General features: G+C 72.2%; 9 protein-coding genes (2 of these 9 running past the window's edge). 5 read left to right on the top strand and 4 right to left on the bottom strand.

The annotated features are described in order from the left end of the window. Window positions 1–809 carry the 5' end (the start) of a helix-turn-helix transcriptional regulator gene (locus EMA17_RS43585; RefSeq protein ID WP_160161782.1) on the bottom strand. Its footprint begins 1,912 nt before the window's first position, so only the first 809 of its 2,721 coding nucleotides appear in the window; it begins with the start codon at window positions 807–809; its stop codon lies beyond the left edge, outside the window. A 1,114-nt stretch (window positions 810–1,923) separates the two neighbouring features. Between EMA17_RS43585 and EMA17_RS43580 the strand changes: the two genes are divergently transcribed. From EMA17_RS43580 to EMA17_RS43535, 5 genes are all read left to right on the top strand, one after another. Then, window positions 1,924–2,691 (top strand): thioesterase II family protein, encoded by a 768-nt coding sequence (locus EMA17_RS43580; RefSeq protein WP_126642769.1) that lies wholly within the window; start codon window positions 1,924–1,926, stop codon window positions 2,689–2,691. A 292-nt stretch (window positions 2,692–2,983) separates the two neighbouring features. Then, the gene (locus EMA17_RS53090) at window positions 2,984–29,446 is read left to right on the top strand and encodes a type I polyketide synthase (RefSeq protein ID WP_246127279.1); all 26,463 of its coding nucleotides are present in this window, start codon (window positions 2,984–2,986) and stop codon (window positions 29,444–29,446) included. 31 nt (window positions 29,447–29,477) lie between these two features. Next, window positions 29,478–40,652 (top strand): type I polyketide synthase, encoded by an 11,175-nt coding sequence (locus EMA17_RS43545; RefSeq protein WP_126642768.1) that lies wholly within the window; start codon window positions 29,478–29,480, stop codon window positions 40,650–40,652. Between the two features lie 68 nt (window positions 40,653–40,720). Then, entirely contained in the window at window positions 40,721–50,476 is a 9,756-nt protein-coding gene (locus EMA17_RS43540) for a type I polyketide synthase (protein WP_443093130.1), read from the top strand. Window positions 50,477–50,557: 81 nt separating this feature from the next. Beyond that, a complete protein-coding gene (locus EMA17_RS43535; RefSeq protein ID WP_126642766.1) occupies window positions 50,558–51,163 on the top strand; it encodes a response regulator transcription factor in 606 nt (201 codons plus the stop codon). Between the two features lie 141 nt (window positions 51,164–51,304). Here EMA17_RS43535 and EMA17_RS43530 read toward each other — a convergent pair whose 3' ends face one another. From EMA17_RS43530 to EMA17_RS54875, 3 genes are all read right to left on the bottom strand, one after another. After that, window positions 51,305–54,523, bottom strand: a complete 3,219-nt coding sequence (locus EMA17_RS43530) for a non-ribosomal peptide synthetase (RefSeq protein WP_126642765.1) — start codon at window positions 54,521–54,523, stop codon at window positions 51,305–51,307. Window positions 54,524–54,525: 2 nt separating this feature from the next. After that, window positions 54,526–55,377 (bottom strand): hypothetical protein, encoded by an 852-nt coding sequence (locus tag EMA17_RS43525; RefSeq protein WP_126642764.1) that lies wholly within the window; start codon window positions 55,375–55,377, stop codon window positions 54,526–54,528. Between the two features lie 123 nt (window positions 55,378–55,500). Continuing rightward, a protein-coding gene (locus EMA17_RS54875) for a type I polyketide synthase (protein ID WP_246127278.1) crosses the window boundary here: on the bottom strand, window positions 55,501–57,671 show its 3' end. The gene runs 32,860 nt beyond the window's last position; the window shows 2,171 of its 35,031 coding nt (coding positions 32,861–35,031); its start codon lies beyond the right edge, outside the window — the gene reads right to left on this strand; it ends in the stop codon at window positions 55,501–55,503.

Below are 57,671 nucleotides of genomic sequence, written 5' to 3'. Positions count from 1 at the left end.
ATGGTCGCCGCAGCCAGCTTCAGCACGTTCTGGCCGCAGCTTTGCAGACATGTGACCACCGCCCGGGCGTACGCCCCGCCGGGCTGGGGCCGGATCGCGCCCCGCTCCGCCGACGCGGTGGGCCGCAGCTCCGTGTGCTCCGAGGCCAGGGCACGCAGCAGCAGCGGGTTGCCGCCGCTGATCCGGTACAGGTCGTCGGTCAGCCGCTCCCGGTCGAGGAGACCGGGGAACCGCGCGGCGGCGGTGGCCACTTGGGTCGCCGTCAGCGGCTGCAACTGGATGCGTACCAGCTCCGGGCGGCGCATGAGTTCGGTGGTGAACTCGGCGTCGAGCGGGCTGTAGTGCCGAGTCTGTGACGCGACCAGCAGGATCCGGCCGGATCGGCTGTGGCGCGCCATGTATTGCAGGAACCGCCGCGACGCGGCGTCCACATGCTGCAGGTTGTCCACGCAGCAGACGACGGGCCCGCTCTCCGCGATGCCGCACATCTTCGTGTGCAGCTCCCGCATGGCTTCGATCATCAGAGCTTCGGAGTCCTGCTCCTGGAGCTCCGGTGGTTCGAGTGTCGGCAGGCCGTCGAGAAGCTGCCGTAGGACACCGAGAGGTACATCCCGCTCGGCGGCCGAGCCCGCGGCGAAGAGCACGGTCGCGCCCCGGGACACGGCCCGGTCCGCGAACGCCTCGATGAGCTCGCTCTTGCCGCAGCCGGCGGCCCCCTCGACGAGAACGATTCGGCCCTGGGCCGATAGACAGTCCGCCAATGCGGACTCCAGTACGTTGAGTTCGGACTCCTGATCGATGATTCTCACGAAATCCCCCGTAACGTGCGCCATCCCGTGGGAAGGTCCCGAGACCCCCGTCTCGTGACCTGAAAGACGCTCCTGGGCAATCAAACGGTTCGGCCGCCGCGTACGCAAACGAGCCGGTTTGCAATGCTCGGATGCTGGTGATTCTAGGTATGCGCAACTCTCGCATGGGGGGGAACAAGCTGCATGGCAGGAAGTTGCAGGTCACTGATTCGGGTCAGCAGGCGAAGGTCAAAAGTCATCCAAGATTCTTGGCCGAGTGGGAACTTTGGTGTAACTGATTACTCATAGGTAACTCGAAGGCGGAATCCGGCCTTCCGCGATGACGGACCGTCCATGACGTGCGGATGAAGGGAAAATGGCACTCCCTGTGCGTCGAGTGCCCATGTGAGCCGCGTTACGACCGGTTGGTGGCGCGCGCCGGCCGCGGCGCCCGAACCCGCGGGACGGGGTGGGCCGAGGGTGGCGGGCGGGTCGGAAGTGGAGCGGGAGTGGGTCCGGGGTGGGCTCGGGGTGGGCTCGGGGTGGGTCCGGGAAGGCTCCGGGAGCGGGTAGGGGGGCCGGTAGGGGAGCCCGGGCGCGTGCTTCAGGGGGGTGATCCCGGTAGCCACCGCTCCGGCACAGGGTGTGGAATGAACGGGACGGTGCCCGGGGATCGGGTCATCCTGCGCAAGGCATATGGAGCGCCATACGGAGCGCCTGCATCGTGATGGGCCGCAGGTCCATCGGCGCCGATTCCTCCTGCGCGTGACCTGCCGACGAGATCGCCGTCACGGGGGCCGGGGGCGCGCGAACGTCGTCTTCCGCCGGGAGATTGTCGCGACGGGGATGCCGCGGCGGAGACGCAGCGGGCGAGGAGTGCACAACTGGCGTATGAGAACACGGGAATTCGCCGATGTGACGGTGGATCCGCCGCGGGGTGCGCGGCCACGGCATTCGTCGGGACGACGGAAGCCGAACCTGTTCGAGCCGAGCCGAGTCGAGCCGATTCGAACGGATCCGATCCGATGCGATCCGAAGCGCCTGCATCAATCGGGCATCGGAGCTCGGAAACGAACGACCGAACGAACGACCGAACGAACAACGGGCAAATGAACGGAAGGAACGCCGAGTCGACATGACAGCAGCGACCACAGGTACCGGTGCATGGGTGCGACGCTTCCACGCCGCTTCCGCTTCCGGCGCCCGTCTTGTCTGTTTCCCGCACGCGGGCGGTGCCGCCTCGTTCTTCTTCCCCGTCTCCAGGCAGCTCGCACCGGAACTCGACGTCCTGGCGATCCAATACCCGGGCCGACAGGATCGCCGCCGGGAACCGTGCGTGGAGGACATCGGAACCCTGGCCGACCGGCTCACCGCGGAATTGCTCCCGCTGGCGGATCGACCCCTGGCGTTCTTCGGCCACAGCATGGGCGCCGTGATCGCCTTCGAGGTCACCAGAAGACTCGAGGAGAAGGGTGTCTCACCGCTTGTCCTCTTCGCTTCCGGCAGACGTTCTCCTTCGTCGGTGCGGGAGGAGTCCGTGCACCGGGCCGGCGACCGCGCCCTGATCGCCGAACTCCAGCGCCTGGACGGAACCGACGCGCGGATGCTGGACGATCCGGAGCTGCTCCGGATGATCCTTCCCACCCTGCGCAGCGACTACAAGGCCGTGGAGACCTATCGCTGCCGACCTCCGGAAGCCACCGTCGGCTGCCCTGTCGTGGCGCTGATCGGCGACGCCGACCCGCACGTGACGCGGGAGGAGGGTCTGCGCTGGAAAGAGCACACCCGCGGCCCGTTCGACATGCACGTCTTCGACGGCGGCCATTTCTATCTGAATACCCATGCCGCATCCCTCATGCAGATCATCGTCGAGCAGGTGCGGGACAACTCGCCTACGCAATAAGGCATTTGGGGATCGGGGGCGCTGTAGGGGGGTTGGCAAGGGGTACCAAGGGATCGGATCCCGCGGAAGAATGGAAATGAGTTCCTTCGGTCTTCCGATGGTCGGGACGCACGCGGATATCCGATCGAGTCGACTCGTCGAGTAGTTCGAGACCACTCGGAACGCCGAACAATCCTATTTTCCGACGATCGCCACAGCGCTTCGCCGCCGTGGTGATTGCTGCGCTCTGCCCTGCGCCGACGGGGCACGCTCATCCACCCATTTCTCGGTACCGCGAGGAGCACGAGGCAGAATGGCTGAGAACGACCCCAAACTGATCGAAGCCCTGCGCGCCTCTCTGAAGGAGACGGAGCGTCTGCGCGAGCAGAACCGTCAGCTTGCCGGGGCCGCGCGCGAGCCGATCGCGATCGTGGGTATGGCGTGCCGGTATCCGGGCGGGGTGGTGTCCCCGGAGGGGCTTTGGGACCTGGTGGCCCAAGGCCGCGACGGGGTGGGCGAGTTCCCGGCGGATCGCGGCTGGGACCTGGAGAAGCTGTACGACCCGGATCCGGAGAGCCGGGGGACGTCGTACGTCCGACGTGGCGGATTCCTGTACGAGGCCGGGGAGTTTGATCCGGACTTCTTCGGTATTTCGCCGCGTGAGGCGTTGGCGATGGATCCGCAGCAGCGGTTGTTGCTGGAGACGTCGTGGGAGGCGTTGGAGCGGGCGGGTCTGGATCCGGCCGGGCTGCGTGGCAGCCGTACCGGGGTCTTCGCCGGTGTGATGTACCACGACTACAGCCCGCAGGCCGGTGAGGCTCCACCCGACTTGGAGGGGCTGATCGGTACCGGGAACTCGGGGAGTGTGGCCTCCGGTCGGGTGGCGTACACGTTCGGGTTCGAGGGTCCGGCGGTGACGGTGGATACGGCGTGTTCGTCGTCGCTGGTGGCGTTGCACTGGGCGGTGCAGGCGTTGCGGTCGGGTGAGTGCGACATGGCGCTGGCCGGTGGTGTGACGGTGATGGCGACGCCGGGGACGTTCGTGGAGTTCTCGCGGCAGCGGGGGCTGTCGGTGGATGGGCGTTGCAAGGCGTTTGCTGCGGCGGCGGATGGCACCGGGTGGGGCGAGGGTGTCGGCATGCTGCTCGTGGAGCGGCTGTCGGATGCCCGGCGGAACGGCCACCCGATCCTGGCGGTCGTGCGTGGGTCGGCGATCAATCAGGACGGTGCGAGTAATGGTCTGACGGCGCCGAACGGGCCCTCGCAGCAGCGGGTGATTCGGCAGGCGTTGGCGAACGCGGGCCTGGGTGCGTCGGATGTGGATGCGGTGGAGGCGCATGGCACGGGTACGACGCTCGGTGATCCGATCGAGGCGCAGGCGTTGTTGGCGACGTATGGGCAGGGGCGGCCGGCGGATCGGCCGTTGTGGTTGGGGTCGTTGAAGTCGAACATCGGGCATGCGCAGGCGGCTGCGGGTGTGGGTGGCGTCATCAAGATGGTGATGGCGATGCGGCACGGGGTGTTGCCGCGGACGCTGCATGTGGACGCGCCGTCGCCGCATGTGGACTGGTCGGCGGGGGCCGTCGAGCTGTTGACCGAGGCCCGGGAGTGGGCGGCGCTGGAGCACCCGCGTCGGGCCGGCGTCTCGTCGTTCGGCGTGAGCGGGACGAACGCGCATGTGATCGTCGAGCAGGGCGAGGTGGTCGAGGTTGAGGCTGCCGAGGCTGAGGGCGAGGGTGAGGGGCCCGACGGTGCGGTGCCGCCGTTGGTGCCGTGGGTGATCTCCGCGCGGAATGCGGAGGCGCTGGCCGGTCAGGCGGGGCGGCTGCGGGAGTGGGTGGCTCGCGACGCGCGCGTTGACCTTGCTGCGGTGGGTGGCGCGTTGGTGTCCTCGCGGGCGCTGCACCATGAGCGTGCGGTGGTGGTTGGCGCCGGGCGGGACGAGTTGCTGGCCGGGTTGGGGGCGTTGGCGGCCGGGTCGTCTGTGGCCGGGGTGGTTGCGGGCGGTGGCAGCGGCGGGAAGTTGGCGCTGTTGTTCGCGGGGCAGGGTAGTCAGCGGCTGGGGATGGGGCGGGAACTTGCCGTCGGGTTCCCGGTGTTCGCGGCTGCGTTCGATGAGGTGTGTGCGGTTCTGGATCCGCTGCTGGCGCATCCGCTCCGTGAGGTGGTGTTCGCCGAGCCGGGCAGCGAACGGGCCGAACTGCTGAACGAGACGGGGATGACGCAGCCGGCGTTGTTCGCGTTCGAGGTCGCGCTCTATCGGCTGCTGGTGTCGTACGGGGTCGCGGCGGATGTGTTGGTCGGGCATTCGATCGGTGAGCTTGCGGCCGCGCATGTGGCCGGGGTGTTCTCGCTGGAGGACGCGTGCCGCCTGGTGGCCGCCCGGGCCCGCTTGATGCAGGCCCTCCCGGCGGGCGGCGCGATGCTCGCGGTCGCCGCGCCGGAGGCGGATGTGCTGCCGCTGCTCGCGGGGCGTGAGGACGAGGTCGGCGTCGCTGCGGTCAATGCACCGTCGGCGGTGGTGGTCTCCGGCACCGAAGCGGCCGTCGACGACATCGGCCGCGAGATGGCCGAGCGGGGAGTGCGCGTCCGCAGGCTGCGGGTCTCGCACGCGTTCCACTCGCCGCTCATGGACCCGATGCTGGCGGAGTTCCGGCGGGTCGCCGAGGGGCTTGTCTACCGTGAGCCGAGCATCCCGGTGGTCTCCGACGTCACCGGTGAAGTGGCTGCGGAGGGTCTGCTCACCGACCCGGGTTACTGGGTCGAGCACGTGCGCCACGCGGTCCGGTTCGCTGACTCCGTCACCGCCGCCCGTGCGGCCGGCGCGTCGGTGTTCGTCGAGATCGGCCCCGACGGCGTCCTGACCGCCCTCGCCCGCCAGACCCTCGACACCGACGAGAACGCGGTCCTGGTCCCCGCCGTCCGCAAGGACCGGGAGGAGACCCGCACCCTCCTCGAAGCCCTCGCCGCCGTCCACGCGCAAGGTCTGACCGTCGACTGGACGGCCCACTTCGCGACGGCCCCCGCCCGGCACGTGGAACTGCCGACCTACGCCTTCCGGCGTCAGCGCTACTGGCTCGAACCCGCCGCCACGCCCGGTGACGTCACCGGCGTGGGTCTGGGCGCGGTCGATCACCCGTTGCTGAGTGCCGCGACGGAGGTTGCGGGTGGGGAGGCGGTGGTCTTCAGCGGCCGTCTGTCCGTGGCGGCCCAGCCGTGGCTGGCGGACCACGTGGTTGCGGGCACGGTGATCGTGCCTGGTGCGGCTCTGGTCGACGTCGCCGTGCGGGCCGGTGACGAGGTCGGCAGTCCGGTGGTGGAGGAGTTGACCCTTCACGCTCCGCTCGTGGTGCCGGTGCACGGCGGTGTGCGGCTTCAGGTGGTGGTCGCGGCTCCGGACGAGTCGGGGCGGCGTGGGGTGTCGATTCACGCGCGTGTCGAGGACGACGGCTCGACCACGTGGACCCGCCACGCCGAAGGCGTGCTGACGACCATGGCCGCCGAGGCACCGCGCTTCGACTTGACGCAGTGGCCGCCGAAGGGCGCCCGGTCGGTGGATGTCGACTCCCTTTACGAGGACCTGGCCGGTCTGGGCCTGGAGTACGGGGAGGTCTTCCGGGGCCTGACCGCCGCCTGGCGCACCGGCGACGACGTCTACGCCGAGATCGTGCTCCCCGAACAGGCCCACCCCGATGCCGTGCGATTCGGTCTGCACCCCGCCCTTCTCGACGCGACCCTGCACGCCGTCGCTCTCGGCGGATTCCTCCCCGAGGACGCGTCGGGCCGCCCCCATCTGCCGTTCGCCTGGAACCGGGTGGCCCTGTACGCGACCGGCGCGACCACGCTCCGCGTCCGGGTCGCCCCGGCCGAGGGCGGGGTGTCCCTGGCCCTTGCCGACGCCACCGGCGCGCCCGTCGCCGAGGTCGACTCCCTGATCCTGCGTCCGGTTTCCACCGACGAGTTGGCCGCTTCGGTGGGTCGGCTCCGTGACGCACTCTTCCATGTCGAGTGGGTCGGCGTGCCGCTCGGCGAGGAACAGTCCGGGCAGCGCTGGGCCGTGCTGGGAGCCGACGACTTCGGCACCGGGGCCGAGGTGTACGCCGGCATGGCCGCGTTGGCCGCCGTTCCCGACCAGGATGTCCCGGACGCCCTGCCGCGCTGGGTGCTCGTCACGTGCCCCACCACCGGCCTCGACACCCCCGACGCCGCGCATGCGGTCACCCACGGCGTGCTCCGGCTTGTTCAGGGTTGGCTCGACCACACCGACCGCACCACGCCTCGAATGGTCGTCGTCACCCATCACGCCATCGGTGACACCGACGCCGCCATCGATCCGGCACAGGCCGCCGTGTGGGGTCTGGTGCGCGCCGCGCAGGCCGAACACCCCGGGCGGTTCGTCCTGCTCGACCTCGACGAGGATGCCGCGTCGGTACGCGTGATCGGTCGGGCGCTGGCCACGGGTGAGCCCCAACTGGCCCTACGCGCCGGCGAATTGCGGGTGCCGCGCCTGACCCGGACCACCGTTTCCGCCAAGGAGGAGGCCGCGCCGGTCTTCGCGCCGGAGGGCACGGTGCTGGTCACGGGCGGTACGGGCGGCCTGGGTGCCTTGGTCGCCCGCCATCTCGTGGTCGAGCACGGCGTACGCCGTCTGCTGCTGGTCAGCCGCCGCGGCCCGGACGCCCCGGGTGCCGAGGAGTTGGTGACCGAACTCGCCGACCACGGCGCCGAGGTGACCGTCGCGGCCTGCGACGTCGCCGACCGCGGTGCGCTCGCCGACCTGATCTCGGCCATTCCTCCCGGTCGGTCGTTGACCGGAGTGATCCACGCCGCGGGCGTCCTCGACGATGCCACGATCCCGGCTCTCACCACCGCACGCATGGACACGGTCCTGTCGCCGAAGGCGGACGCCGCCTGGCACCTTCACGAGCTGACGAAGGAACTGGATCTCGCGGTGTTCGCCCTGTTCTCCTCGGCGTCGGGGGTGCTGGGCACGGCCGGACAGGGCAACTACGCGGCGGCGAACGCCTTCCTCGACGCGTTGGCGGAGCACCGGAGCGCCCAGGGCCTGCCCGCGACATCGCTGGCCTGGGGCCTGTGGGAGACCGGCGGCATGGCCGGTGGGGTGGACGAGTCGGTCATCCGTCGCCTGGAACGCAGCGGGGTGGCCCCCCTGTCCGATGACGACGGTCTCGCGCTGTTCGATGTCGCCCTGAGGCAGGACCGGGCCGCGGTGGTTCCGGTTCGGCTCGAACTCAAGGCTCTGGCTGCGGTGGGGGACCACCTGCCCGCGATGTTCCGGTCACTGGTGCGCAGGCCCGGGCGGCGGGCGGTCGGCACAGGAGTTGCGGCGGCCGGCCTGGTCGGGCGACTGGCGGCGCTGGCACCGGAGGAGCGGCGGTCGGTGGTGTCGGAGCTGGTGCGAGGCCAGGTGGCCGCCGTACTCGGATTCGCCGACGGATCGGCGATCGAGCCCAAGCGTCAATTCCAGGACCTCGGTTTCGACTCGCTGATCGCGGTGGAGTTCCGCAACCGGCTCAATTCCCTCACCGGGCTGCGGCTGCCCACCACGGTGGTCTTCGACCACCCCACCCCGATTGCGCTCGCCGACCACCTGAGCGGCGAACTCCTGGGCACGAGAGCCGACATGCCGGCGGCCGTCGCCACGACGACCGCCGACGACGAACCCATCGCCATCGTCGGCATGGCCTGCCGCTACCCCGGCGGTGTGACCTCGCCCGAGGACCTGTGGCGTCTGGTGGCCCAAGGCCGGGACGCCATCGGGGAATTCCCGACGAATCGCGGCTGGGACCTCGGGAAGCTGTACGACCCGGACCCGGACAACCGAGGCACGACATACGCCCGTCACGGCGGATTCCTGCACGACGCGGGCGGGTTCGACGCGGACTTCTTCGGCATTTCGCCGCGTGAGGCGTTGGCGATGGATCCGCAGCAGCGGTTGTTGCTGGAGACGTCGTGGGAGGCGTTGGAGCGGGCGGGTCTGGATCCGGCCGGGCTGCGGGGCAGCCGTACCGGGGTCTTCGCCGGTGTGATGTACCACGACTACGCCACACAACTCGCTTCCGTACCCGGTGAGTTGGAGGGGCTGATCGGTACCGGGAACTCGGGGAGTGTGGCGTCGGGTCGGGTGGCGTACACGTTCGGGTTCGAGGGTCCGGCGGTAACGGTGGACACGGCGTGTTCGTCGTCGCTGGTGGCGTTGCACTGGGCGGTGCAGGCGTTGCGGTCGGGTGAGTGCGACATGGCGCTGGCCGGTGGTGTGACGGTGATGGCGACGCCGGGGACGTTCGTGGAGTTCTCGCGGCAGCGGGGGCTGTCGGTGGATGGGCGTTGCAAGGCGTTTGCTGCGGCTGCGGACGGCACCGGGTGGGGCGAGGGTGTGGGCATGCTGCTCGTGGAGCGGCTGTCGGACGCTCGCCGGAACGGGCATCGCGTATTGGCCGTCGTGCGCGGGTCCGCGGTCAACCAGGACGGTGCGAGTAATGGTCTGACGGCGCCGAACGGTCCGTCGCAGCAGCGGGTGATTCGTCAGGCGCTGGCGAATGCGCGGTTGTCTGTGTCGGATGTGGATGCCGTCGAAGCGCACGGCACCGGTACGTCGTTGGGTGACCCGATCGAGGCGCAGGCGCTGCTCGCGACCTATGGGCAGGATCGGCCCGAGGACCGGCCGCTGTGGCTCGGTTCGGTGAAGTCGAACCTCGGCCACACGCAGGCGGCTGCCGGTGTCGCGGGCATCATCAAGATGGTCATGGCCATGCGCCACGGGATGTTGCCGCAGACGCTGCATGTCGATGCACCGTCGCCGCACGTGGACTGGTCGGCGGGGGCCGTCGAGCTGTTGACCGAGGCCCATGAGTGGCCGGAGGTCTCTCGGGTACGCCGGGCGGCGGTCTCGTCGTTCGGTGTGAGCGGGACGAACGCGCATGTGGTCATCGAGCAGGGCGAGGTGGTCGCGGTTGCCGGGGCCGAGGTCGACGCTCCGGTGTTGCCGTTGGTGCCGTGGGTGATCTCGGCGCGGAATGCGGAGGCGTTGGCCGCGCAGGCGGGGCGGTTGCGGGAGTGGGCTGTGGGCGCCGCGGACCTGGGCGTTGCGGTGGTGGGTCGGGCGTTGGTCGATGGTCGCGCGGTGTTGGACGAGCGTGCGGTCGTGGTCGGTGCCGGGCGGGACGAACTGCTGGCCGGGTTGGAGGCGTTGGCGGCCGGGTCGTCTGTGTCCGGGGTGGTCACGGGCGGTGGCAGCGGCGGGAAGTTGGCGCTGTTCTTCGCGGGTCAGGGTAGTCAGCGGTTGGGGATGGGGCGGGAACTTGTCGCCGGGTTCCCGGTGTTCGCCGATGCCTTTGGCGAGGTGTGTGCGGTTCTGGATCCGTTGCTGGCGCATCCTGTGCGTGAGGTTGTCTTCGCCGAGCCGGGCAGCGAGTACGCCGGACTGCTGAACGAGACGGGGATGACGCAGCCGGCGTTGTTCGCGTTCGAGGTCGCGCTGTATCGGTTGTTGGTGTCGTTCGGTGTGACGGCGGATGTGTTGGTCGGGCATTCGATCGGTGAGCTTGCGGCCGCGCATGTGGCCGGGGTGTTCTCGCTGGAGGACGCGTGCCGTCTGGTGGCGGCCCGGGCCCGCTTGATGCAGGCCCTGCCTGCCGGTGGGGCGATGCTCGCGGTTGCCGCGCCCGAGGCGGATGTGTTGCCGCTGCTTGCCGGCCGTGAGGACGAGGTCGGTATCGCTGCGGTCAACGCGCCCACGGCGGTGGTGGTCTCCGGCACCGAAACGGCCGTCGACGACATCGGCCGCGAGATGGCCGAGCGGGGAGTGCGCGTCCGCAGGCTGCGCGTCTCGCACGCGTTCCACTCGCCGCTCATGGACCCGATGCTGGACGAGTTCCGGCAGGTCGCCGAGGGGCTTGTCTACCGCGAGCCGACCATCCCGGTGGTCACCGACGTCACCGGTGAAGTGGCAGCGGAAGGTGTGCTCACCGACCCCGGCTACTGGGTCCGGCACGTCCGCCACGCGGTCCGGTTCGCCGACTCCGTGACCGCCGCCCGCACGGCCGGCGCCTCGGTGTTCGTCGAGATCGGCCCCGACGGCGTACTGACCGCCCTCGCCAAGCAGACCCTCGACACCGACGAGAACGCGGTCCTGGTCCCCGCCGTCCGCAAGGACCGCGACGAGACCCGCACCCTCCTCGAAACCCTCGCCACCCTCCACACCCACGGCACCGCCGTCGACTGGGGCACCCACTTCGCCACCACCCCGGCCCGACACCTCGACCTCCCCACCTACGCCTTCCAGCATAGCCACTACTGGCTGAAGTCCGCCGCCACCGGCAACGTCACCACCGCCGGACTCACCCCCATCGACCACCCCCTCCTCACCGCCGCCATCCCCTCCCCGGACACCGACCAACTCACCCTCACCGGACGGCTCTCCCTCGACACCCACCCCTGGCTCGCCGACCACAACATCCTCGGAAACGTGCTGCTGCCGGGCACTGGGCTGTTGGAGTTGGCGGTTCGCGCCGGGCTGGAGGCGGGATGCACGGTCCTCGAGGAACTGACCCTGCAGGCGCCGCTGATGGTGCCCGCGGTGGGTGGTCTCCAGGTCCAGGTCGCCGCCGGGGCCGTCGATGCCTCCGGTGCCAAGCCCGTGACGATTCACTCGCGGGACGAGGCCGACCCGGACGGGCCGTGGACGCTGCATGCCGTGGGCGTACTGACCGATGCGGTGCCGCGGCCGGCGGCCGATTTGGAGCAGTGGCCGCCCGCCGGGGCGACCGCGGTCGACGTGGGCGACGCGTACGAGTCGCTGCTCGGCAGGGGCTATGAGTACGGTCCCGTCTTCCAGGGGTTGAGGGCGGTGTGGCGGCGCGGTACCGACGTGTTCGCCGAGGTCGAACTGCCGGAGGAGGCGTTCGCCGAGGCAGCACGCTTCGGCCTGCACCCGGCGCTCCTCGACGCCGCTATGCACTCGCTGCTGCTCGACGCCGGAGACGAGGGGCGCGAGGAGGCCCGGACGGTACTGCCGTTCTCCTGGAGCGGGGTGAGCCTGCACGCCGCCGGGGCCACCGGCGTGCGTGTACGGATCTCGCAGTCGCGCGGGAACTCCGTGTCGATGACGATCGCCGACACCACCGGAGCTCCGGTCCTGTCGGTCGAGTCGCTTGCCACGCGCCCCGTGTCAGCGGACCAACTGGCCGACGGCCGCGCCGAGTCGCTGTTCCGCGTCGACTGGACCGTGCTCCGGCTCGCGGAGGAATCCGCGGCGGGGCAGGATCTCGCCGATCTCGAAACCGTGATGTCGGCGACCGACGCGGACACGATCGCGCCCGAAGCCGTCGTGTACGCGGTCGAGTCCGCGGACGCCGAGACGAGTGTTCCGGAGGCGCTGCGGCGAGGGACGTACGGCGTGCTGGCGGCGATTCAGGGGTGGTTGGCGGACGACCGGTTCGCCTCGTCCCGACTGATCGTCGTCACCCGCGGTGCGGTCGACGCGGACGCCGGGTCGACGGTGGATCCGGCGCAGGCCGCGGTGTGGGGTCTGGTGCGGGCGGCCGAGGCGGAGAATCCGGGCCGCTTCGTGCTGGTGGACGTGGACGGTGGCGAGGAGTCCCGGCGGGTGCTGGGCTCGATCGTGGCCTCGGGGGAGTCCGAGGCCGCCGTCCGTGCGGGTGAGGTGCGGGTGCCGCGACTGACCCGGGCCACCGTCCCGGATGCCGGGGATCCGGTGTTCGCGGCGGAGGGCACGGTGCTGGTCACCGGCGGTACGGGTGGTCTGGGCGCGCTGGTTGCCCGGCACCTGGTCACCGAACACGGTGTGCGTCATCTTCTCCTGGCCAGCCGTCGCGGTGCGGACGCTCCCGACGCCGCGGCGCTCATCGCCGAACTGACCGACTGCGGCGCCGAGGTGACCATCGCGGCCTGCGATGTCGGCGACCGCGACTCCCTCGCCCGACTGATCGCGGACGTCCCCGCCGACCATCCGTTGACGGGTGTCGTGCATGCGGCGGGTGTCGCCGACAACGGGCTGGTGGGTTCGTTGTCGGCGGAGCGGTTGGACGGGGTCTTCGGTCCGAAGGCGGATGCGGCGTGGTACCTCCATGAGCTGACCCGTGATCTGGACCTGGCGGCGTTCGTGTTGTTCTCGTCCGCGGGTGGGTTGGTCCTCGCCGCCGGCCAGGGCAACTACGCGGCGGCGAACGTGTTCCTGGACGCGCTCGCGCAACACCGTCGGGCGCGGGGACTTGCGGCCACCTCCCTCGCGTACGGCCTGTGGCAGGCTCCCACCGGCATGGCTCAGTTCCTGAGCGACGCCGACCTGGAGCGGATGCGGCGCCAGGGGCTGCCCGCACTGTCCGTGGCGGACGGGCTCGCGGCCTTCGACGCCGGACTGGGCGCCGACACCGCGACATTGGTTCCGATTCGGGTCGACGCGGCGGCATTGCGGGCGCGCGGCGAGGGCGTGCCGGTGCTGCTGCGGGGCCTGGTGCGCGGTCGTGTGCGACAGGTCGCGCGGGCGGGTGCCGCAGGCGGGGGCACCTGGGCTCCGGCGCAGCGCCTGGCGGGGCTGAGCGCCGCCGAACGCAGCCGGGTGGTCGGGGACTTGGTGCGCGAGAAGGCCGCGTCGGTGCTCGGGCACAGCTCGCCGGACGCGGTTCCGGTGGATCGGGCGTTCCGGGACCTCGGCTTCGACTCGCTGACCGCGGTGGAACTCCGCAACGAACTCAACACGGCGAGCGGACTGCGGCTTCCGGCCACCCTCGTCTTCGACTACCCGACGCCTCGGGCGGTGGCGGAGCACATCATCGCCGAACTCGTCGGAACGGCCTCCGGGGCCGCGTCGGCGGTGCCGGTCTCACGACCGACGGACGACGAGCCGATCGCGATCGTCGGGATGGCCTGCCGGTATCCGGGCGGGGTGGTCTCGCCGGACGACCTGTGGCGGATGGTCGCCGACGGACAGGACGCCGTCGCGGAATTTCCGACCGACCGCGGCTGGGACATCGGAAAGTTGTACGACCCGGAGCCCGGCACGCCCGGCAAGACCTATGCGCGCCACGGTGGATTCCTCTACGACGCGGGGGAGTTCGACCCGGGCTTCTTCGGGATCTCGCCGCGCGAGGCACACACGATGGACCCGCAGCAGCGGCTGCTCCTGGAGACCTCGTGGGAGGCGTTCGAGCGGGCGGGCATCGATCCCGGCTCGGCGCGGGGCAGTCGTACCGGTGTCTTCGCGGGCGTCATGTACCACGACTACGGCCTCGGCGTGGCGCACGGATCGACCAGCGGCGGCAGCCTGGTCTCGGGTCGGGTGGCGTACACGTTCGGGTTCGAGGGTCCGGCGGTGACGGTGGATACGGCGTGTTCGTCGTCGCTGGTGGCGTTGCACTGGGCGGTGCAGGCGTTGCGGTCGGGCGACTGCGACCTGGCGCTGGCCGGCGGTGTGACCGTGATGGCCACGCCGGGCATGTTCGTGGAGTTCTCCCGGCAGCGCGGCCTGGCCGTCGACGGCCGATGCAAGGCGTTCTCGGCCGCGGCGGACGGCGCGGGCTGGGCCGAGGGCGCGGGCATGCTGCTGGTGGAGCGGCTGTCGGATGCGCATCGGAACGGGCACCGGGTGTTGGCGGTCGTGCGTGGCTCGGCGGTCAATCAGGATGGTGCGAGCAATGGTTTGACGGCGCCGAACGGTCCGTCGCAGCAGCGGGTGATCCGGCAGGCGTTGGCGAATGCCGGGTTGGCGGCGTCGGATGTGGATGCGGTGGAGGCGCATGGCACGGGTACGACGTTGGGTGACCCGATCGAGGCGCAGGCGCTGATCGCCACGTATGGCCAAGACCGGCCGGCGGATCGGCCGTTGTGGCTGGGCTCGGTGAAGTCGAACATGGGTCACGCCCAGGCGGCGGCCGGGGTCGGTGGCGTCATCAAGATGGTGATGGCGATACGCCACGGGCTGCTGCCCAAGACGCTGCACGTCGACGAGCCCTCGCCGCACGTGGACTGGTCCTCGGGCGCGGTCGAACTCCTCACCGAGGCCCGGGAGTGGCCGCAGAACGGCCATCCGCGCCGGGCGGGCATCTCGTCGTTCGGGATCAGCGGTACGAACGCGCATGTCATCGTCGAACAGCCGCCTGTGGTGGACGGGTCGACGGACGCGGACGTCCGCGAGCCGGACCTGTCGGCTCTGCCCTGGATCGTCTCGGCCCATGGTGCCGACGCGTTGCGGGCCCAGGCGGAGCGGCTGCGTTCGTGGGTGGAGGCCCGTCAGGAGCTCGAACCGGCGAGTGTTGGGTTTGCGCTTGCCACGGGTCGCGCGGTGTTGGGTGACCGTGCGGTGGTGGTTGGTGCCGGGCGGGACGAGTTGCTGGCCGGGTTGGGGGCGTTGGCGGCCGGGTCGTCTGCGCCCGGGGTGGTCATGGGAAGCGCTGCCGGCGGGAAGTTGGCGCTGTTGTTCGCGGGGCAGGGTAGTCAGCGGCTGGGGATGGGGCGGGAACTTGTCGCCGGCTTCCCGGTGTTCGCCGATGCCTTTGGCGAGGTGTGTGCGGTTCTGGATCCGCTGCTGGCGCATCCTGTGCGTGAGGTTGTCTTCGCCGAGCCGGGCAGCGAGTACGTCGGACTGCTGGACGAGACCGGGATGACGCAGCCGGCGTTGTTCGCGTTCGAGGTCGCGCTCTACCGGCTGCTGGTCTCGTACGGCGTTACGGCGGATGTGCTGGTCGGGCATTCGATCGGTGAGCTTGCGGCCGCGCACGTCGCGGGCGTGTTCTCGCTGGAGGACGCGTGCCGTCTGGTGGCCGCGCGGGCCCGGTTGATGCAGGGCCTCCCGGCGGGCGGCGCGATGCTCGCGGTCGCCGCGCCGGAGGCGGATGTGCTGCCGTTGCTCGCGGGTCGTGAGGACGAGGTGGGGATCGCCGCCGTCAACGCGCCCACGGCGGTGGTGGTCTCCGGCACCGAAGCGGCCGTCGACGACATCGGCCGGGTGATGGCCGAGCGGGGGGTTCGTGTCCGCAGGCTGCGGGTTTCGCATGCGTTCCACTCGCCGCTCATGGACCCGATGCTGGCGGAGTTCCGGCAAGTGGCCGAAGGGCTCGCCTACCGCGAACCGACCATCCCGGTGATCTCCGACGTCACCGGTGAAGTGGCTGCGGAGGGTCTGCTCACCGACCCGGGTTACTGGGTCGAGCACGTGCGCCACGCGGTCCGGTTCGCCGACTCCGTCACCGCCGCCCGTGCGGCCGGCGCCTCGGTGTTCGTCGAGATCGGCCCCGACGGCGTCCTGACGGCCCTGGCCCGGCAGATCCTCGACACCGACGAGAACGCGGTCCTGGTGCCCGCCGTCCGCAAGGACCGGGAGGAGACGCGCGCCCTCCTCGAAGCCCTCGCCGCCGTCCACACGCAGGGCCTGACCGTCGACTGGAGCACGTACTACGCGCCCGCTCGGCCCCAACCCATCGAGTTGCCCACCTACGCGTTCCAGAGGCGGCGCTACTGGGTGGATTCGGGAACGATCGCCGGTGATGTGACGGCGGTCGGGCTGGACACGATCGAGCACCCGCTGCTCGGCGCGGCGACGGAGTTGCCCGGCTCGGCCGGATTCCTGTACACCGGGCGGTTGTCGTCGGCGACACAGCCGTGGTTGGCGGATCACGCGGTCAATGGCGTGGTGCTGGCGCCTGGTGCGGCGCTCGTCGAGCTGGCGGTGCGGGTCGGCGACGAGGTCGGTTACCCGGTGCTGGAGGAACTTACCCTCCAGGCCCCGCTCGTACTGCCCGAACACGGCAGTGTGCAGCTCCAGTTGGTGGTGGGGGCGGACGAGTCGGGTCGGCGTGAGGTGACGATCCACTCGCGGGTCGAGGGCACGCCGGGTGAGGAGGACTGGACGCGGCATGCCGTGGGTGTGCTCGCGGCGGTTGCCCCCACATGGTCCTTCGACATGTTGCAGTGGCCGCCGAAGGGCGCCGAGCCCGTGGACGTCGACTCCCTCTACGACGATCTGGCCGACCTGGGGCTGGAGTACGGAGAGGTCTTCCGGGGCCTGACCGCCGCCTGGCGCGACGGTGACGAAGTCTTCGCCGAAATCACCCTGCCCGAGCGGGCACACGCGGATGCCGAGCGCTTCGGCCTGCACCCCGCTCTGCTGGATGCGGCTCTGCACGGCATGGCGCTGGGTGACTTCCTGCCCGAGGTCGAGGCAGGGCGGCCGTATCTGCCGTTCGCGTGGAACCGGGTCGTGCTGTACGCCGCCGGCGCCACCGCGCTTCGCGTAAGGGTCGCACCGGGCGCTACGCGGGGCGAAGTCCGGTTGGCTCTCGCCGATGCGACGGGCGCGCCGGTCGCCGAGATCGGCTCCCTCACGTTCCGACCGGTTGCGCCGGCCCTGCCCTCGGCCACCGGCAGGCACCACGATGTTCTCTTCGAACTTGGCTGGGCGGCGATGGACGCCTCGTCGCGGGAGGACCTGCGCTGGGTGGCGCTCGGAAGCGACACGTTTGCGTCGGCGGCTGAGTCGTTCGCGGATTTGGCGGCGTTGGCGGCGTTGGCGGCGGCCGGTGAGGTTCCCGGGTATGTGTTGCAGGCTTCGTCGGAGTCGGAGCCGAAGTCGGTCGGGGATGTTCCGGGTGCGCTGCGCCGGGTGACGCACGAGGTGTTGGCGCGGGTGCAGGAGTGGGTGGCGGACGAGCGGTTCGCCGCTTCCCGGTTGGTGGTGGTCACGCGCGGCGCGGTGGTCACGGACGGGGCCGGTGATCCGGATCCGGCGCAGGCGGCGGTGTGGGGTCTGGTGCGAGCCGCCCAGGCCGAACACCCCGACCGGTTCGTACTGTTGGACCTGGACGACGATCCCGCGTCGGATCGCGCCATCGGGCGCGCCCTGGCTACCGGCGAGCCGCAACTGGCGGTCCGCGCGGGTGAGGTGAAGGTGCCGCGGCTGACCAGGGCCACCGTCCCCGATGCCGGGGACGCGGTGTTCGCGGCCGACGGCACGGTGCTGATCACCGGTGGAACAGGTGGCCTGGGCGCGCTGGTTGCTCGGCACCTGGTGGTCGAGCACGGCGTGCGAAACCTGTTGCTGGCGAGTCGCCGCGGCCCGGAGGCGCCGGGCGCCGATGCGCTCATTGCCGAACTGGCCGAGTACGGCGCGCGGGTGGACGCCGTCGCGTGCGATGTCGCCGACCGCGACGCTCTCGCCCGACTGATCGTGGACGTCCCCGCCGACCACCCCCTGACGGGTGTGGTGCATGCGGCGGGTGTGGGTGACAACGGGCTGGTGGGTTCGTTGTCGGCGGAGCGGTTGGACGGGGTTTTCGGTCCGAAGGCGGATGCGGCGTGGTACCTCCACGAGTTGACCCGTGATCTGGACCTGGCGGCGTTCGTGTTGTTCTCGTCCGCAGGTGGACTGGTCCTCGCGGCCGGCCAGGGCAACTACGCGGCGGCGAACGTGTTCCTGGACGCGCTCGCGCAACACCGTCGGGCGCGGGGACTCGTGGCCACCTCCCTCGCGTACGGCCTGTGGGACACGGACACCGGCCTCAGCCAATGGCTGACCGAGGTCGATCTGGAGCGGATGCGGCGCCAGGGGTTGCCGGCGTTGTCCGTGGACCAGGGCCTCGCCGCTTTCGACGCCGGACTGCGCGCCGAGACCGTCTCGTTGGTGCCGATTCGCGTCGATACGACCGTGTTGCGGGCGCGCGGTGACGATGTGCCGACATTGCTTCGCGGGCTGGTGCGCGGTCGTGTACGGCAGGCGGCGAAGGCGGGTGACGCGGCGGGTGCCGGCACCTCGCCGTTGGCGCGGCGCCTGGCCGCGCTGGACGCCGCCGAACGTGGTCGGACGTTGTTGCACCTGGTGCGCGAGGAGATCGCAGCCGTACTGGGGCACGATTCGGTGGACGCCGTGCAGCCGGACCGGGCCTTCCAGGAGCTGGGTTTCGACTCGCTGACCGCCGTCGAACTGCGCAACCGGCTCAACACCCTGACCGGACTGCGACTTCCGGCGACGCTGGTCTTCGACTACCCGACCTCACGGGTCGTGGCGGAACACCTCGACCTGGAACTCTCCGGGACGGCCGCCGGGATCGAGGTCGTCACCTCGGCCAGGACGTCGACGGACGACGAGCCGATCGCGATCGTCGGCATCGGCTGCCGCTTCCCGGGCGGAGTGCGGTCGCCCGAGGGGCTGTGGGACCTGGTGGCCCAGGGCCGAGACGCCATCGGGGAGTTCCCGACCGACCGAGGTTGGGATCTGGAGAAGCTGTACGACCCGGACCCGGAGAACCGGGGTACGACGTATACCCGGCGGGGTGCATTCCTGTACGAGGCGGGGGAGTTCGATCCGGGGTTCTTCGGGATCTCGCCGCGCGAGGCCCTTGCGATGGATCCGCAGCAGCGTCTGTTGCTGGAGACGTCGTGGGAGGCGTTGGAGCGGGCGGGGATCGACGCGACCGGGCTGCGGGGCAGCCGCACCGGGGTCTTCGCCGGTGTGATGTACCACGACTACGCGTCGCAACTCTCCTCCGTGCCCGTCGAGTTGGAAGGGCTGATCGGCACCGGCAACTCGGGGAGTGTGGCTTCGGGCCGGGTGTCGTACACGTTCGGGTTCGAGGGCCCGGCGGTCACGGTGGACACGGCGTGCTCGTCGTCGCTGGTCGCGCTGCACCTGGCGGTGCAGGCACTGCTTTCCGGCGAGTGCGACATGGCGCTGGCGGGTGGTGTGACGGTGATGGCGAAGCCGGGGACGTTCGTGGAGTTCTCGCGGCAGCGGGGACTGTCGGTGGACGGTCGTTGCAAGGCGTTCGCCGCGGCGGCGGATGGCACCGGGTGGGGCGAGGGTGTGGGCATGCTGCTCGTCGAGCGGCTGTCCGATGCTCGCCGGAATGGCCATCCGGTGTTGGCCGTCGTGCGTGGGTCGGCGGTCAACCAGGATGGCGCGAGCAACGGTCTGACGGCGCCGAACGGCCCGTCGCAGCAGCGGGTGATTCGTCAGGCGTTGGCCAACGCGGGGTTGACGGCGTCGGACGTCGACGCGGTGGAGGCGCACGGCACGGGTACGGCCCTGGGTGATCCGATCGAGGCGCAGGCGCTGCTCGCGACCTATGGGCAGGATCGGCCCGAGGGTCGGCCGTTGTGGTTGGGGTCGGTGAAGTCGAACCTCGGGCACACGCAGGCGGCTGCGGGCGTGGCCGGGATCATCAAGATGGTCATGGCCATGCGGCACGGGGTGTTGCCGCAAACCCTTCACGTGGACGCGCCGTCGCCGCACGTGGACTGGTCTGCCGGGGCCGTCGAGTTGCTGACCGAGGCTCGCGAATGGCCCGAGGTCTCCGGGCCGCGTAGGGCGGCGGTCTCGTCGTTCGGTGTGAGCGGGACGAACGCGCATGTGGTCATCGAGCAGGGCGAGGTGGTCGCGGTTGCCGGGGCCGAGGTCGACGCTCCGGTGTTGCCGTTGGTGCCGTGGGTGATCTCGGCGCGGAACGCGGAGGCGCTGGCTGCTCAGGCGGGGCGGCTGCGGGAGTGGGTTGCGGGCGAGGCGAGTGTGGATCCTGCTGCGGTGGGCGGCGCACTCGTGTCCTCGCGGGCGGTCCTGGATCGGCGTGCGGTCGTGGTCGGCGAGAGCCGGGACGAACTGCTGGCCGGGTTGGGAGCGTTGGCGGCAGGGTCGTCTGTGGCCGGGGTGGTCACGGGCAGTGGCAGTGGCGGGAAGTTGGCGCTGCTGTTCGCGGGCCAGGGGAGTCAGCGCCTGGGCATGGGCCGCGAACTGGCGGCTGCGTTCCCGGTGTTCGCGGCTGCGTTCGACGAGGTGTGTGCGGCTCTTGATCCGCTGCTGGCACACCCCGTGCGTGAGGTGGTGTTCGCCCAGCCGGGCAGCGAACAGACCGGGTTGTTGGACGAGACGGGGATGACGCAGCCGGCGTTGTTCGCGTTCGAGGTCGCGCTCTATCGGCTGCTGGTGTCGTACGGCGTTGTGGCGGATGTGCTGGTCGGGCATTCGATCGGTGAGCTTGCGGCCGCGCATGTGGCCGGGGTGTTCTCGTTGGAGGACGCGTGCCGTCTGGTGGCGGCCCGGGCCCGGTTGATGCAGGCCCTCCCGGCGGGCGGCGCGATGCTCGCGATTGCCGCGCCTGAGGCCGACGTGTTGCCGTTGCTCGCGGGTCGTGAGGACGAGGTGGGGATCGCCGCCGTCAACGCGCCCACGGCGGTGGTGGTCTCCGGCACCGAAACGGCCGTGGAGGATATCGGCCGTGTCATGACCGAGCGGGGAGTGCGGGTCCGCAGGCTGCGGGTGTCGCACGCGTTCCACTCGCCGTTGATGGAGCCGATGCTGGCGGAGCTCCGGCAGGTGGCCGAAGGGCTCGCCTACCGTAAGCCGACCATCCCGGTGGTCTCGGACGTCACCGGCGCGATCGCCGGGGAGGGTGTGCTCACCGATCCGGGCTACTGGGTGGAGCACGTGCGCCACGCGGTCCGCTTCGGCGACTCCGTATCCGCCGCCCGCGCGTCCGGGGCGTCGGTGTTCGTCGAGATCGGCCCGGACGGCGTCCTGACCGCCCTGGCCAAGCAGACCCTCGACACCGACGAGGACGCGGTCCTGGTGCCCGCCGTCCGCAAGGACCGCGACGAAGCCCGCACCCTCCTCGAAGCCCTCGCCACCGTCCACACGCAAGGCCTGGCCGTCGACTGGGGCACATACTTCACCGGCACCCCCACCCGACACCTCGACCTCCCCACCTACGCCTTCCGGCACCAGCGCTTCTGGCTGGAGTCGCCCGCCGCGACCGGTGACGTCACCGGTGCGGGTCTGGGCGCGGTCGATCACCCGTTGCTGAGTGCCGCGACGGAGGTTGCGGGTGGGGAGGCGGTGGTCTTCAGCGGGCGCCTGTCCGTGGCGGCCCAGCCGTGGCTGGCGGACCATGCGGTCGGTGGCACGGTGATCCTCCCGGGCTCCGCACTGGTCGACGTTGCCGTGCGGGCCGGTGACGAGGTCGGCAGTCCGGTGGTGGAGGAGTTGACCCTTCACGCTCCGCTCGTGGTGCCGGTGCACGGTGGTGTGCGGCTTCAGGTGGTGGTCGCGGCTCCGGACGAGTCGGGGCGGCGTGGGGTGTCGATTCACGCGCGTGTCGAGGACGACGGCTCGACCACGTGGACCCGCCACGCCGAAGGCGTGCTGACGACCATGGCCGCCGAGGCACCGGGCTTCGACCCGACGGCCCAGTGGCCGCCACAGGGCGCCGAACCGGTGGACGTCGACGCCCTCTACGACAATCTGGCCGACCTCGGCCTGGAGTACGGGGAGGTCTTCCGGGGCCTGACCGCCGCCTGGCGCACCCGCGACGACGTCTACGCCGAGGTGATGTTGGCCGAGTCGGCGCATGCGGACGCGGCGCGGTTCGGTCTGCACCCGGCTCTTCTGGATGCAGCGCTGCATGCCATTGCCCTGGGCGACTTCCTGCCGGAGATGGAGTCCGGGCGGCCGTACCTGCCGTTCGCCTGGAACGGATTCACGCTGTATGCCACCGGTGCGACGAGGCTTCGGGTGCGGGTTTCCTCGGCCTCCGGTGGGCAGGTCGCCTTGGCGGTCGCCGATTCGACCGGTGCGCCGGTCGCCGAGATCGGGTCCCTGACACTGCGTCCGCTCGCCGTCGACGGCCTGGGCGGCTCTCGGGCCCGGCACCTCGACTCGCTGTTCCGGATCGAGTGGACGACTCCGCCCTCCGGTGCAGACGTCCCCGAGCCGCGATGGGCCGCACTGCCCGCCACGGCAACCGGGACGGACCCGGGCCCGACGGCCCTCGCCGAGCGGGCCGACGTCCCGGAGTATGTGCTGGTCGGCGCTCCGGACACCGCCCCGCGCGACGCGACCACGGATGTGCCGGACGCGCTGCGCCACGTCACGCACGAGGTGTTGGCGCGGGTGCAGGAGTGGGTGGCGGAGGAGCGGTTCGCCGCGTCCCGCCTGGTGGTGGTCACGCGTGGTGCGGTGGTCACGGACGGGCCCGGTGATCCGGATCCGGTGCGGGCGGCGGTGTGGGGTCTGGTGCGGGCCGCGCAGGCCGAACACCCCGACCGGTTCGTACTGTTGGACCTGGACGACGATCCCGCGTCGGAACGCGCCATCGGCCGGGCCCTGGCCATCGGCGAGCCGCAACTCGCCGTCCGCGCCGGTGAGGTAAAGGTGCCGCGCCTGATGCGGGCCACCGTCCCCGCGACAGAGGAAGCCGCGCCGGTCTTCACGGCGGAGGGTACGGTGTTGGTGACCGGTGGCACCGGTGGCCTGGGTGCGTTGGTCGCCCGCCACCTCGTGGTCGAACACGGGGTACGCCACCTGCTGTTGGCCAGTCGCCGCGGCCCGGCCGCGCCCGGCGCGGACGCGCTCGTCGCCGAACTCGCCGAGCACGGCGCCCTCGCGGTCGCCGTCGCCTGCGACGTCGGCGACCGCGAAGCCCTCGCCGGCCTGATCGCGGACATCCCCGCCGATCACCCGCTGACCGGCATCGTCCACACCGCGGGCGTCCTCGACGACGCCACCATCGCATCGCTCACCCCCGACCGCATCGACACCGTCCTGCGACCCAAGGCCGACGCCGCCTGGCACCTCCACGACCTCACCCGCGAACTCGACCTCACCACCTTCGTGCTCTTCTCCTCGATCTCCGGCGTCCTCGGCGGAGCCGGACAGGGCAACTACGCCGCCGCCAACGCCTTCCTGGATGCGCTCGCCCAGCACCGCCACGCCCAGGGCCTGCCCGCCACCTCCCTGGCCTGGGGCCTGTGGACGGAAGGCGGCATGGCGGGCGAGCTCGACGCGGTCGATCTGCGACGCCTCGAGCGTTCCGGCGTGCTGCCGCTGTCGACGGCGGACGGCCTTGCGCTACTGGACACCTCCGTTCGGTCCGCTCGTCCCGTGCTCGTCCCGGTGGGGCTGAATCCGAAGGCTCTGGGCGCCCGTCCGGAGTTCCTTCCGCCGCTGTTGCGCGGGCTGGTCGTGGGCGGTCCCACCAGGCGCACGGCAGCGAGTGGATCGGAGAACGAGTCCACGCTGAGGGGGCGGCTGGCCGCGCTGGACGCGGCCGCGCGGAAGTCTCTGCTGGACGAACTGGCACGCGGCCAGATCGCCGTGGTTCTCGGGTACAAGGACGCCTCGGCCGTCCAGGCCGGCCTGTCCTTCCAGGACCTCGGATTCGACTCGTTGCTGGCCGTGGAACTCCGAAATCGCCTCAACGAGGCGACGGGTCTGCGGCTCCCGGCCACGCTGATCTTCGACTATCCGACGCCCTTGGCACTCGTCGATTTCCTGACCGGTGAACTGCTCGGTACGCAGGAGACCTCGGCCCCTCTCCCGACTTCGACGACGTACGACGAGCCGATCGCGATCGTCGGCATCGGTTGCCGCTTTCCGGGCGGAGTGGGGTCGCCCGAGGGGCTGTGGGATCTGGTGGCCCAGGCCCGGGACGCGGTGGGCGAGTTCCCGACCGACCGGGGCTGGGATCTGCGGAAGCTGTACGACCCGGACCCGGCGAGCCGGGGCACGACCTACGCCCGACACGGCGGATTCCTTTACGACGCAGGCGAGTTCGACCCGGGGTTCTTCGGGATCTCGCCGCGTGAGGCGCTTGCCATGGACCCGCAGCAGCGCCTGTTGCTGGAGACGTCCTGGGAGGCCATGGAACGTGCGGGCCTGGATCCGGCCGGGCTGCGGGGCAGCCGTACCGGGGTCTTCGCCGGTGTGATGTACCACGACTACGTCTCCCAGGTCGGCAAGTTGCCGCCGGAGTTGGAGGGGCTGATCGGTACCGGGAACTCGGGGAGTGTGGCGTCGGGTCGGGTGGCGTACACGTTCGGGTTCGAGGGTCCGGCGGTGACGGTGGATACGGCGTGTTCGTCGTCGCTGGTGGCGTTGCACTGGGCGGTGCAGGCACTGCGATCGGGTGAGTGCGACATGGCACTCGCCGGTGGTGTGACGGTGATGGCGACGCCGGGGACGTTCGTGGAGTTCTCGCGGCAGCGGGGGCTGTCGGTCGACGGGCGCTGCAAGGCGTTCGCCGCTGCCGCGGACGGCACCGGGTGGGGCGAGGGCGTGGGCATGCTGCTCGTCGAGCGGCTGTCGGATGCCCGGCGGAACGGCCACCCGATCCTGGCGGTCGTGCGTGGATCGGCGATCAATCAGGACGGTGCGAGCAACGGGCTGACCGCGCCGAACGGGCCCTCGCAGCAGCGGGTGATCCGGCAGGCGCTGGCGAACGCGGGGCTGACGGCGTCGGACGTCGACGCGGTGGAGGCGCACGGCACCGGCACGACTCTGGGTGACCCGATCGAGGCGCAGGCGCTGCTCGCCACGTACGGGCAGGACCGGCCCGAGGACCGGCCGCTGTGGCTCGGCTCCGTGAAGTCGAACCTCGGCCACACACAGGCGGCTGCCGGTGTCGCGGGCATCATCAAGATGGTCATGGCCATGCGCCACGGGGTGTTGCCGCAGACCCTCCACGTCGATGCGCCGTCACCGCACGTCGACTGGTCGGCGGGGGCCATCGAACTGCTCACCGAGGCCCGGCCGTGGCCGGAGATCGATCGGCCTCGGCGGGCGGCGGTCTCGTCGTTCGGATTCAGTGGGACGAACGCCCATGTGGTCATCGAGCAGGGCGAGGTGGTCGAGGTCACGGCCGCCGAGGCCGACGGTCCGGTGCCGTCGTTGGTGCCGTGGGTGATCTCCGCACGGAACTCCGACGCGTTGGCCGCGCAGGCCGGGCGGCTCCGAGAGTGGGCGGTGGGCGCCCCGGAGGTCGATCTCGCTTCGGTGGGTGGCGCACTCGTGTCCTCACGGACGGTCCTGGACCGGCGTGCGGTCGTGGTCGGCGAGAGCCGGGACGAACTGCTGGCCGGGTTGGGGGCGTTGGCGGCCGGGTCGTCTGTGGCCGGGGTGGTCACGGGCAGCGCTGCCGGCGGGAAGTTGGCCCTGTTGTTCGCGGGTCAGGGCAGCCAGCGGCTGGGGATGGGGCGGGAACTTGCGGCCGGGTTCCCGGTGTTCGCCGACGCCTTTGGCGAGGTGTGTGCGGTTCTGGATCCGTTGCTGGAGCGTCCGGTCCGCGAGGTGATGTTCGCCGAGCCGGGCTCGGCGGAGGCGGGGTTGTTGGACGAGACGGGGATGACGCAGCCGGCGTTGTTCGCGTTCGAGGTCGCGCTCTACCGGCTGCTCGTCTCGTACGGCGTTGTGGCGGATGTGTTGGTCGGGCATTCGATCGGCGAGCTTGCGGCCGCGCATGTGGCCGGGGTGTTCTCGCTGGAGGACGCGTGCCGCCTGGTGGCGGCCCGGGCCAGGTTGATGCAGGCCCTCCCGGCGGGCGGCGCGATGCTCGCGGTCGCCGCGCCGGAGGCGGATGTACTGCCGCTGCTCGCGGGGCGTGAGGACGAGGTCGGCGTCGCTGCGGTCAATGCACCGTCGGCGGTGGTGGTCTCCGGCACCGAAGCGGCCGTCGACGACATCGGCCGGGTGATGGCCGAGCGGGGAGTGCGGGTCCGCCGGTTGCGGGTCTCGCACGCGTTCCACTCGCCGTTGATGGAGCCGATGCTGGCGGAGTTCCGGCAGGTGGCCGAAGGGCTCGCCTACCGTGAGCCGAGCATCCCGGTGGTCTCCGACGTCACCGGTGAAGTGGCTGCGGAGGGTCTGCTCACCGACCCGGGTTACTGGGTGGAGCACGTGCGCCACGCGGTCCGGTTCGCCGACTCCGTCACCGCCGCCCGCGCGGCCGGCGCCGCCACATTCGTCGAGATCGGTCCGGACGGCGTCCTGACCGCCTTGGCCAGGCAGACCCTCGACACCGACGAGGACGCGGTCCTGGTCCCCGCCGTCCGCAAGGACCGCGACGAGACCCGCACCCTCCTCGAAGCCCTCGCCACCCTCCACACCCACGGCACCGCCGTCGACTGGAGCACCCACTTCGCCACCACCTCGGCCCGACACCTCGACCTCCCCACCTACGCCTTCCAGCACAGCCACTACTGGCTGAAGTCCGCCGCCACCGGCAACGTCACCACCGCCGGACTCACCCCCATCGACCACCCCCTCCTCACCGCCGCCATCCCCTCCCCGGGCACCGACCAACTCACCCTCACCGGACGGCTCTCCCTCGACACCCACCCCTGGCTCGCGGACCATGCCGTCAACGGCACCGTGATCCTCCCCGGCGCCGCCCTCGCCGAACTTGCCATCCGGGCCGGCGACGAAACCGGCACCCCACACCTCGAGGAATTGATCCTCCAAGCCCCCCTCGTCCTCCCCGAACACGGCAACCTCCAACTTCAACTCGTCCTCGATTCCCCGAACGACACCGGACATCGATCCCTCACCGTGTACTCGCGCGCAGAGGACGCCGACCTCACCGCGCCCTGGAACCGACACGCACAAGGCATGCTCGCCCCCGCCGAGGCACCGCGCTTCGACCTGACGCAGTGGCCGCCGAAGGACGCCGAACCGGTGGACGTCGACACCCTCTACGACGACCTGGCCGACCTCGGCCTGGAGTACGGGGAGGTCTTCCGGGGCCTGACCGCCGCCTGGCGCATCGGCGGCGACGTCTACGCGGAGGTGGTGTTGGCCGAGTCGGCGCATGCGGACGCCGCGCGGTTCGGTCTGCACCCGGCCCTTCTGGACGCGGCCCTGCACGGCACGGCGCTGGGCGACTTCCTCCCCGAAGTCGAGTCCGGGCGCCCGTACCTGCCGTTCGCCTGGAACCGCGTGAGCCTGTACGCGACCGGCGCGACCACACTCCGCGTCCGGATCGCCCCGACCGACGGCGGAGTGTCCCTGACCCTCGCCGACACCACCGGCGCACCCGTCGCCGAAATCCACTCCCTCATCCTGCGCCCGATTTCCACCGGGGGCCCGGCCGCCTCGGGCGGCGGACTCCGTGACGCCCTCTTCGCACTGGACTGGGCGGCGGTGGATACCTCGTCGCGGGAGGACCTGCGGTGGGCGGCGCTCGGGGGCGACGGTTTCGCTGCGGCGGCCGCGTCCTACGCGGATCCGGCCGCGTTGGCGGCAACCGGGGACGTGCCCGGGCATGTGCTGCTGGGCCTGTCCGCGTCGGCCGGGGACGTTCCGGGTGCACTGCGCCGCGTCACACACGACGTATTGGCGCAGTTGCGGGATTGGCCGGCGGACGACCGATTCGCCGCCTCCCGGCTGGTCGTGGTCACGCGCGGTGCGGTGGTCATGGAGACCGCCGGCGGCCCGGATCCGGTGCAGGCAGCCGTATGGGGCCTGGTACGAGCCGCCCAGGCCGAACACCCCGACCGGTTCGTACTGCTGGACCTGGACGACGACCCCACATCCCACGACGCCATCGGCCGAGCCCTGGCCACCGGCGAGCCCCAACTCGCCATCCGCACGGGCAAGACCTACACCCCACGCCTGACCCGCACCACCGTCCCCGAGCCGCAGGACCGGGCACCGGCCTTCAAGCCGGAGGGCACCGTACTGATCACCGGCGGCACCGGCGGCCTGGGCGCCCTGGTCACCCGCCACCTCGTGCTCGAACACGGCGTGCGGCACCTGCTGTTGGCCAGTCGCCGCGGCCCGGACGCCCCAGGCGCCGACGCGCTCGTCGCCGAACTCGCCGAGCACGGCGCCCTCGCGGTCGCCGTCGCCTGCGACGTCGGCGACCGCGACGCCCTCGCCGACCTGATCGCGGACATCCCCGCCGACCACCCGCTGACCGGCGTCGTCCACACCGCGGGCGTCCTCGACGACGCCACCATCGCATCGCTCACCCCCGACCGCGTGGACACCGTCCTGCGGCCCAAGGCCGACGCCGCCTGGCACCTCCACGAACTCACCGAGGACCTGGACCTCGCGGTGTTCGCCCTGTTCTCCTCGGCGTCCGGCGTCCTCGGCGCGGCCGGGCAGGGCAACTACGCGGCGGCGAACGCGTTCCTGGACGCGCTCGCCCAGCACCGCCGCGCACAGGGCCTGCCCGCCACCTCCCTGGCCTGGGGCCTGTGGGAGACCGGCGGCATGGCCGGCGAACTCGACGAGGTCGCCATGCGTCGTCTGAAGCGCACGGGCATCACCCCGCTCTCCACGGCCGACGGTCTGGCCCTGTTCGACGGCGCGATCGAGGCGGAGCGAGCCGTCCTGGTCCCGGTCCGGCTCGACCTTCGGACCCTGGGCGCGATGGCGGACCACCTGCCGGCGGTGTTCCGCGACCTGGTCCGCAGGACCGCCAGGCGAGCGTCCGCCGGCGCGGCGCACGCCGCGGTGCCGGCCGAGCGCTTCGCCGCCCTGGAGCCGAGCGAGCGGCGGTCGGCGCTGTCGGACCTGGTGCGCGGCCAGATGGCCGCCGTACTCGGATTCGCCGACGGATCCGCCGTCGAGCCCCAACGCCAGTTCCAGGACGTCGGCTTCGACTCGCTCACCGCGGTGGAGTTCCGCAACCGGCTCAACACGGCCACCGGGCTGCAACTCCCGGCGACACTCATCTTCGACTACCCGACCCCGATCGAGCTGATCGACCACCTGGTGGCCCGGTTCGGCGGGGCGGAGGACGAAGAGGCGGGCGTACTCCGCTTCTTCGCCGAACTGGATCGGATCGAGAGCTCGATGGCGGGGCTCACCGAGGAGAGCGCCGCGCGCGGCCGGCTCGCCGCACGCCTCAAGGAGGTCCTGGCGAGCCTCAACGACAACGGCGAGCAGTCCGACAACGAAAAGGTGGCGGACCGGATCGAGTCGGCCACGGACGACGAGATGTTCGCCTTCATCGACAACGAGCTCGAAGTCTCCTGACACGCGCACCGGCTGAGAAGGGTTACGTTCGATGGCAAACGAGGACAAGCTCCGGGACTACCTCAAGCGTGTCACGGCCGACCTTCACGAGACTCGCCGGCAGCTGCGGGAGATCGAGGGCAAGGAGCACGAGCCGATCGCGATCGTGGGGATGAGCTGCCGCTATCCGGGCGGCGTCACCTCTCCCGAGGATCTGTGGCGGTTGGTCTCCGAAGGCGGCGACGCGATCTCCGAGTTCCCCACCGACCGAGGCTGGGGGGAGGAGCTGTACCACCCCGATCCGGACCATCCGGGTACCTCGTACACCAGGCAGGGCGGATTCCTGTACGACGCCGGGGACTTCGATGCCGGCTTCTTCTCCATCTCGCCGCGCGAGGCGATCGCGACCGACCCGCAGCAACGCCTGTTCCTGGAGGCGTCCTGGGAGGTCTTGGAGCGGGCCGGCATCGATCCGACCTCGATGCGCGGCAGTCGTACCGGCGTGTTCGTCGGCGCCATGTACCACGACTACTTCCGCAGCGAGGCGCTCGGCAGCGTCGTTTCGGGCCGGGTCTCCTACGCGCTGGACCTGGAAGGCCCGGCGGTCTCGATCGACACCGCGTGCTCGTCGTCGTTGGTGGCGCTCCACCTCGCGGTGCACGCGCTGCGCCGGGGCGAGTGCTCGATGGCGTTGGCCGGCGGTGTGACGGTGATGGGCACGCCGGGGACGTTCATCGAGTTCTCGCGGCAGCGGGGGCTGTCCGTGGACGGGCGCTGCAAGTCCTTCGCGGGAGCGGCGGACGGCACCGGCTGGAGCGAGGGCGTCGGCGTATTGCTGGTGGAGCGGCTTTCGGACGCCCGGCGGAACGGCCACCGCGTCCTCGCCGTCGTCCGGGGCAGCGCCGTCAACCAGGACGGCGCCAGCAACGGGCTGTCCGCGCCGAACGGCCCCTCCCAGGTCAGGGTGATCCGGGACGCCCTGGCCGACGCCGGGTTGTCGGCCTCACAGGTCGACGCCGTCGAGGCACACGGCACGGGGACCGTACTCGGCGACCCGATCGAGGCCCAGGCCCTGATCGTCGCGTACGGCCAGGACCGTCCCGAGAACCGGCCCCTGTGGCTGGGGTCGCTGAAGTCCAACATCGGCCACACGCAGGCGGCCGCGGGCGTGGGCGGCGTGATCAAGATGGTGATGGCCATGCGCAACGGGGTCCTGCCGCGGACCCTGCACGTCGACGAGCCGTCCCCGCATGTGGACTGGTCCGCGGGAGAGGTCGAACTCCTCACCGAGCCCCGGCCCTGGGAGCCCGACGAGGCACCCCGGCGCGCGGCGGTCTCCGCCTTCGGATTCAGCGGTACCAACGCCCACCTGATCCTGGAGGAGGCGCCGGGCGAGGACGCACCCGCAGCCGCCGACGGCCCGGAAACGCCGTTCGTCCCGTGGATGGTGTCCGCCCGCAACCCGGAGGCACTTCGAGCCCAGGCAGCCCGTCTGCGGGAGTGGGCCGCGGGTGTCCCGGACGTGGAACCCGCCTCGGTGGGGCGGGCGTTGGTGGACGGTCGTGCGGTGTTGGACGAGCGTGCGGTCGTGGTCGGCGCCGGGCGGGACGAACTGCTGGCCGGGCTGACGGCGTTGGCGGCCGGATCGCCTGCGGCCGGCGTGGTCACAGGCGGCGGTGGCGGCGGGAAACTGGCCCTGCTCTTCGCGGGTCAGGGTAGTCAGCGTCCGGGGATGGGCCGCGAACTCGCCGCCGTGTTCCCGGAGTTCGCGGCTGCGTTCGACGAGGTGTGTGCGGTGCTGGATCCGCTGCTGGCGCATCCGCTCCGTGAGGTGGTGTTCGCCGAGCCGGGCAGCGAACGGGCCGGACTGCTGAACGAGACGGGGATGACGCAGCCGGCGTTGTTCGCGTTCGAGGTCGCGCTGTACCGGCTGCTGGTGTCGTACGGGGTCGCGGCGGATGTGCTGGTTGGGCATTCGATCGGTGAGCTTGCGGCCGCGCATGTGGCCGGGGTGTTCTCGTTGGAGGACGCGTGCCGTCTGGTGGCGGCCCGGGCCCGGTTGATGCAGGCCCTCCCGGCGGGCGGCGCGATGCTCGCGGTCGCCGCGCCGGAGGCGGATGTGTTGCCGTTGCTCGCGGGTCGTGAGGACGAGGTGGGGATCGCCGCCGTCAATGCACCATCGGCGGTGGTGGTCTCCGGTACCGAAGCGGCCGTGGAGGACATGGCCCGGGTGATGGAGGAGCGGGGGGTCCGGGTCCGCCGGTTGCGCGTCTCGCACGCGTTCCACTCGCCGCTCATGGACCCGATGCTGGAGGACTTCCGACGGGTCGCCCGAACCCTCACCTACCGTGAGCCGAGTGTCCCGGTGATCTCCGCCGTCACCGGTGAACCGGCCGCGGAGGGCCGGCTCACCGATCCCGACTACTGGGTGGAGCACGTACGACACGCGGTCCGCTTCGCGGACTCCGTGGCCGGCGCCCGCGCGGCCGGCGCCACCACATTCGTCGAGATCGGCCCGGACGGGGTCCTGACCGCCCTGGCCCGGCAGACCCTCGACACCGACGAGAACGCGGTCCTGGTCCCCGCCGTCCGCAAGGACCGCGAGGAGCCCCGCACGCTCCTCGAAGCCCTGGCCACCCTCCACGCCCACGGCACCGCCGTCGACTGGCGCACCCACTTCGCCACCACCCCGGCCCGACACGTCGACCTGCCCACCTACGCCTTCCAGCGCCGGCACTACTGGTTCCGGTCCGACGCGGTGAGCGCCGTGCCGGCGCCGTCGCGGGTCGCCGACTCCGAGGACGGCGATTTCTGGGCGGCGGTGGAGCGCGAGGACCTGGCGGGTCTGGCCGACACGCTGGGTATCGAGGACGGGTCGCCGCTGGCCGGCGTACTGCCGATGTTGTCGTCCTGGCGGCGCCGCCGGCAGGACCGGACGGTGTTGGACTCCTGGCGCTACCGCATCACCTGGCAGCCGCTCACCGCCTTCGGCACCACGGCTCCCACCCTGTCCGGCACCTGGTGGGTCGCGGTCTCGGCCGAGCGGGGCGCCGACGACGTGATCTCCTCGGTCGTCGACGTGCTCGAAAGGCACGGCGCCCAAACCCGACTCCTGTATTCGGCCGAGGACTTCGACCGCAAGTGCCTCGCCGAGCGGCTGCGGAGATTCGCCGCCGACGCGCCGCCGGCCGGAGTGTTGTCGCTGTCGACGGAGGCACCCGGGGAAGATCCCACCGCTGCCGCCGGCCGGGTCCTGGCGCTGACGCAGGCCCTGGGCGACGCCGACGTCGACGCACCGCTCTGGATCACCACCTCCGGTGCCGAGAGCGTCGGTCGGATCGATCCGCTCCGACACCCCGAGCAGGGCGTCGTGTGGGGGCTCGGCCGGGTCTTCGGCCTCGAACACCCGGAGCGCTGGGGCGGTCTCGTCGACCTGCCCGAGACGCTCGACGCGCGCGCCCTGACCCGGCTCGTCGCCGTGCTCGCGGGCACCGGGGACGTCGCGGGTGAGGACCAGGTGGCGATCCGGGCCTCCGCCGTGTTCGCCCGTCGCCTGACGCGTGCGCCCAGGATCCGGTCGGGTGCGAGCGGGACCTGGCGGGCGCGGGGCACCGTGCTCGTCACCGGCGGCACCGGCGGCCTGGGTGCGCGGGTGGCGCGCCGACTGGCGGCAGAGGGCGCCGAACATCTCGTCCTCACCAGTCGGCGCGGCGCCGACGCTCCGGGTACGGCGGAACTCGTCGCCGAGCTGGAGGAGTCGGGTGCCCGCGTGACCGTCGCGGCATGCGATGTGGCCGACCGCGAGGCGCTGACCGACCTCGTGCGCGGCGTCGAGGCCGACGGCGACACGTTCAGGTCGGTCTTCCACACCGCGGGTGTCGCCCACATCCGACCGCTGGCCGACCTGGATCAACCGGAACTCGTCGAGGCCACCCGGGCCAAGATCGCCGGAGCCGCCCATCTGGACCGGCTCTTCGCCGAGGACGCCCGCGATCCGCTCGACGCCTTCGTACTGTTCTCGTCCGGCGCGGGTGCCTGGGGCGGCGGCCACAACGGAGCCTACGCGGCGGGCAACGCCTTCCTCGACGCGCTCGCCGCCCATCGCCGCGGCCGCGGACTGCCCGCCACGGCGATCGCGTGGGGCTTCTGGCACTCCGCGGGCGGTGGCATGACCACGCTGCTGAACGAGGACGACGCCGACCGCGGCGGCCTGCCGTTCATGGACCCGCAGCGGGCCCTGGACGGCCTGTGGCAGGCGCTGGACGACGACGAGACCAACCTCGTGATCGCGGACGTCGACTGGCGGCGGTTCGCCCCGCTGTTCGCCGCCGCCCGGCGTCGCCCGCTGCTGGAGGGGGTACCCGAGGCGCTGCGGGCGCTCGGCGCGGACGAGGGTTCGGCCGCCGACGAGGCGGGAGAGTCATCGCCGCTGTACGAGCAGTTGCGGCGCCTGAACCCGGCGGACCGCGAACGCCTCCTGGTGGATCGGGTCCGCGAACAGGTCGCCCTGGTGCTGGGACACGCCGATCCGGCGGACGTCCGGGTGGACCGGGCCTTCCGGGATCTCGGCTTCGACTCCGTCACGGCCGTGGAACTGCGCGCCCGGCTCAACGCCGCCCTCGGAGTGCGGCTGCCGTCCACCGTCGTCTTCGACTACCCGAACGTGACGGCCCTCGCCCGACTCGTGCGCACCGCGATCCTGGGCGAGGAGACACCGGCCGACCCCGTCGGGGGGCAGCCCCGGACGACGGGCCCCGACCGGGACGACCCCGTCGTGATCGTCGGAATGAGCTGCCGCCTGCCCGGCGGTGTGCACAACCCCGAGGACCTGTGGCGCCTCGTCGCCGAGGGCAGGGACGCGATCGCCCCACTCCCCGAGAACCGCGGCTGGGACGTCGACGGCCTCTACGACCCGGACCCCGATCGCCCCGACACCTCGTACGTCCGTGAGGGCGGATTCGTGCACGAGGCGGGCGAGTTCGACCCCGAGTTCTTCGGGATCAGCCCGCGCGAGGCGCTCGCCATGGACCCGCAGCAGCGGCTGCTGCTCGAAGCCTCGTGGGAGGCGATCGAGAACGGCAGGATCGCCCCCGCGTCCCTGCGTGGCAGCCGCACCGGGGTCTTCGTCGGGGCGGCCTACGAGGAGTACGGACGCGACTCCGACCAGGTCCCGCCGGAGTCGGTCGGGCACCTCGTCACCGGCACGCTGAGCAGCATCGTCTCCGGCCGGGTCGCGTACGCGCTGGGCCTGGAAGGGCCCGCGGTGACGGTCGACACGGCGTGCTCCTCGTCGCTGGTCGCCCTGCATCTGGCGGTGCAGGCGCTGCGCAACGGCGACTGCGACCTGGCGCTGGCCGGTGGGGTCACCGTGATGTGCTCCCCGATCGGATTCGTCGGCTTCAGCCGCCAGGGCGCCCTCTCCCGGGACGGCCGCTGCAAGTCCTTCGCCGGTGCCGCCGACGGTTTCGGTCTGGCCGAGGGCGTGGGTGTGCTGCTGGTGGAGCGGTTGTCGGACGCGCGCCGCAACGGCCACCGGGTGCTGGCGGTCGTGCGTGGGTCGGCGATCAACCAGGACGGTGCGAGCAACGGTCTGACCGCGCCGAACGGGCCCTCGCAGCAGCGGGTGATCCGGCAGGCGTTGGCGAACGCGGGGTTGTCCGCGTCGGATGTGGACGCGGTCGAGGCGCACGGCACGGGTACGACGCTGGGCGACCCGATCGAGGCGCAGGCGTTGATCGCCACGTACGGGCAGGGTCGGCCGGTGGATCGGCCGTTGCGGCTGGGGTCGGTGAAGTCCAACATCGGGCACACCCAGGCCGCCGCCGGTGTCGCGGGGATCATCAAGATGGTGATGGCGCTGCGGTACGGGTTGCTTCCCCGCACCCTGCACGTGGACGAGCCATCGCCGCACGTGGACTGGGCCGACGGTGCGGTCGAGCTGCTCACCGAGCCCGTGCCGTGGCGGGACATGGGGCGCGAACGTCGGGCCGCCGTCTCGTCGTTCGGCATCAGCGGCACGAACGCGCATGTGGTGCTGGAGGAGGCTCCTCCGGCGCCGGTTGCGGAGGAGGTGGCGCCGGGGCCGGAATTGCCGGTGGTGCCCTGGGTGTTGTCGGCGCGCTCGGGTGCGGCGTTGCGGGATCAGGCGCGGCGGTTGGGTGCCTTCGTGGGGGATGGGTCCGCGGCCGACGTCGGGCATTCCCTCGTCGTGTCGCGTGCGGCGTTCGAGCACCGTGCCGTCGTGTTGGGTGCCGGTGGCGGGTTCGAGTCGGCCGACGGTCTGGGTGCGTTGGTGGAGGGTGTGCCGTTCCCGGGAGTGGTCGAGGGTGTGGCCGGTTCCGGCGGCGGTGCCGGTGTGGTGTTCGTGTTTCCGGGTCAGGGGTCGCAGTGGGTGGGGATGGCGGTGGAGCTCCGGGCGCAGTCGCCGGTGTTCGCCGGGCGTTTCGACGAGTGTGCGGCGGCGTTGGCGGAGTTCGTGGATTGGTCGCCGGTGGAGGTGTTGGCCGGGGTGGAGGGTGCGCCCGGGTTGGATCGGGTGGATGTGGTGCAGCCGTTGTTGTGGGCGGTGATGGTGTCGTTGGCGGAGGTGTGGCGTTCGTTCGGGGTGGTTCCGGATGCGGTGGTGGGTCATTCGCAGGGTGAGATCGCGGCGGCGGTGGTGGCCGGCGGGTTGTCGTTGGACGACGGTGCGCGTGTGGTTGCGTTGCGGAGTCGGGCGATCGTGGGGTTGGCGGGTCGGGGCGGGATGGTGTCGGTGCCGTTGTCGGTCGCCGATGTCGAGGAGCGGTTGGCGTCCTTCGCCGGTCGGGTGTCGGTGGCGGCGGTCAACGGTCCGTTCTCGACGGTGGTGTCGGGTGACGCGGACGCCCTCGACGAGCTGTTGGCGCGGTGCGAGGCGGACGGGGTGCGGGCACGGCGGGTCGAGGTGGACTACGCCTCGCACTCGGCCCATGTGGAGGCCATCGAGGCGGAGTTGGCCGAGGTCCTGGCCCCGGTGGCGCCGCGCACCGGCGACGTCGCGTTCTTCTCGACGGTGACGTCGGACTGGCTGGACACGTCCGGGTTGCACGCCGGGTATTGGTATTCCAACCTTCGTGGGACCGTGCGCCTCGAGTCGTCGGTGCGGGCGTTGGCCGGCCAGGGGTTCGGCGTGTTCGTGGAGGTCAGCGCGCACCCGGTGTTGATTCCGGCGGTGCGGGAGACGGCCGAGGACGCGGGGGTCGAGGTGGTGGCCTGCGGCACGTTGCGGCGTGAGGAGGGTGGCCTGGCCCGATTCCTCGCCTCCGCGGCCGAGTTGTGGGTGTGTGGCGTGGAGGTGGACTGGGCATCGGTGCTCGCGCCCGCCGGGCCCCGCGTCGTCGACCTGCCCACCTACGCCTTCCAACACCGGCACTACTGGTTGGAGAGCGCGGGAGAACGCGCCGGTGACGTCACCGCGGCCGGCCTGGGCGCGGCGGGGCACGCGCTGCTCGGTGCGGCGGTGTCGCTCGCGGACGCGGAGGGTGTGTTGTTGACCGGGCGGTTGTCGCTTCGGTCGCATCCGTGGCTGGCCGATCATGCCGTGAACGGGGCGGTGTTGCTGCCGGGGACGGCCTTCGTGGAGCTGGCGATCCGCGCCGGCGACGAGGTCGGCTGCGATCTCGTGGACGAGTTGACCCTTCGGGCGCCGCTGGTGTTGCCCGAACGTGGTGGTGTGCAACTGCAGTTGGCGGTCGGTGCGTCGGACGGGGACGGGCGGCGCTCGCTCACCGTGCACGCCCGGCCGGACGGCGGCGCCGCCGACGATCCGTGGACCTGCCACGCCACCGGCATCCTCGCCACCGACACCGCGCCCCAGCCGCTGCCGGAAGCGGCCGTCTGGCCGCCGGAGGGAGCCGATTCCCTCGATACGACCGGCTTCTACGACTGGCTCGACGAGGCGGGACTGAACTACGGGCCGATCTTCCGTGGACTGAAGGCGGCCTGGCGCCGGGACGGGGACCTGTTCGCCGAGGTCGCGCTGCCGGAGGACGGCTGGGGCGAGACCGGCGCGTTCGGGCTGCATCCCGCCCTGCTCGACTCCGCGCTGCACACCATCGCCCTGGGCGGTGTCGGCGAGGACGGCTCGTCGGGACCGCTGCTGCCCTTCGTCTGGACCGGCGTACGGCTGTACGCCACGGGAGCCACGACCCTGCGGGTTCGGCTCTCGCCCGCGGCCCCCGATCGGGTGGCGCTCGTGGTCGCCGACACCACCGGTGCGCCGGTGGCCCGCGTGGACTCGCTGGTGATGCGCCCGCTACCGGCCGAGTTGTCGGCCGGCGGCGCGCAGGCCCGCAACGACTCCCTCTTCACCGTCGAGTGGGCCGCCGTGCCCGTCGACGAGACCGAGGAGCCGCCGGGCGGGACGCGGTGGGCGGTCGTCGGCGACAACCACCCCGGCGCCGTGGCGGACCTGGCGCGCGCGGGCATCGCGGCCACGGGATACGACGACCTCGGCTCGCTCGTCGCGGCGGACCCGGTTCCGGACCGGGTGGTCGTCTCGTGGGAGCGGGCCCCGGCCCGGGGCTCGGTCGGCCTGGTCGACGAGGTGCACGAGACCACGTCGCGGGCACTGGGGTTCCTCCAGGAGTGGTCGGCCGAGGAGCGCCTCGCGTCCACGCGCCTGGTCGTGATCACCCACGGTGCGGTCGCGGCAGCCGGCGACGAGCAGCCGACGGACCTCGCGCACGCCGCGGTCTGGGGCCTGGTCCGGTCCGCGCAGGCGGAGAACCCGGAGCGGATCGTCCTGCTCGACATCGACACGGACGACGCCTCGTACCGGGTCCTGCCCGCCGCGCTTGCCGGCGGCGAGGCCCAACTCGCCCTGCGCGAAGGCACGGCGTACGTGCCGCGGCTCGCCCGCGTCGGTACGTCCCCCGGCGCCGCCCTGGTCCCGCCGGCCGGCGCCGGGAACTGGCGCCTGGACGTCACCGAGCGCGGCACCGTGGACAACCTGGCCCTGCTCGCGCAGGACACCCGCCCGCTCGGCCCGGGCGAGGTGCGCGTCGCACCGCACGCCATGGGCCTGAACTTCCGCGACGTGCTGATCGCCCTGGACATGTATCCCGGTGACACACCGATGGGCGGCGAGGGCGCGGGCGTCGTCGTCGAGGTGGCCGACGACGTGACCGCGTTGGCCCCCGGAGACCGGGTGATGGGCATCCTCCAGGGCGGATTCGCCCGGTACGCGGTCACCGACCAGCGCATGCTCGTACCCGTCCCGGACGGCTGGTCCTTCACCCGGGCCGCGTCCGTGCCGGTCGTCTTCATCACCGCCTACCACGCTCTCGTCGACCTCGCGCGGCTCGGCGCCGGTGAATCCCTGCTGGTGCACGCCGCCGCCGGCGGAGTGGGCATGGCCGCGGTGCAACTCGCCCGGCACCTGGGGGCGGAGGTCTACGGCACGGCCGGTCCGACCAAGTGGGACACCCTGCACGACCTGGGGCTGCCCCCGGCGCGGATCGCCTCCTCCCGCACGCTGGAGTTCGCGGACGCCTTCGGGGCGGCCACGGGCGGCCGAGGCGTGGACGTGGTCCTCAACTCCCTCGCGGGCGAGTTCGTGGACGCGTCGTTGCGGTTGTTGTCGAACGGCGGCCGGTTCATCGAGATGGGCAAGACGGACGTGCGCGGCGAAGAGGAACTGGCGCAGCTCCATCCGGGCGTCGACTACCGCAACTTCGACCTCACCACACTCGACGCGACACGAGTGGGGGAGATCCTCACCGAGATCGTCGAGCTGTTCCGGCGGGGCGAGCTGCGGCCGCTGCCCGTGCGCGGCTGGGACGTGCGGCGCGCCCCCGAGGCGTTCCGGTACGTCGCCCAGGCCCGGCACATCGGCAAGGTCGTGCTCACCGCACCGCCCGCCCTCGACCCGGACGGCACCGTACTCGTCACCGGCGGCACCGGCGCGCTCGGCGCGCTGGCGGCACGCCACCTGGTCACCCGGCACGGCGTACGGCACCTGGTACTGGCCGGCCGGCGCGGCAGGGCGGCCGACGGTGCGCCGGAACTGGAGCGGGAGCTGACCGCGCTGGGCGCCGCCGTACACATCGCCGCGTGCGACGCGGCCGACCGCGACGCGCTGGCCGCACTGCTCGCCGAGATCTCCGCGGAGCACCCGCTCACCGGCGTCGTGCACACCGCGGGTGTCCTCGACGACGGCGTGATCGCGTCCCTGACGCCGGAGCGCCTGGCCGCGGTACTGCGCCCGAAGGTCGACGCGGCCGTGCACCTGCACGAACTCACCGCGCACCTCGATCTCGCGCGGTTCGTGCTCTACTCGGGCGCGGCCGGAGTGTTCGGCAACGCCGGACAGGGCAACTACGCCGCGGCCAACACGTTCCTGGACACCCTCGCCCGGCACCGCCGCGCCCGGGGACTGGCCGCGACCTCGCTCGCCTGGGGCCTGTGGTCGCCATCGGACGGCCGCGGCATGACGGGCCATCTGACCGAGGCCGACCTGAGCCGGATGAGTCGTTCCGGGATGTCGGCGCTCACCTCCGAACAGGGCCTCGAACTCCTCGACCGCGCGCTCGAATCGCACGAGCCGGCCCTGGTACCGATCCGGGTCGACCCGGCCACGCTGCGCGCGGGCGCGGCCAAGGGCTTCGGGCACCCGCTGTTCCGGGGCCTGGTGCGGATGCCCACCCGTCGGGTACTGGCGGCGGAACCCGGCCGGGTCGATTCGCTCGTCGAGCGGCTCACCACCCTGCCGGAAGCCGAACGGCACCCGGCGGTCCTGGAGTTGATCCGCGGCCACGTGGCGGCCGTGCTCGGCTTCGCCGGATCCGGGGCGGTCGACCCCGGCCGCGCGTTCAACGAGATCGGCTTCGACTCGCTCACCGCCGTCGAACTCCGCAACCGGCTCATGGCCGCCACCGGACTGAAACTGCCCGCGACCCTCGTCTTCGACTACCCGACCCCCATCGTGCTCGCCGGACATCTCCTCGCCGGGATCGCCCCGCCCACGCACAGCGCCGGCCGGCTGGTGCTGGCCGAACTCGAACGCGTCGAGGCCGCGCTCGCCGCCGCGGCGGCCGACTGCGAGACCCCCGACGAGATCACCGCCCGACTCGAACTCCTGCTGTCCACCTGGCGGGAGAGGCGCACCGGCGCCGAGCCGGCCGCGGAGGACGTGGGGGAGCGGCTCGAGACCGCGACCGCGGACGAGGTACTCAGCTTCATCGACAACGAACTCGGGCTCGCCTGAGCCGGTACCAGCCAGGAAGGCAGCAGCAGATGGCGACGGAAGAGCAGTTGGTCGACTACCTGAAACGCGTGACGGCCGAACTCCACGACAGCAGGAAGCGGCTCCGGGCGGCAGGCGAGAAGGACCACGAGCCGATCGCGATCATCGGCATGGGCTGCCGCTATCCGGGCGGGGCGAACAGCCCCGAGGACCTGTGGCGGATCGTGGCCGACGGGACGGACGCGATATCCGGCTTCCCCGAGGGCCGCGGCTGGGACCTGGAGACGCTGTACGACCCGGATCCCGACCGGTCCGGCACGTCGTACGTGCGCGAGGGCGGGTTCGTGCACGACATCACCGAGTTCGACCCGGCGTTCTTCGGGATCAGCCCGCGTGAGGCGACGGCCATGGACCCGCAGCAGCGGCTGCTCCTGGAGACGTCGTGGGAGGCGATCGAGCGGGCGGGCATCGACCCGACCACGCTGCACGGCAGCCGAACCGGCGTGTTCATGGGCGCGAACAGCGGCGAGTTCCTGACCTTCATGGAGAAGGCGCCGCCCGAGCTCCAGGGCTACCTGATGACCGGCGTCGCCACGAGCGTCGTGTCGGGCCGAATCTCGTACAGCCTGGGCCTGGAAGGTCCCGCCGTCACGATCGACACCGCCTGCTCCTCGTCGCTGGTCGCCCTGCACCTGGCGGTGCAGGCGCTGCGCAACGGCGACTGCGCCCTGGCCCTGACCGGAGCCGTGGCGGTGTTGTCCTCGCCCGGCACGTTCATCGGCTTCAGCCGACAGCGCGGCCTCGCCCGGGACGGGCGCTGCAAGGCGTTCTCCGCCGACGCCGACGGCATGGCGCTCGCCGAGGGGGCGGGCGTGTTCCTGGTCGAGCGGTTGTCGGACGCGCGCCGCAACGGCCATCCGGTGCTGGCGGTCGTACGCGGGTCGGCGATCAACCAGGACGGCGCCAGCAACGGCCTCACCGCGCCGAACGGCCCCTCGCAGCAGCGCGTGATCCGGCAGGCGCTGGCCAACGCCCGGATCTCGCCCGCGCAGATCGACGCGGTCGAGGCGCACGGCACGGGTACGACGCTGGGCGACCCGATCGAGGCGCAGGCGTTGATCGCCGCGTACGGGCAGGGTCGGCCCGAGGACCGGCCGCTGTGGCTGGGGTCGGTGAAGTCCAACATCGGGCACACCCAGGCCGCCGCCGGCGCCGCGGGTGTGATCAAGATGGTGATGGCCCTGCGGCACGGTGTCCTGCCGCGCACCCTCCACGCCGAGGAACGTTCGCCGCACATCGACTGGTCCGAAGGCGCCGTCGAACTCCTCACCGAGACGCGCCCGTGGCCCGAGTCCACCGAACCGCGTCGCGTGGGCGTGTCCTCCTTCGGGATGAGCGGCACGAACGCGCATGTGGTGCTGGAGGAGGCGCCTCCGGCGCCGGTTGCGGAGGAGGTCGCGTCGGGGTCGGAACCGCCGGTGGTGCCCTGGGTGTTGTCGGCGCGTTCGGGTGCGGCGTTGCGGGATCAGGCGCGGCGGTTGGGTGCCTTCGTGGAGGATCGGTCCGCGGTCGACGTGGCTCATTCCCTCGTCGTCTCGCGTACCGCGTTCGAGCACCGTGCGGTCGTGCTGGGCGTGGACCGCGCCGAGCTGACGGGACGCGTGCCGGCCCTGGCCGACGGCTCGGATTCGCCGGGCGTGGTGACGGGTGTCGCCGATGTCGCGGGCGGTGTGGTGTTCGTGTTTCCGGGTCAGGGGTCGCAGTGGGTGGGGATGGCGGTGGAACTGCGGGCGCAGTCGCCGGTGTTCGCCGGGCGGTTCGACGAGTGTGCGGCGGCGTTGGCGGAGTTCGTGGATTGGTCGCCGGTGGAGGTGTTGGCCGGGGTGGAGGGTGCGCCCGGGTTGGATCGGGTGGATGTGGTGCAGCCGTTGTTGTGGGCGGTGATGGTGTCGTTGGCGGAGGTGTGGCGTTCGTTCGGGGTGGTTCCGGATGCGGTGGTGGGTCATTCGCAGGGTGAGATCGCGGCGGCGGTGGTGGCCGGCGGGTTGTCGTTGGACGACGGTGCGCGTGTGGTTGCGTTGCGGAGTCGGGCGATCGTGGGGTTGGCGGGTCGGGGCGGGATGGTGTCGGTGCCGTTGCCGGTCGTCGACGTCGAGGAGCGGTTGGCGTCCTTCGCCGGTCGGGTGTCGGTGGCGGCGGTCAACGGTCCGTTCTCGACGGTGGTGTCGGGTGACGCGGACGCCCTCGACGAGCTGTTGGCGCGGTGCGAGGCGGACGGGGTGCGGGCGCGGCGGGTCGAGGTGGACTACGCCTCGCACTCGGCCCATGTGGAGGCCATCGAGGCGGAATTGCTCGATGTACTCGGCCCGATCGAGCCGCGGGCGGCGGTGGTGCCCTGGTACTCGACCCTGCTTCGGGGCTGGATCTCCGGGGAGGAGGCGGATGCCGCGTACTGGTATCGCAACCTGCGCGAACCGGTGTGGTTCGGTCCGGCGATCGAGGCGTTGGCCGGGGAGGGCCACCGGTTCTTCGTGGAGTCCAGCGCGCATCCCGTGGTGGGGATCGGCGTCCGGGAGAGCCTGGAGCGGGCGGGGGCCACGGACGCCGTGGTGGTGGGTTCGTTGCGCCGGCAGGAGGGCGGTTCGGATCGTCTCCTGACCTCGGCGGCGGAGTTGTGGGTGCGCGGCGCGCCGGTGAACTGGGAGTCGGTGCTCGCGCCGGCCCGGCCCCGTGTCGTCGACCTGCCCACCTACGCCTTCCAACACCAGCCCTACTGGCCGAAGTCCGCCGCGGGCAGGGGCGACGCGGCGCAGCTGGGCCTGGGCATGGTGGGGCATCCGCTGCTCGGTGCGGCGGTGTCGCTCGCGGATGCGGAGGGTGTGTTGTTGACCGGACGGTTGTCGCTTCGGTCGCATCCGTGGCTGGCCGATCATGCCGTGAACGGGGCGGTGTTGCTGCCGGGGACGGCCTTCGTGGAGCTGGCGATCCGCGCCGGCGACGAGGTCGGCTGCGATCTCGTGGCGGAACTGACCCTCCAGGCGCCGCTCGTATTGCCCGAACGCGGCGGTGTGCAACTGCAGTTGGCGGTCGGTGCGCCGGACGGGGACGGGCGGCGCTCGCTCACCGTGCACGCCCGGCCGGACGGCGGCGCCGCCGACGATCCGTGGACCTGCCACGCCACCGGCATCCTCGCCACCGACACCACTCCCGCCCACTTCGGCGAGGAGTCCTGGCCGCCGGCCGGCGCGAAGGCGCTGCGGCCGGACGAGGTGTACGACGCGATGGCGATCGTCGGTGTCGACTACGGCCCCGCGTTCCGTGGCCTGAAGGCGCTCTGGCGTCGGGACGGGGACCTGTTCGCCGAGGTCGCGCTGCCCGAGGAGGTGTCGGGCGACGGCGGCTCCTTCGGGCTGCACCCCGTGCTGCTCGACGCCGCGCTGCAACCGCTGGCCCTGGGCTACTTCTTCGACGAACCGTCCGCCGACGGGCCGCTGTTGCCCTTCGCCTGGACCGGGGTGCGGCTGGCGGCCACGGGCGCCGGCGCGCTGCGGGTACGACTGTCCTCGGCGGGTCGCAACGCGGTTCGGGTGGAGGTCGCCGACACCGCGGGGGTGCCGGTGGCCTCGGCGGATTCCCTCGTCGTACGTCCCCTCGCCGCCGGCGGCGTCGAGCGCGGTACCGACCCGCTGCGGGACGCGCTGTTCCGGCTCGACTGGGTGCCCGCCACGGGCCCGGTCGCCGGATCGACCGGCGGCGCCCGCTTCCGACTGCTGGGCGCGGACGCACCGGAGTTGCGCGCGGCGCTGGAGGCGACGGGCGCACGGGTCGACGCCGACCCGCCCGGGGCCGAGCCGGACGCCGAAGCACCGCTCCCGCGCCTGGCGTTCGTGGTCTGCGACCCGATCACCGGGGATCCGGACGAGGATTCGGCCGCCCGGGTGCGTACGGCGGTCGCCGAGGCGCTCGCGACCGCGCAGGATTGGTTGGCCGAGGACCGGTACGCCGAGGTGCCCCTGGTGTTCGTCACCCGCGGTGCCGTTCCCGCCGGGCCGTTCTCGGCACCCGATCTGCCGCATGCCGCCGTGTGGGGACTGATCCGCTCGGCGCAGTCCGAGCACCCCGGCCGCTTCGTTCTCCTGGATGTCGACGGCACCGAGCAGTCGTGGCGGGCGCTGCCCGCCGCCGCGTCGTCCGGCGAACCTCAGGGCGCGCTGCGTGAGGGCGCCCTGCTCGTGCCGCGGCTCGCCCGGCACCGGGCCGCGACCGACGCGGCGCCCGGGTGGGACACCGACGGCACCGTACTGATCACCGGCGGCACCGGCACCCTGGGCGGCCTCGTCGCCCGTCACCTGGTCGCCGAACACGGCGTGCGCCGGCTGCTGTTGGTCGGCCGCCGTGGTCCCGACGCGGAGGGCGTCGACCTGCTGCGGGAGGAACTGGCCGAGCTGGGCGCCGAGGCGACCGTCGTGGCGTGCGACGCCGCCGACCGCGAGGCGCTGGCCGAGGTGCTGTCCCGGATCCCGGCCCGGCACCCGCTCACCGCCGTCGTGCACGCGGCCGGCGTGCTCGACGACGGCATCGTCACCGCGCTGACCCCCGAAAGATGCGACACGGTGTTGCGGGCCAAGGCCGACGCCGTCCTGAACCTGCACGAACTCACCCGGGAACTGCCGCTCGCCGCCTTCGTGGTCTTCTCCTCCGCGGCCGGCGTCTTCGGTGGCCCCGGGCAGGGCAACTACGCGGCGGCCAACGCCTTCGTGGACGCCCTGGCCGAGTACCGGCACCGCATCGGCCTGCCCGCCGTGTCGTTGGCGTGGGGGCTGTGGGCGCAGGACAGCGGGCTGACCGGGGGGCTCGACGAGGTCGACCGGGCCCGGCTGGCCCGTACCGGCGTCGCGCCGCTGTCCACCGAGGACGGCCTCGCCCTGTTCGACGCGGCCCTCGCGACGGACCGGGCGAACCTGGTGCCCATCCGCCTGGAGTTCGGCGCGCTGCGTGTCGCCGCCCGCTTCGGCGCCGTGCCCACGATCCTGCGCGGCCTGGTCGCCACGTCGAAGCGGCGCACGGTGGGCGCCGATCCGGCCGCCGCGTCGGCACTGCGCGAGCGCCTGGCCCGGATGCCCGAGACCGAACACCTGGGGACCCTGCTCGACCTGGTGCTCACCCAGGCGGCGGCCGTGCTCGGCTACGCGAACCCCGGCGACGTGGACGCGGACGGGCCCTTCAACGAGAACGGCTTCGACTCGCTGACCGCCGTCGAGTTCCGCAACCGGATGAACGCGGCCACCGGCCTGCGGCTGCCCGCCACGCTCGTCTTCGACCACCCGACGCCCACGAACCTGGCCGCCCACCTGCGGACCGAGCTGCTCGACGACGCGCCGACCGCCGCGCCGACGGCCACGATCGTCGGCGCCGACGACCCGATCGCCATCGTCGGCATGAGCTGCCGACTGCCCGGCGGCGTCACCGACCCGGACGGCCTGTGGCGCCTGGTCGCCGAGGGCGGCGACGCGATGTCGATGTTCCCGGCCGACCGCAACTGGAACCTGGCCGAGCTGTACCACCCCGACCCCGAGCACCCCGGCACCACGTACACGCGCGAGGGCGGATTCGTCTACGACGCCACCGAGTTCGACCCGGCGTTCTTCGGCATCTCGCCGCGCGAGGCGGTGGCGATGGACCCCCAGCAGCGCATGCTGCTGGAAAGCTCGTGGGAGGCCCTGGAACACGCCGGCATCGACCCGACCAGGATCCGCGGCAGCCGCACCGGGGTGTTCGTCGGCCTGATGTACCACGACTACGGCATGCACCTGCAACACCTGCCCAGCGGCAGCGAGGGCTTCGTCGGCACCGGAACCTCCGGCGGCGTGGCCTCGGGGCGGATCTCCTACACCCTCGGCTTCGAGGGCCCGTCCGTCACCCTGGACACCGCCTGCTCCTCCTCGCTGGTCGCCCTGCACTGGGCGATCCAGGCCCTGAGGTCGGGCGAGTGCTCGCTCGCCCTGGCCGGCGGCGTCACCGTGCTGTCCACCCCCAACGTGTTCGTCGACTTCAGCCGGCAGCGCGGGCTCGCGCCCGACGGCCGCTGCAAGTCGTTCGCCGACGCCGCCGACGGCACCGGCTGGAGCGAGGGTGTGGGCATGCTGCTCGTCGAGCGGTTGTCCGACGCGCGGCGCAACGGCCACCGGGTCCTCGCGATCGTCCGCGGCTCGGCGATCAACCAGGACGGCGCCAGCAACGGCCTCACCGCCCCCAACGGCCCCTCGCAACAGCGGGTGATCCGCCAGGCCCTGGCCAACGCGGGCCTGGACGCATCCGACGTCGACGCGGTCGAGGCACACGGCACCGGCACCACCCTCGGCGACCCCATCGAGGCACAGGCACTGCTCGCCACCTACGGCCAGGACCGACCCGACGACCGGCCCCTGTGGCTCGGCTCCGTCAAGTCCAACCTCGGCCACACCCAGGCCGCCGCCGGTGTCGCCGGTGTGATCAAGATGGTGATGGCCCTGCGCAACGGCCTGCTGCCGCGCACCCTGCACGTGGACCGGCCGTCGCGGCACGTGGAATGGGACGCGGGCGCGGTACGGGTGCTCGTCGAGCCGACGCCGTGGCCCGACCACGACCGTCCGCGCCGGGCCGGCGTGTCCTCCTTCGGGATCAGCGGGACCAACGCGCACGTCATCCTCGAACAGGCCGCGCCGGAACCGGAGTCGGCGCGGACCGAACCACCCGCCGGCACACCCCGGGAGATTCCCTGGGCGTTGTCGGCGAAGAGCCCCGACGCGCTGCGGGCCCAGGTACAGCGGCTGCGCGCGCATCTGGAGGACCGGCCCGAGTACACACCCGCCGACATCGCCCACTCCCTGGCCACGACGCGCGCCTCGCACAAGCACCGGCTCGTCGTTCTCGCCTCCACCCGCGAGGAGTTCGCCGAGGCGTTGACCGCGGCGCTCGAACGCACACCGTCCGAACGGGTGATCGGCGGTACCGCCGCGCGGGGCAGGACGGCGTTCCTGTTCACCGGCCAGGGCAGCCAACGGCTCGCCATGGGACAGGAGTTGTACGACGCGATCCCCGGCTACGCCGCCGCCTTCGACGAGGTGTGCGCCCGCTTCGACGGGCACCTGGAGCGGCCCGTCCGGGAGGTGATCCTCGGCGACGCCGAGCTGCTTCGGCAGACGCAGTACACCCAGGCGGCCCTGTTCGTGGTCGAGGTCGCCCTGTACCGCACCCTCGAACGGTTCGGCGTGCGCCCCGACTTCCTCGCCGGCCACTCGATCGGCGAACTCGTCGCCGCGCACGTCGCGGGTGTGCTCTCCCTGGACGACGCGGTGACCCTCGTCGCGGCGCGCGGCAGGCTGATGCAGGCGCTGCCGCCCGGCGGCGCCATGGTCTCGGTGCGCGCCGCCGAGGAGGACGTACGGGCCGCGCTCGTCGGCTACGCGGACCGCGTGGACGTCGCCGCCGTCAACGGCCCCTCGTCGGTGGTCCTGTCCGGCGTCGAGGACGCCGTCCTAGAGGTCGCCGCACTCCTCGCCGAGCGCGGCCACAAGACCAGGCGGCTGGCCGTGAGCCACGCCTTCCACTCACCCCTGATGGAGCCCGCGCTCGCGGAATTCGGCCGCGTCGCGGAACGGTTGACCTACCAGCCGCCGAGGATCCCGATCGTCTCCAACGTCACCGGCGAATTGGCCGGCGACGACGAACTCGCCTCGTCCGCCTACTGGGTGCGCCACCTGCGCGAAGCCGTGCGGTTCTGCGACGGCGTCCGCGCGCTGCAGGCCCGGGGCGTGCGTACGTTCCTGGAGGTCGGCCCCGACGCCGTGTTGTCGGCGATGGCACGGGAATGCCTCGTCGACGCGAGCGCGGTCGTCGTCGCGCCCGTGCTGCGCCGCGACCGCCCGGAGGCCCGCACCCTGGCCGAAGCGCTCGCCCTCGCCCACGTGCACGGCCTCGCCGTCGACTGGGCCGCGGTGACCGCCGAGGCCGTCGAGGCGTGCCCGCGGACCGTGCCGCTGCCGACGTACCCCTTCCAGCGGCAGCGGTATTGGCCGGACCCGTCCGGGGCGCGCCGGCGACCCCGGGACGCCGACCGGGCGGAGCAGCGCCTGTGGGACGCGGTCGAACGGCAGGACCTCGACGCCCTGCTCGGCACGCTCGGCCTGGACACCGCGACCGGACTCGACGAACTGCTGCCCGCGCTGGCGAGGTTGCGCCGGGTCGAGGACGCGGACACCACCGCGCGGTGGCGACTGCGCGGCGCCTGGAAGCCGCTGACGAGCGTGCCCGCTCCCGCGCTGTCCGGCCCCTGGCTGCTGGTCGTGTCCGAGGACGAGACCGGCTCCGGCTACGTCCGGGCGATCGCGGCCGGCCTCGCTGCCCACGGCGCACAGGTCCAGGCGCTGCCGGTCGCCCCCGCCGCCACCGCCGACAAACTCGCCCGCCGCATCCGGGAGGCCGCCGACGAGCGCACCACCGGCATCGTGTGCCTGCTCGCCGGCGACGAGGGCGAGGCGGGCGACCCGACCGACTTCGCCGAGGCCCTGGTCGAGGCGGTGGCCGTGGCGCGACCGACCGCGCCCGCGTGGTTCCTCACCCGGGGCGCGCTCCAGGTGACCCCCTCGGACCCGCCCGCCGCACCGGGATCGGCCCCGGCCTGGGGCATCGCCCGGGCCGCCGCCCACGAGCAACCGCTGCGCTGGGGCGGCCGGATCGATCTGCCGCAGCAGCCGAACGAGCAGGCCGTACGCCGCCTGTGCGGGGTGCTGACCGGCCTGACGGGCGAGGACGAGGTGGCCGTTCGCGCCGCCGGCGTCTTCGGACGCAGGCTTCGCCCGGCACCGGCCGGACGGGTGGCCCTCGGCACCGAGTGGCGGCCCGCCGGTACGGTCCTGGTCGCGGGTCGAGCGGACGGGCACACGGTCGCGCTGGCCCGCTGGGCGGCGCGCAACGGGGCCGACCGGGTGGTACTGACCCGGCCGGCACCCGAACTCGACACCGAACCCCGGGTCGTGGTGCACGCCTGCGACCCGGCCGACCCGGCGGCCCTGGAGACCCTGCTGGCGGGGCTCGACGGTCCACCGACCACGATCGTGTGCACCGCCGGGGATCCCGCGATGTCGGACGAGAGCGCACGGCCCGCCGCAGCCGTCGCCCGCGCCCTGCACGAGCACACCCGATCCCCGGCCCCGGCCGCCTTCGTCCTGGTGACCCCGGTGGACGCGGCCTGGGGCGCGGCGGGGCAGGGCGCCTCCGCCGCACACGCGTCCTTCGACGCGCTCGCCGGGGAGCGGGCCGCCCAGGGTCTGCCCGCCCTGTCCGTGGCCGTGGGCCTGGCCGACCCGGAGGCGGTGATCCCCGCCGTCCGGCAGGCGCTGGCCCACGGGGACACGACCCTGCTGCTCACCGACGCCGACCCGGGCGAACTCGGCGCTTTGTCGTCGGCCCGCCACTCCCGGCTGTTCGACGAACTGCCGGAGGTGGCGGGGGAGCGAAACGCCACCGGAACGGATGCCGGCGACACCGTCGACGGCGTCGCCGCGTTCCGGCGGCGGCTCGCCGAGGCCGCGCCCGGCGAACACCTCGGCATCGTGCTGGACCTGGTCCGGGCCGAAGCCGCGACGATCCTGCGCTTCCCCTCCGCCGAAGCCGTCGAGCACGACGCCGAGTTCTTCGACCTCGGCTTCTCCTCGATGGCCGCGATGGAACTGCGCAACCGGATCGCCGAACTCACCGGCCTGGAGCCGGCCGCGGACATCGTCTACGACCACCCCACCCCGGCGGAGCTGGCCGAACACCTGCTCGCCGAACTGACCGGCGACGCGGAGCCGGAAACGGGGTGAACCGGGACGTCGCCCGGGACGGCACCCCCGTCCCGGGCAGTACGCTGAGCCCGGCCGCCGGACCGTCGGAGGAGTACTCGCGTGATCAGGGTTCTGCTGGCCGACGATCAGGCCCTGGTGCGTGGCGCACTCGCCTCGATGCTCCGCCTGGAGTCGGACATCGAGGTCGTCGCCGAGGTCGGCAGCGGGGACGAGGTCGGTCCCGCCGCGCTGCGTACCCGCCCCGACGTGGCGCTGATGGACGTGCAGATGCCCGGCAAGGACGGCCTGACCGCGGCGGCCGAACTCGGCGAGCTGCTGCCGTCCTGCAAGGTCGTCGTCTGCACGACGTTCGGCCGCCCCGGATACCTGACCCGGGCCATGGCGGCGGGCGTGGTCGGCTTCGTCGTCAAGGACGCGCCGCCCGAGCACCTCGTCGACGCGGTGCGCCGGGCGGCGGCGGGGTTGCGGATCATCGACCCCGGCCTCGCCTCGGAGGCCCGGCACTCGGGCACCAGCCCGCTCACGGGCCGGGAACGGCAGGTGCTCGCCCAGGCCCTCGACGGCGGCACGATCACCGACATCGCGCAGGCGCTGCACCTGTCCGAGGGGACCGTGCGCAACCACGTCTCGTCCGCGATGGCCAAGACCACGGCGAGGACCCGCGCCGAGGCGGCCCGCATCGCGGAGGAACACGGCTGGCTCTGAGGCGCGCGTCGGACTAGACCCGGAACCCCCGTCGCGGCGCTCCGAAACGGGCGCCGCGCCATCGCGGCCCCGGTCGCGGGACTCCTGCCGAGGAGTCCCGCGACCCGACGAGGCCACGCGGGCGGCGCCCGACGTCCCGCGTCAGCTCTCCGGCACGCCGGAGTCGACCGCGTCGAGCGCCGTACGCACCTTCGCGGCGAGCCCGGCCGGAGTCGGCGCGTCGAAGAGGTCCTTGAGCTTCAGACGCACCCGCGTCGCCACCCGGACCTCCTGCAACAGCCGTACACCGAGCAGCGAATGCCCGCCATGCGCGAAGAAATTGGCGTCCGCGTGCAGCCCGCCGCGTTCGAGCAGCGTGCCCCACAACCCGACCAGTACCTCCACCAGCTCGTCCCGGTCACCGGAGCCGCCGGCGGCCGACGCGTCGGCGCGCGGCTCCTCGGCGGCCGACCGACGCCGTGCCGACGCCTGCCGGGCGAGTGCCGGATAATCCACCTTGTCGTTGCCGGTCATCGGGAAGGCGTCCACGGCCACGAACTCCTGAGGCGTCGCGGAAACAGGCAGCGAACCGTGCGCGTACTCCCACAGTTCCGAAACCACCTCGGGCCGCTCCGGAGCCACCACGAAGGCGCACAGCAGCGCATCGGCACTCGGGTCGCCGGCGACCACCACCGCGGCGGCGACCACGTCCGGGTGGGACAGCAGGACCGCCTCGATCTCGCCGAGTTCGATCCGGTTGCCCCGCAGCTTGACCTGGCGGTCCAGCCGCCCGAGGATCTCCAGCCGCCCGTCCCCGGTCCACCTCGCCAGATCGCCCGTGCGGTAGAAACGGCCGTACGGCGGATGCTCGCCGAACCGGGCCGCCGTCAGCTCCGGACGATCGTGGTAGCCGACCGCCACGCCCTCGCCCGCGATGCACAACTCGCCGCGCACCCCCAGCGGCAGCGCCCGACCGTCCGGATCCGCCACGTACACCCGGGTGTTGGCGATCGGGCGGCCCACGTCCACCCGGCCGTCGGCGGACTCCCGGTCGATCCGGCCCGAGGTGGACCAGATCGTGGTCTCCGTGGGGCCGTACACGTTGTACAGGTCGCACCCCGTCGCGCCCAGCCGCCGGGCGAGCACCGCCGGCAGCGGCTCGCCACCGCTGAGCACCCGACGGCCCGCCAGGTGTTCGGCGACCTCCTCGACGACCAGACGCCAGGTGGTCGGGGTGGCCTGCAGCACCGAGACGTCGTGGTCGCGCAGCACCCGGGCCAGTGGTTCGCCCTGCGTGCGGGCGTCGTCGGGGGCCACCGCCAGCCGCCCGCCCGACACCAGCGGCAGGAAGAGTTCCAGGGCCGAGATGTCGAAGCTGAACGTGGTCAGCCACAACACGGTGTCCTCGGGGCCCACCGACAACTCGTCGGCGAAGTGCGCGACGAGGTTGGCGAGGTTGCGGTGGTCGAGCAGGGTTCCCTTGGGCAGGCCCGTGGAGCCCGAGGTGTAGATCAGGTACGCGTGGTCCAGCGGCCCGACGGGGTTCACGGCGAGCACGTCGCCGGTCACCGGCCGCACCGAGTCCACGTCCACCAGCGGCAGGACCCTGCGCTCCCCGGCGACCGTGATCCCCGGGCCCACCACAACCGCGGCGGCGCCCGAGTCGTCGAGTTGGTAGGAGATGCGCTGCTCGGGATGGCTCGGCTCCAGCGGCAGATACACGGCCCCGGCCAACCACACGCCGATCGTCGCCGCGGCCAGCTCGGGCCCCCGCGCGGCCAGCAGGGCGACCACGTCGCCCCGGCCGACGCCGGCCTCGAACAGCCGGTCGCGGGTCGCCTCGGCCGCGGCCCACAACCTCCGGATACCGACCCGGCGTCCCCCGTCGAGGACCGCCTCCGCGTCGGCACCCGACTCCGCCGCGCCGGACGCGCGGACGCGGCGGGCGATCGACTCCAGCACGGTCGTCGGCTCCACCGGGCGATCCGTCGCATTGGCCGACCCGATCACCCGGCGGTCCCGCTCGCACCACACCGGTATCTCCGCCAGCGCCCGGTCGGGCCACTGCGCGAGCGTCACCAGCAACTCGTCGTAGCGGGCCACCAGCAGCTCCACGTCCGCCCGGTCCAGGACGTCGACGTAGAACGCCGCCCGCACCTTGATGTCCGTCGCGGTGGAGGTCACGAAGAACTCCAGGTCGAACTTGCTGGAGCTGTTCTCCACCACCACCGCTTCGGCCCGCTGCCCGTCCAGCACGAACTCCCCGTCCGTGGCCGCCGGGACATAGTTGAACGTGTGCCGGAACAGGTTGTTCCGCCACGATCCGCCGTCCCGCTCCACCACCTCGAGGAGATCGTCCACCGGGTAGTCGGCGTGCGCCATCGCCTCCATGAACGTCCGCCGTGTCGAACGCACGAACTCCCGGAAACACTCCGCCCGATCGACCGGGGTGCGCAGCGTGAGCACGTTGATGTGGTAGCCGATCGTCCGCGCCGCCTCCGCGGAGCGCACACTCACGGGTGATCCGACCGTGAGGTCGGGCCCCGCGCCGTGCGCGGCCAGGAGCACGCTGTACGCCGCCAACAACACGACCGACTCCGGCGCCCGCAACTCGCGCCGCATCCGGCGCACGGCGTCGCGGGCGGCCGGGGAGAGCGCGTGGTTGAGCACGTCGCCGGCGAGCGTGGTCACCGACGCATCCGGTTTCTGACACCACAGATCCAGCTCGGTGGCCCGGAACCCGTCCAGCTTCCCGCGCCAGAACCGCGCACTGGCGGGGTTCGGTGTCGGCTCCCGCCAAGCGGGCACCACGGTCTCCGGTCCCGGCACACCGCCCGAGGCGAGGGTGTTGTACAGGGAAACGCACTCGGTCAGCAGCAGCGCCGACGACAGGCCGTCGAACACCGAGTGGTGGACGGCCAGACAGAACACCTCACCGGACGCCTCCGGCACGACCGCGGCGCGCACCAGCAGCCCGCCGTCCGGCCGGAACGGCTCCGCGACGAACCGGGTGAGCCACGCCCGCGCGCCCTCCGGTCCCGGATCGCCCGCCACGATCCGAAGATCGCTCTCCTCCGGCCGCAGCACCTCCCGCATCAACCCGGCGGCCTTCGTACGAAAAACCGTCCGCAACACCTCGTGCCGGCGCAGCAGCCGCGTGACCGTCTCCAGCAGGACCGACCGGCGCAGCCGCCCCTCCACCCGGAACGCGACACTGAGGTTGTTCACACCCGTGCCGGGCACGAACTCCTCCAGCAGCCAGAGTGCTTCCTCCTTGTGCGAGGCCCGCTCGCCGTCCGCCCGCGGGACCGGATCGGGCCCGACCTGCTGCCGCGGGATGTCGAACTGCGAGACCTGCTCGGACATACGATCGGTGGTCACCGTCACCTCTCCAAAAGTTTGCCGACGGTCTGCGCGACGCCGTCCGAACGCAGCAGATCGCCGTGGCCGGCCTCGAAGCGGATCTCCCGGGCGACCAACTCGCCCCCGCCCAACTCGCCGGTGCCGCGCAGGCGGTTGAGGCCGTTGTATTCGCCGGACGAGCTGAGCGCGGTGGACGTCAGCCACCGATCGCGCGGATCCAGCCCGTCGGCGAAGCTCAGGTAGGAGAGGAACGAACTGAACAGCGCCCACATCTCGGCGCCGTACTCCTGATCCAGGCCCGCCCGCTCGAACGCCCGCTCACCGACCCGGCGGAACGTCGTGTACAGCTGCGCGGCGTAGTTCCCCACCGTCATGCCCTCGACCCGAATCAGGCGCTCCACCTCGCCCTCGGTCTCCGCCACGTCCTCCTCGACGAGGATCGACGAGAGCATGCCGAAGACATTGCCGAACTGATGGCGAATGGTCGCCATGGCGGTCGGCTCGGGATCGAACAGCAGGACCTGGGGCGCCTCTTCCTGCACCAGGGCCAACTCGTCGGCCAGCGCCGCCGCGTACACGGCGCCCACGCAGTACCCGAAGACCGCGCGCACCGGCGCCCCTTGCGCGCGCACCGGCTCCAGCCAGGAACGCACGTAGGCCGGCGCCGCCGTCCCGGAGTCGGGGGCGACGACCGGAGGGTTGACATGCCAGAACGTGGCGTCGTGGTCGAGCCGCGCCACCAGCTCGGCGAATCCGGCTTCCGGACGGCCCGTCGTGTGGAAATCCGCGCAGAGGATCAGTTCGTCCGAGCCGCCCGAAACAGTGGCCTTCGAGCTCGAACGAAGGGTGGTCCAAGTGGTGTTGAGGTTCATCGGTACTTCCCTGCTTCCTTGCTTCCTTCGGAGCGCGGCGTCACCGTGGACGACACGCCGAGTCGGTGAATGGTGGGCGGAGCGGGGACCCCGGTCCGGACCTTCCCGCCGGACCTTCCCGCTCTAGAAGTCCCCGCCCTCCAGAGCCAGTTGGATCAGGTTGTCCACGTCCATGCCGTCGATCGCCGCGTCCGAGTCCTCCGTACGATCGCCGTCGTCGCGACCCTGCGCGTCGGCCAGTCGGAGCAGCGCGTCCAGCAGCCCGGACTCGCGCAACCGCACGACGGGAATGGTCGTCAGCAGCCCGCGTATCTCCACATCGCTGTGCTGCGCGGTCGTGACGACGGCGGTGCCCGATTCGGGGAAGAACTGCTCCAGCACGAAAGCGGACAGGGAGCGCGGCGTCGGATAGTCGAAGACGAGCGTGGTGGGCAACTGCCGTCCCGTGGCGGCCGTCAACTCGTTGCGGAGCTCCACCGCCGTCAGCGAGTCGAACCCGAGATCCTGGAACTGCCGATCCGGTTCGATCCCCGAAGCGTCGGCGATCCCGAGTACGGCGGCCACGTGGCCCCGCACCAGGTCCGCCAACACCGACCGCCGCTCCTCGCCCCCGAGCACCGCCAGCCGCTGCGCCAGCGCCTCGGAACGCGCCGCCCCCGAGGCCGCGGCACGCCGCGCCGTCCTGGGGACCAGGCCCCGCAGCATGCCGGGCACCCGGCCGTTGGCGCCGGCGAGGGCCCTGACGTCGAACCGGGCCGGGACGAGCGCGGCCCGGTCGGTGCCGAGGGCGGCGTCGAACAGGGCCAGGCCGTCCTGGGCGGACAGGGGTGTGATGCCGGTGCGTTCGAGTCGGCGCAGGTCGGCTTGGTCGAGTTCGCCGGCCATGCCGCCTTCCGTCCACAGGCCCCAGGCCAGGGAGGTGGCGGGCAGGCCCTGGGCGTGGCGGTGCTGGGCGAGTGCGTCCAGGAAGGCGTTGGCGGCGGCGTAGTTGCCCTGTCCGGCTCCGCCGAGGACGCCGGAGAGGGAGGAGAAGAGCACGAAGGTGGTGAGGTCGAGTTCGCGGGTGAGTTCGTGCAGGTGCCAGGCGGCGTCGGCCTTCGGCCGCAGGACGGTGTCCATGCGGTCCGTGGTGAGGGCGGGGATGGTGGCGTCGTCGAGGACGCCCGCGCTGTGCACGATGGCGGTGAGGGGATGGTCGGTGGGGATGTTCGCGATCAGGTCGGCGAGGGCGCCGCGGTCGGCGACGTCGCAGGCGGCGATGGTCACCTCGGCGCCGTGGTCGACGAGTTCGGCGGCCAGGTCGCGGGCGCCGGGGGCGTCGGGGCCGCGCCGGCCGGCGAGCAGCAGGTGGCGTACGCCGTGTTCGAGCACGAGGTGGCGGGCGACCAGGGCGCCCAGGCCGCCGGTGCCGCCGGTGATCAGTACGGTGCCCTCCGGCTTGAAGGCCGGTGCCCGGTCCTGCGGCTCGGGGACGGTGGTGCGGGTCAGGCGTGGGGTGTAGGTCTTGCCCGCGCGGATGGCGAGTTGGGACTCGCCCGTGGCCAGGGACCGGGTGATGGCGCCGATCGAAGCGGGGTCCTGGTCGAGGTCGAGGAGGACGAACCGATCGGGGTGTTCGGCCTGCGCGGCGCGGATCAGGCCCCAGACCGCCGCTTGCGCGGGGTTGATCGTGCTGCCGGCGGGGACGGGGGCGGTGGCGTGGTGGGTGACGATGACGAGCCGGGTGGTGGCGAGTTCGGGGTGGGTGAGCCAGCCCTGGACGAGTCGGAGGACGCCGTGGGTGGCGGTATGCGCGGCGCCGGGGGTGACGGGGCCGGTGGTGGGGCAGGTGGCGAGGACCCACCGGGGCAGCGCGTCGGGATCGTCCGGATCGGCGAGCGCGGCCAGTGTGGCCAGGCTCGGATAGATCTCGGCTCCGGTGCCGAAGTCGTCCGCACCCAGGACACCCCAGCGCTGCCCGGGAGGCTCCTCGCCGCAGGGGATGTCGATCCATTCGAGGTCGAAGAGGGCGTCGCCCTGCCGGGTGGCGGACAGTTGATCCGGTGACACCGGACGCAGGACGAGGGAGTCGATCTCGGCGACGGGTGCGCCGGTGCCGTCCGCGAGGGCCAGGGCCATCGCGCCGCCCGCGGGTGTGATGCGGACGCGGAGCCGTGTTGCTCCCGTCGCGTACAGGCTGATCCCGTTCCAGGCGAAGGGCAGGTGCGGGCGGCCCGACGCGTCCTCGGGAAGGAAGTCGCCCAGGGCGACGGCGTGGAGCGTGGCGTCGAGGAGGGCGGGGTGGATGCCGAAGC

It is taken from the genome of Embleya hyalina, assembly GCF_003967355.1.
GTDB lineage: Bacteria > Actinomycetota > Actinomycetes > Streptomycetales > Streptomycetaceae > Embleya > Embleya hyalina.
Note: the sequence above shows the minus strand (reverse complement) of the source record. Positions and strands in the feature narration are given on the sequence as shown.

Bases quoted from the DNA above. Each gene is read 5' to 3' on its own strand.
- EMA17_RS43580 (WP_126642769.1), top strand. From the start codon at position 1,924: ATGACAGCAGCGACCACAGGTACCGGTGCATGGGTGCGACGCTTCCAC.
- EMA17_RS53090 (WP_246127279.1), top strand. From the start codon at position 2,984: ATGGCTGAGAACGACCCCAAACTGATCGAAGCCCTGCGCGCCTCTCTG.
- EMA17_RS43545 (WP_126642768.1), top strand. From the start codon at position 29,478: ATGGCAAACGAGGACAAGCTCCGGGACTACCTCAAGCGTGTCACGGCC.
- EMA17_RS43525 (WP_126642764.1), bottom strand. From the start codon at position 55,377: ATGAACCTCAACACCACTTGGACCACCCTTCGTTCGAGCTCGAAGGCC.